This is a genomic window from Photobacterium kasasachensis (assembly GCF_050336885.1).
GTDB lineage: Bacteria > Pseudomonadota > Gammaproteobacteria > Enterobacterales > Vibrionaceae > Photobacterium > Photobacterium kasasachensis.
In genome coordinates, this window is record NZ_JAKJSH010000027.1 from 1 (window position 1) to 57,671 (window position 57,671).

Sequence of the window (57,671 nt, forward strand, 5' to 3'; positions counted from 1 at the left end):
TACGCGAGCTGGGTTTAGAACGTCGTGAGACAGTTCGGTCCCTATCTGCCGTGGGCGTTGGATGATTGAAGGGGGCTGCTCCTAGTACGAGAGGACCGGAGTGGACGAACCTCTGGTGTTCGGGTTGTGTCGCCAGACGCATTGCCCGGTAGCTAAGTTCGGAATCGATAACCGCTGAAAGCATCTAAGCGGGAAGCGAGCCCTGAGATGAGTCATCCCTGATACTTTAAGTATCCTGAAGGGTTGTTGGAGACTACGACGTAGATAGGCAGGGTGTGTAAGCGCTGTGAGGCGTTGAGCTAACCTGTACTAATTGCCCGTGAGGCTTAACCATACAACACCCAAGGGGTTTTATTACTGAAATCGTTCCAGACGATTATCAGTATTTCCTACATCCATGTAGGTCACGGACTCCACAKACGCTTGAATGTARGCGCGAGAACGACTAGTTAACTTTCCCAGATTGCTATTACTTGCTACGGCGGGTAATAAAACGAATTTGCTTGGCGACCATAGCATTATGGACCCACCTGATCCCATGCCGAACTCAGCAGTGAAACGTAATAGCGCCGATGGTAGTGTGGGGTCTCCCCATGTGAGAGTAGGACATCGCCAGGCTTGAATTTAAGCTTTCATCTTTTTAGAAAAAGATGAAAGCAAAAATAAACAAAGCAGTATTAGTAAGACTTTGTTTATACGCAGAATTGCGTGCTGGTATAGCTCAGTTGGTAGAGCGCACCCTTGGTAAGGGTGAGGTCCCCAGTTCAAATCTGGGTACTAGCACCACTAATTTGTTCAGCGACAATAGCACAATGGTCCCACCTGATCCCATGCCGAACTCAGAAGTGAAACATTGTAGCGCCGATGGTAGTGTGGGGTCTCCCCATGTGAGAGTAGGTCATTGCTGAACACCCTTTCAAAACCCAGCCTTTGGCTGGGTTTTCTCGTTTCTGGACGAGAATTCCCTTCATTACTTTTCCTCATCATCTCTTCATTATCTACAATTCTTTTAATACTCTTTCCCTTGCACCTTAGACCAAATTTATATAGTTTTATTTTAGAAATCTGGACGTCTAAACATCTTAATGCCAACGTTTGTTATGAGGGAGGTCGGCATGTAAGTTGTTTCGTTCGGTATAACGTTTAAGGAGTAAACCAATGCCGATAAAAATTCCTGACCAATTACCAGCTACTGATATCTTACGTAGTGAGAATATCTTTGTGATGTCGGAAGCGCGTGCCGCCAGCCAGGAAATACGTCCACTGAAGGTGTTATTGTTGAATTTGATGCCGAAGAAAATTGAGACGGAAACTCAGTTCTTACGGTTATTGTCAAATAGCCCGCTGCAAGTTGATGTGGAGTTGTTGCGAATAGATAACCGGCCAACCAAGAATACGCCAACTGAGCACCTAGATACGTTCTATCGTCAGTTTGAGATGGTAAAGGATCGGAACTACGATGGCCTGATTGTAACCGGAGCGCCCCTGGGACTCGTTCAATTTGAAGATGTGCTGTATTGGGAAGAAATACAGACAATCATGAATTGGGCCAAGGAGCATGTCACTTCGACTATGTTTGTTTGCTGGGCGGCACAGGCTGGCTTGAAGTTGTTGTATGACTTGCCGAAGAGAACGCGCAAAGAAAAGCTGTCAGGGGTCTATTTCCACCGGACACATGATTGCCATAACCCTATTCTTCGTGGTTTTGATGATTCCTTCCTGGCGCCGCATTCACGGTATGCTGATTTTTCACCGGAGTATTTAGCCGAGCATACCGATCTCGATATTCTAGCAACCTCTGATCAGGCTGGTGTGTATCTGGCTGCCACCAAAGATAAGCGTAATGTCTTCGTGACGGGTCATCCGGAATATGATGTATCAACGTTGCATAATGAGTATGTACGTGACCTGGCTGAGGGGATGGAGCCCGCGATACCTGTCAATTATTATCCCGATGATAACCCTGACAACCCTCCGGTTGCCAGTTGGCGCAGTCATGGCCATCTATTGTTTTCTAATTGGCTTAACTACTGTGTCTACCAGCAGACGCCTTATGATCTCGAGCATTTCTCGGAAGCCAACTTTACCAAGGATGATTAACCTAGAAATGAAAAGACCTGCAACAGCAGGTCTTTTGACTAAAGGCTTACGGCAACCGTTTATAGAAGATTACTGATTATTAGTTTCCCATTGCTTGGCTTTGTGGATCAGTGGAGTAATAGTTGAGCCTTGAATGAGAATCGAAAATACAACGACGGCATAAGTCATCACCAAAATGATTTCCCTGACATCAATGTTCTTCTCCGGGATAACAATAATCCCTGCCGGGATAGCCATTGCCATCGCCAGAGCAAGGCCGCCACGTAATCCGCCCCAGGTCAGTATTTTCACCGAGAGTGGATTGTATTGCCGGTAGCGCTCGAAACCCATATACGAAAATTTGATACTTAGATAACGGCTGAGCAGTACCAGTGGAACAGCGACAACCATCAATACCCAGTCTTCCTGATGGAAACTGAACTGCAGCATGCTCATACCGATCAGCAGGAACAGAACGCCATTGAGGAACTCATCGACCAGTTCCCAGAAGTGGTCGAGATGATCCTCACTCTCTTTGGAAAAACCAATATAGCGAGTCCAGTTGCCGATCATGATGCCGGAAACGACCATCGCCAGTGGCCCAGAGACATGAATAACATCGGCAAATACATAACCGGCAGTGGGAATACCTAAAGTCAGGAGGAGCTCCATCGAGTGATCATCGGTGGCGCTGATGAGGTAATGGAAGAGTAAGCCAAGTAAAAAGCCATAGACGATTCCTCCAATAGCCTCCTGTACAAATAGCTGACCTACACCAAGCACGGTTGGCGTTTCATTGCCGAAAGCAATGGTGAACAAGGTAACGAAAATAACGAGGCCAAAACCATCATTGAAAAGGGATTCACCTTCAATTTGTGTTGAGATGCGTCTCGGTGCATCGAGCTTTTTCACAATAGCTAACACTGCGATTGGATCGGTAGGCGATATGAGTGAGCCAAATATCAGGCAGTAGATAAGATCAAACTGAATGCCGAGAAACTGACAGAGCCCCCAGAGAGAAAAACCAATGAAGAAGGTTGAAAACAGGGTTGCCGCCAGTGCAAGTACTGTGATTTCCCATTTTTGATCTTCGAGGTTGGGCAGTTTAATCCCTAGTCCACCGGCAAAAAGCAAAAAGCCCAGGATCCCTTTTAGCAGAAAACTCTCGAAGTTAATTTCGCCAAGCTGCTCGGCGGCAATATCTTCTAGATGAAACCAGCCGTTCTGTCCTGCGATAACGATACCCAGTGACAATACCAATGCCCCGGCAGTAATGGCGATAGTGGTTTGCATTTTTCCTATTTTGCTGTTGATAAATGCAATGATCATTGCAGCAGCAGCAAGAAAGCAGAGGGTGCTATAGACCGACATGCGTCAACCTCAATATGGTTAAAAGTAAAGTATGAAATTGTGACAAAATATAAATCCATCACGCAGCGATAGCTATAGAAAACTTTCCTAGATTCTGGTTTTGTTTTGATAGAGAAAACAAGTTTAGACGTCTAGATTTCCATATGGACTGTGGTAGGATGTTATTCAGCTGTAAAAATAGATAAGGGAAGTAGTGTGGTGTTAAAGGGCAAGGAATTAATACAGAAGCGACTAGAGCAGCAGATCCTGATCATTGATGGTGGTATGGGTACCATGATTCAGGGCTACAAGCTGGAAGAAGCGGATTATCGTGGTGAGCGGTTTGCTGACTGGCACTCAGATCTCAAAGGCAATAACGACCTTTTGGTACTGACACAGCCCCAGTTGATCAAAGATATCCACTTGTCTTATTTAGAGGCCGGTGCAGATATTCTGGAAACCAACACCTTTAACGCAACTACCATTGCGATGGCTGACTATGACATGGAAAGCCTGAGCGCAGAGATCAACCTTGAGGCTGCACGCCTTGCCCGTCAGGCCGCAGATGAGTGGACAGCAAAAACACCGGATAAGCCGCGTTTTGTTGCCGGTGTCCTGGGTCCGACCAACCGCACATGTTCTATATCGCCGGATGTTAACGATCCCGGTTTTCGAAATGTCACTTTTGATCAATTGGTCGAGGCCTATTCAGAGTCTACCCGAGCGTTGATTGAAGGCGGCTCTGATTTAATTCTGATCGAAACGATCTTTGATACCCTGAATGCCAAAGCCTGTTCATTTGCTGTCGAGAGTGTTTTTGAAGAACTTGGCTTCGAATTGCCCGTAATGATCTCGGGCACGATCACCGATGCATCCGGACGGACACTCTCCGGTCAGACGACCGAGGCATTCTATAACTCGCTTCGTCATGTTAAGCCGATTTCCTTTGGTTTGAACTGTGCTCTGGGACCAGATGAGCTCCGTCAGTATGTTGAAGAATTATCCCGTATTTCTGAGTGTGCCGTCTCTGCACACCCGAATGCTGGTTTGCCCAATGCTTTTGGTGAATATGACCTGAGCCCGGAAGAGATGGCAGAGCACATTAAAGAGTGGGCTCAGAGTGGCTTTTTGAATCTCGTCGGCGGCTGCTGTGGTACCACTCCCGAGCATATCCGACAGATGGCTGAGGTGACGCGAGATGTAACCCCTCGCCAACTTCCGGATATTCCTGTGGCATGCCGTCTGTCGGGTCTAGAACCGTTGACGATAGAAGCCGATAGCTTGTTTATTAACGTCGGTGAGCGGACCAACGTAACCGGTTCAGCCCGTTTTAAGCGGCTCATTAAAGAAGAGCTCTATGATGAAGCGCTGGAAGTGGCCCGTCAGCAGGTAGAGGCTGGAGCACAGATCATCGATATCAACATGGATGAGGGGATGCTGGATGCGGAAGCGGCTATGGTCCGTTTCCTCAACCTGTGTGCTACTGAGCCCGAGATCTCGAAAGTACCGATCATGGTCGATTCTTCCAAGTGGGAAGTGATTGAGGCTGGCTTGAAGTGTGTTCAGGGTAAAGCCATCGTTAACTCCATTTCGCTTAAGGAAGGGAAAGACAAGTTTGTTAGCCAGGCCAAGCTGATCCGTCGTTATGGCGCAGCTGTTATCGTCATGGCCTTTGATGAGGTTGGTCAGGCTGATACGCGCGAGCGGAAAATTGAAATCTGTACTAATGCCTACCGGGTCTTGGTCGATGAGGTGGGCTTCCCGCCAGAAGATATTATTTTCGACCCGAACATTTTCGCCGTGGCGACGGGTATTGATGAGCATAACAACTACGCGGTGGATTTCATTGAAGCTGTGGGTGATATCAAGCGGACGTTACCACATGCAATGGTCTCTGGCGGGGTTTCCAACGTCTCTTTCTCGTTCCGGGGCAATAACCCGGTGAGGGAGGCCATTCATGCCGTTTTCTTGTATCACTGTTTCAAGAACGGTATGGATATGGGGATCGTCAACGCCGGTCAGTTGGCTATCTATGATGATCTGCCGGATGAGCTTCGAGAGGCTGTTGAAGATGTTGTGCTTAACCGTCGTGATGATAGTACCGAACGATTGCTGGATATTGCGGACAAATACCGTGATAGCGGAACGGTAGAGGATGACCGTAGTGCGCAGGAATGGCGTGGCTGGGATGTCGAGAAGCGACTGGAGCATGCGCTGGTCAAAGGTATTACCGAGTTTATTGTTGAGGATACGGAAGAAGCCAGAGCAAATGCAAGCAAGCCGCTGGAAGTGATTGAAGGCCCATTGATGGCTGGTATGAATGTCGTTGGCGACTTGTTCGGTGAAGGCAAGATGTTCCTGCCGCAGGTGGTGAAGTCGGCCCGAGTTATGAAGCAGGCAGTGGCCTACCTTGAACCGTACATTAATGCTGAAAAGCAGGCGGGAACGTCGAACGGAAAAATCCTACTGGCAACCGTGAAAGGGGATGTGCACGATATTGGCAAGAATATCGTTGGTGTGGTTTTGCAATGTAATAACTATGAAATTATCGACCTTGGCGTGATGGTCCCTTGCGATAAGATCCTGAAAGTCGCCAAGGAAGAAAATGTCGATATCATCGGTCTGAGCGGCCTTATTACCCCGTCGTTGGATGAGATGGTACATGTAGCTAAAGAGATGGAGCGCCAGGGGTTTGATCTCCCGTTGTTGATTGGCGGGGCAACAACCTCCAAGGCACATACTGCGGTGAAAATCGAAGAGAATTACCATGCGCCGGTTGTCTATGTCTCGAATGCGTCACGGGCGGTCGGCGTTTGCTCGGCACTGCTTTCTGATGAACAGCGCCCTGCGTTTGTCGAACGTTTGGATAAAGAGTATGTGGTGGTACGGGATCAACATGCGCGTAAAAAACCGCGTACCGCGCCTGTCACCCTGGAAGAAGCCCGTGCCAATAAGGTGAACATTGACTGGGCGGCCTATCAGCCTCCAGTTCCGGCAAAGGGCGGGATCCATACATTCACAGATTTCCCTGTGTCTACGTTGCGTGAATATATCGATTGGACCCCGTTCTTCATGACCTGGTCGCTCAGTGGTAAATACCCGACAATTTTGAGACATGAAGTTGTTGGCGAAGAAGCGCAGCGTTTGTTTGACGATGCCAATAAGCTACTGGACGAGATTGAGCAGACCGGCATGATCAAGGCCAACGGGGTCTGTGGGTTGTTCCCTGCCAATAATATTGGTGATGACATTGAAGTTTACACCGATGAGTCTCGTACCGAGGTGTTGACGACTTTGCATGGCCTACGCCAGCAGACGAAAAAGCCCAAAGGGCCAAACTACTGCCTGTCAGATTATATTGCCCCGAAAGAAAGCGGAAAGGCAGACTGGATTGGTGCGTTTGCGGTCACTGGCGGGATCGGTGAATATGAGATTGCGGATCAATTCAAGGCCAAGGGCGATGATTACAACGCTATTATGATCCAGGCGGTAGCCGATCGTCTGGCAGAGGCATTTGCCGAGTATATGCATAAAATAGTGCGCAAAGAAATCTGGGGCTACGCGGCTGATGAGAACCTGAATAATGAGGATTTGATCCGCGAGAAGTACCAGGGTATTCGTCCTGCGCCCGGCTATCCTGCCTGTCCGGAGCATACGGAAAAAGGGGAGATTTGGAAGCTGCTGGATGTTGAGTCAAACACCGGAATGAAGTTGACTGAAAGCTTTGCGATGTGGCCGGGAGCGGCCGTATCGGGCTGGTATTTCTCACATCCGGATACGCGTTATTTTGCTGTGGCACAGATACAAGGTGATCAGCGTGACAGTTATGCCGAGCGCAAAGGCTGGGATCTGGTTGAAGCTGAAAAATGGCTGGGGCCAAACCTATAATGCTGTATCGATAGTGAAATAAACAGGGCGCCGTTTGGCGCCCTGTTCGTAGTTAAGACTCAGTGAGGATCTACTCGAAAATCTTCTGATGCAGCGCTTTCACGACTGACTTGGCATCTTGTTCCTTAACGAGGAAGCAAAGATTGTGCGGGCTGGCACCATAGCAGATCATACGCAGGTTATAGTCTTCCAATGTCCCGAATATTTGCTTGGCCGAGCCCTTTGTGCTGCTCATTTGATTGCCGATAAGCGCCACGAGACATAAGCCTTGTTCAACCTCGACCCGGCACAGTTCGCTTAGCGCTTCAACGGCTTTCGGCGGCAGGGTCGGTGCGCCGCCGCCGGTATCGGTCTGATCCAGTGTTAGCGAGACACTCACCTCTGAAGTCGTGATGAGATCGACAGATACCTTGTGCTCGGCGAGTATACGGAACACTTCGGCCAGGAAGCCATAGGCGTGGAACATATTCAGGCTTGTCAGTGTCACCATTGTTTGGTTGCAACGCAGGGCCAATGCCCGAAATAGCGGCGCGTCATCAACGTTTTCACGGATCCATGTGCCACCTTGCTCCGGTGCTTTGGACGAGCCGATAAATACCGGGATTTGCTGGCGTACAGCCGGTACCAGGGTTGATGGATGGAGGATCTTGGCACCGAAGTTGGCCATTTCCGAGGCTTCGCTAAAGCTGATTTCCTTTATTGGCTTGGCGGCTGCGGCTATACGGGGATCGGTGGTGTACATTCCCGGAACATCGGTCCAAATTTCCAGTGTAGAGGCGTCAACAGCTTCGGCGACCAGAGCTGCACTGTAGTCACTGCCCCCACGGCCCAAAGTTGTCGTCTGTCCCTTGCTGTCCGAGCCAATGAAGCCCTGTGAGATCACAACCTGATTTTCCAGCAGCGGCTGTAGTTTGTCCGCAGCAAGCTGGCGAATCGCTTCAGGTTGCGGGATGGCTTTTCCGAACTGGCTGTCTGTTCGCATGATGTCACGAATATCGAAACGTACAGAGTCGACATCCATTTCATTGAGAATTTGGGTAAACAGATGGGTGGATAGTAATTCACCGTGAGAAACCAGTTGGTCAGTCAGCTGCACGCTTGGTTGCGAGGCTGCTTGTTCTGCTAGCGTAGACACTGAATCAACTAAGCTATCAATTTCTGAAACCACGCTCTCTGGCGATTGCAGTTCGCTGAGCACGTTGTGATGTATTTGGCCTAGTCGGGTCAATAGTTGCTGGCGACGGTCAGGTTCAGTCACTCCATTGGCCAGCTCGACAAGCAGGTTGGTTACACCAGAGCATGCACTGATTAACACGATACGGGCGGCTGGGTTATGTTTGATGATGGCGGCGCTACGGCTCATCGCCGTAAAATCGGCAACGCTGGTTCCACCAAACTTTGCGACAGTCAGGGCTGTGGCATGATTATCTACAGGGCTCAAAGCAAGTCTCCCAATAACAGTAAAATTATAACGAAAAATAGGGAATTTACTCGGGAGGATATTTCCCGACGTCCAATTGTCAGGAGAGCAGATAGGCGAGACGTATTGATAGCGCTACAACCAGAAGCTCCCCACCTTTCACTCGAGAAAGGTGACAGCCAGAAGGATTCAACCTTCGTGGCCGATACTGCAGGCCCCCTGTCCGGCAGTATCTCGGCGTTACTCCCCCTCTCTTATGCTGCCTTGGGGTGGGGCCCCGCAACATAGATACCTGGGTAACGCTCCTCTTCTGTTTTTACCTGATGGTATTCCTGCCATCAGGATGAACAAAAAACGATCTCCATTGAAGCGAATTTGTTGCTCGTTTGTCAATGCTTGTGTGGGAAATTATGCAAATAAATTGCAATAATCCTGTCGGGCAATTTTTATGCTTTCGCCGCATGACTTGCTTCGAAATGAAATTCCTTTAATACTGGTTATCTGCGCTAAGGCCAACTGATACGACATCAGTGAGCGAGTGACTGAGTCTTTCGCTGGCATAGCATTGCACCCTACACAGCTCTTCAGGGAATCACCGAACTCTTATATAAGGGAGATACAATAATGACAATCGGTAGTTTTTATCCGCCACAAAGAACATTAATGGGCCCCGGCCCATCTGATATTTACCCGCAGGTACTACAGGCGTTGAGTCGTCCTACGATCGGCCACCTGGACCCTCTGTTTATCGGCATGATGGATGAGCTGAAGCAGTTGTTGCAGTATGCCTTCCAGACTCAGAATACTTTTACAATTGCCGTTTCTGCTCCGGGTAGTGCCGGGATGGAAGCTTGTTTCGTTAACCTGGTTGAGCCTGGCGACAAAGTGATTGTCTGCCGTAACGGTGTGTTTGGTGAGCGGATGCGCGAGAATGTCGAGCGCTGTGGCGGCGTCGCGGTTATGGTGGACAATACTTGGGGCGAGCCGGTAGATCCGAGCTTGGTTGAGCAGGCACTGGCGGCTAATCCGGATGCCAAAATTGTTGCCTTCGTCCATGCCGAAACATCTACCGGAGCCCTGACTGATGCCGAGGCGATTGCCAAGCTTGCCAGGCAGCATGATTGCTTAACGATTGTCGATGCGGTGACTTCTCTGGGTGGGGTGCCTCTGCTGGTGGATGAGTGGCAGCTTGATGCGGTTTATTCTGGCAGCCAGAAGTGCCTGTCATGTGTGCCGGGTTTGTCGCCGCTGACCTTTTCGCAGAGTGCTGTCGATAAGATCCAAAGCCGTAAGACACCGGTACAAAGCTGGTTCCTGGATCAAAGCCTGGTACTAGGATACTGGAGTGGAGAGGGTAAGCGCAGCTATCACCATACCGCGCCGGTCAATAGCCTGTATGCGCTGCATGAGGCGCTTGTTCTGTTACAGAATGAAGGACTGAAAAATGCCTGGCAGCGCCATAAGGATGTTCATCTGGAGCTTCGCGAGGGACTGGAAAAGCTAGGTATCGAGTTTGTGGTTGATGAAGCCAGTCGTCTGCCGCAACTGAATGCGGTGCATATTCCGGATGGGGTGGATGATGCCCTAGTACGCAAGACCTTGCTTGAGCGTTATAACCTGGAAATTGGTGCAGGCCTTGGCGCGTTGGCCGGTAAAGCTTGGCGTATAGGCTTGATGGGGTATGCCGCCCGTAGTGAAAATGTGGCTTTGTGTCTGAAAGCCCTGGAAACGACACTGAAGTAATCCCTTTCGCGATTGCGCAATTTAGCAAAACGGCTACTACGGTAGCCGTTTTGATTTGAGGAGAAGCTGGGTTATTTCGTCGCTGCAGGCTAGTGTGTTTACTTATCTGTATCCGGAGCAGTATGGCTCAGAATTGGCGTTGCCTCACTCGAGGTAAAGTCCATATTAGGAAACAGATATTGCGCCTCTTGCCGAATTTGTTCTGCCTGACTGGTATTGCCAAGCAGATGATAGGCGGCGATGAGGTTTTGATACAGAGCCGGACGAGGCCAGTTGACCGCTTTCTGTGTTGCCCATTGGATGTATTCATTGATCAGAGTCGGGTTGTTCGAACTCGCCCCAAGCTGAAGCTGGGTAACATGCAAATCCCATTCAAATCGATGTTTCCACGCCCAGGGGTTATTAACCTTGAGCAGGTAGTCAACATTGACCGGGCGGGTCGTTTCGTATTTTGTCAGTAGGTAGCCCGAGTACAGCGTCGTAACCATATAGCTGGTCGTGGCGATAGGTAGCAGCAAGACCAGTACACGAATCGTCAGTACATAGCTTGCCTTGAAGCGATAATACTTGGCTGTCAGGTTATCTACCCAATAGATCAGAATAATGAAGATCACCCAGTGTGCCAGTGAATGGTAAAACGGGTATTCGAGCTGGGTATGTAGCGTTATCGGAAAAAAAAGACCAACCAGCGCAAGTTGAGTTCCTTCACGGGCTTTCTTGATTTTGGCAAAAACAGCCGCAGCCGCCAGAAGTAGCGCTAAGAGCGGGACGACTCCTCCCTCAGAAGCCCAGTAAAGCAATTCATTGTGCGGATGATCGAGTGCAGCCATACCAAAGTGCTGCTCGGGATCGGCATGATGCCACTGGGCCGTCTGGGTAATGAATGACGTTTCAAATGTACCGTAGCCATAGCCTGTCAGCGGCTGTTTCAAAAACATATTGAAGGCTTGCGGAATATGAATGGAGCGCGGGCTCTCCAGGCTTACCTTCTTCTCAACGGGTGTCCAGCCCGTGCTGCTCGCTAGGTTCCAGGTTGCACTCAGGCCTAGCGCTATCATCAACAGCCACATCCGGTACGGTGCCTTGGCAGCAAAGCGACGCAGGTAGGGGATCATCAATCCAGTACCAATAATCGCTCCCAGCCAGCCAGTGCGGGAGCTAAGTACAACCAGCATGGGAATGGTGATAACAGGCGTTAGCAGCAAAAATAGCTGTTGCCATGACCACTTGCCACGGTACATCGGGATACGAGCCAGTAAGTAAGCGGATAGTATCAAACCAGTCGCCAGGAAGCTGGCCATGACATTGGGTTGCTGGAAAATACCGTAAGGACGGTTGCCAATGGTGTCGTAGCCCATCCAGTTATCGGGCTCTAGCCATATAAACTGGTACCAGCCGAGAGAGGCCTGGATCCAGACCGCAATCAGAACCATCCATAGCATGCGTTGGCGTTGACTATGGGTGAACGAAAATTGCTGCAGGCAGATGAAAAATATCAGCCCGGCCCAAAGGGCCAATAAGCGGTTAATCACTTCGGAACCGACTGCGTTGGGGTAAAAGGCTGGTACTGTCAGCAGAGTACAGCAGGCAATCAGGATCAGGGTCAGGCGGGAATAGCGCCAGGTCTTCTGGCGGCATATTTCGAACAGACCAAAAGCAACAGCGAAGCTGAAGGGGATCCAGCTGGCGGCATTGAATGAGAGCTCTAGACCAGAGCCACCCGGGTTGTGCTGGAAGTAATGCATAGCCAGCAAAAAGAGGAAACCGATAGAGGCCAGAAAGGGACGCACCATAGGTTTGCTTATCTTTTGTTCTGCCAGTCTGGTGCCTTGTACATGTAACACTGTCATGGTGATTCTGAGCCTGTTGAGCTGATGTCTGATTCTAAACAGGCTGATTGATACCAGCCTGAGTGTTATTTGTCATGCCTTATTTTGCTTTATTGCGTTAGACTTGGCAGCAATGGCTTGAGGAAGCGTGCCGTATGGGAGCCATCAACCAGCGCGACTTGCTCCGGTGTGCCTGTTGCAACAATTTCACCGCCTCCGTTGCCGCCTTCCGGGCCGAGATCGATGATCCAGTCGGCTGTTTTGATCACGTCGAGGTTATGCTCGATAACAACAATTGTGTTGCCGTGATTTCGCAGGCGGTGCAGTACTGACAGAAGTTGCTGAATATCATGGAAATGTAAGCCGGTTGTCGGCTCATCCAGAATGTACAGGGTTTTCCCGGTATCGCGCTTGGACAGCTCGCGGGCTAATTTAACGCGCTGAGCCTCACCGCCGGACAGGGTTGTCGCGGCCTGTCCCAGCCGGATATACGATAAGCCGACATCGATTAATGTCTGCAACTTTCTTGCGATTGCTGGAACCGGATCAAAGTATTCTCTGGCATCTTCCACCGTGAGCTCCAGGACTTCATCAATACTCTTGCCTTTGTAGCGGATCTCCAGCGTTTCGCGGTTATAACGCTTACCTTTACAGGAATCGCAAGGTACGTAGACATCCGGTAGGAAGTGCATCTCTACCTTGATCACTCCGTCACCCTGGCACGCTTCGCAGCGTCCGCCTTTTACATTAAAGCTGAAGCGGCCCGGCTTATAGCCTCGGGCGCGGGCCTCCTGCGTACCGGCAAACAGTTCCCTGATAGGGGTGAAAATCCCGGTATAGGTGGCAGGATTGGAGCGTGGTGTTCGGCCAATCGGGCTTTGGTCGATATCGATAACTTTGTCGCAGTGCTCCAGATCATGGATCTCGCGGTACGGAGCAGCATCGCCGGATGTAGCGCCATTTAACTGGTGATGGGCAATGCGGAAGAAGGTATCGTTGATAAGGGTCGATTTGCCTGAGCCTGATACCCCGGTGATACAGGTGAACAGACCGACCGGAATTTCAACGTCGACATTTTTCAGGTTATTTCCGGTTGCGCCCAGTAGCTTGACGGTTTTCTCCGGATTGAACTCGATACGCTGCTCGGGTACCACAATCGACTTGGCACCGCTGAGGTATTGTCCGGTCAATGAGGTTTCGGCATCAAGAATATCGTTCAGGCCGCCTTCGGCAATCACCTGGCCACCGTGGACACCGGCTCCCGGGCCGATATCGATAACATGGTCGGCGGTGCGGATGGCGTCTTCATCGTGTTCGACTACGATAACGGTGTTGCCGAGATCGCGCAGGTGGGTCAGGGTTTTGAGCAGGCGCTCATTATCACGCTGGTGGAGACCGATTGATGGCTCGTCGAGGACATACATTACCCCCACCAGGCCGGCACCAATCTGGCTGGCAAGACGGATACGCTGTGCTTCTCCCCCCGACAGTGTTTCGGCACTACGAGAGAGATTGAGGTAGTTCAGGCCGACGTTGACCAGGAAGTTCAGTCGGTCACAGATCTCCTTGAGCACTTTTTCTGCGATCTGGGCCTTTTGGCCGACCAGCGATAGCTGCTCGAAAAACGCCAGTGCCTCAATGATGCTCAGCTCACTGATTTGCGGCAGGGTGGTATCGGCAATGAAGACATTACGGGCCTCAAGGCGCAGACGTGAGCCGTTACAGCCGCTACATGGCTTGGTCGAGACAAACTTGATCAGATCTTCGCGTACGGAGTTGGATTCTGTCTCGCGGTAGCGGCGCTCCATGTTGTTGAGGATCCCCTCGAACGGATGGCGTCGTACCGTGATGTCGCCACGGTCGTTGATGTATTTGAACTCAATTTCTTTCTTACCTGAACCGCTTAGAATGAGGTTCTGGATTTTCTTCGGCAGCTCGTTAAACGGTGTTTCGATATCAAACTCAAAATGCTCGGCCATGGATTTGAGCATCTGGAAGTAATAGAAATTACGTTTGTCCCAGCCGCGGATAGCGCCGCCTGAGAGGCTAAGCTCGCTGTTCTGTACCACGCGTTCAGGATCAAAGTACTGCTGAACACCCAGACCATCACACGTGCCGCAGGCGCCAGCCGGGTTGTTGAACGAAAATAAACGCGGCTCAAGTTCCTGCATGCTGTAGCCACAATGCGGACAGGCAAAGTTGGCTGAAAAAACAATCTCATCGATCTCGCCTGCCGTCATCGGGCTGATCACCACAGTACCGCCGGATAGCTCCAGTGCGGTTTCAAACGATTCGGCCAGGCGTTGCTGGAGATCATCGCGGACCTTGAAGCGATCGACAACAACCTCGATGGTGTGTTTTTTATGGAGCTCCAGGGTCGGTGGATCGGAAAGATCACAGACCTCACCATCGATCCGGGCCCGGATATACCCCTGGGCTGCCAGGTTTGCCAGTGTCTTGACATGCTCCCCTTTGCGCTCTTTGACGATAGGTGCGAGCAACATCATCTTACTGCCTTCTGGAAGCTCGAGCACCTTGTCAACCATCTGGCTGACGGTCTGGGCTGCCAGCTCTACGTTATGTGTCGGACAGCGCGGCTCACCGACTCGGGCATAAAGCAGACGAAGGTAATCGTATACCTCGGTGATAGTACCGACGGTTGAGCGCGGGTTGTGGGACGTTGACTTTTGCTCGATAGAAATAGCCGGCGACAGTCCTTCTATATGATCGACATCCGGCTTTTCCATTAAGGACAAGAACTGACGGGCATAGGCCGACAGAGACTCAACGTAACGACGTTGGCCCTCGGCATACAGGGTGTCAAAGGCCAGTGAGGACTTCCCTGAGCCTGACAGGCCGGTGATCACAATCAGTTTGTCTCTGGGAATAGAAAGACTGATGTTTTTAAGGTTGTGGGTCCGGGCACCCCTGACTTCGATCTTATCCATGGTATGCGAGCTTTTTGGCTGACTAATAATTGGACCGGCATTATCGCATAGCAAGGAAAAGCTTGAAAGCAAAAGCTGTATAAAGATACAGTATAATGTGTATTTATTGAGCGGTGTTCGACTTAGGGATTGGTGAAATAAATGCGAATGGGAGTTTCCCGTGGCGTATCAGGCACTCATGGGAAATGCGTAAAAATTGCGTCAGATAACACGGTTTCGGCCCTATGCCTGAGCCGTGTCTGCATGATAAACTGCGCGATTAAGTATAAACTTTGACTAGCGGCTATTGGAGTTAGAATAGCACGCGAACAGATTTGGAGTTAAGTATGGCCAGTCGTGGCGTAAATAAGGTTATCTTAGTCGGTAACTTAGGTAATGACCCAGAAATCCGTTATATGCCAAGTGGTGGTGCAGTAGCAAATATTACCATTGCTACCTCTGAATCATGGCGTGATAAAGCTACTGGTGAGCAGCGTGAAAAGACGGAATGGCACCGTGTAGCGCTATTTGGCAAGTTGGCAGAAGTAGCCGGTGAATATCTGCGCAAAGGCTCACAAGTATACATCGAAGGTCAACTGCAGACGCGTAAATGGCAGGATCAAAACGGCCAGGATCGTTACACAACAGAAGTTGTGGTTCAGGGCTTCAACGGTGTAATGCAAATGCTTGGCGGTCGTCAGGGCGGCGGTCAGGGTATGGGCGCACCTATGGGGGGCGGTCAGCAGCAACAAGGTGGTTGGGGACAGCCTCAGCAACCAGCTGCAGCACCTCAGCAGAATTTTGCGCCTCAGCAGCAACAGTCGGCACCGCAGCAGCAAGCTCCTCAGCAGCCACAGCAGCAGTACAATGAGCCGCCAATGGATTTCGATGATGACATTCCGTTTTAATTAAACTGAGATGTCAGAGAAAAGCAGCGCCTGTCGCTGCTTTTTTATTGCCAGAATTTAGGCTGGCTGCTTGTTGCCCCCGCTACACTGAGTTTGATTTTTCTTTAATAAAGTCAATGAACAGTTTGGTCTTCACATGGTTGTAGTCTAGCTTCGGGTAGTAGGCATAGGCCGAGCTGACGGGCTGCTTTAGCTCAGGCAGAACCGGTACCAGCAACCCCTTGCTGAGCTCTCTTCTTACCATTTTCTCGCCGGTCAGGATAATGCCCATTCCGGCAACGGCTGCGGCCACCAGGGCTTCCGGATTCTGAGTGGTGAAGTTACCGCGAAGTCGTAGACGAAGGTTGTTTTCAAACACATGTTCTTGTTCATGGCCGTGAGTCCCGAACAGCAGGCAGTTGTGCTGAGTCAGCTGTTCTGGCGTTTCTATCTGTGATTTGTCTTCCAGATAGCCGGGAGAGGCATAAAAACTGGGTTGGAAGTTAAATAAACGCGTCGCAATATAGCTGGAGGAGTTGAAATCGGTCAGCTCCCGGCTGATGAATACATCCAGGTTCAGATCAGGCAGCTGGCCCGGTGTTATTGTGTGCAGCTCGACCTGAATATTGGGGTAGGTCTCGATAAACTCGGCCAGGTAATGAACCAGCAAACGGCTGCCGGTTGCCAGCGGGGCACCGATCCGGAGGATGCCGCTGACCTCGCCGTAGGTTGAGGTCGTTTCGGCAAGCATCTGGTGCCAGTCTTCAAGTAGCCGGGCGCTACGCTGGTAGAAGAGCTTGCCGGCTTCTGTCATTGTCAGGCTACGGGTGGTTCGCTTAAGTAACTGAACGCCTAGCTGTTTTTCCAACCAAGACAGGCGCTTGGACAGAGCTGAACTTGAGGTGTTGAGCTTGGTCGCCGCCAGGGCCAGAGAGCCTTGGTCGACAACCGTGACAAAGCTGGTGGTACACGTTATCCAATCCATATATTGATAGTATCCGTAGACTGTTACCCAAACCGGTAAGGTGATGATAACAAACGGGGCGATGATCTGAACCATTAGCAGTCAATCCATTTTTGAAGATTGAACGGTTTGGCCTGGGTTAACAATTTTTTAAATTGTCGACCTGAACGCTAACACTGTGGCTGCGGGAGTGATATTTTGCTCATTAGACCTGTACGAGTTTGCATGGACTGACTTTGTGATAAGTCATTTGAACATCATTAATATAGCTAGAATTGGATTCTTATGAGAAAAGCCTCCGGCATGAAGCTAACCAACCGTCTGGTTGCCTTCGTTACGCTCATCGTTATTTGTGCCATCTTTGTGATTTTTATCGGCGGTGCCGTTAGTTTTCGAAAACTGGGGCAGGACTACCTGACTCATTACATCGATGGCATTGTTGAGGTGATCGATCAGGAGCTTGCTGATCCGCAGGGGGCACAGTCTCTGTCGCGCTGGCTGCCCAAGTTGTTGAAGGCCAGCAATGTCGTCGAGTTGGAGGTGGGGAGTTCGTCAGGGGTAATTTATGCCTTTAAAGGGCTTCAGACCGTCAATGATCCGACGATATTGCAGCAGAGCCATTACACGCTTAACCACAACCCCGGCTTTTATATTAACTTAAAGTCGATCCCTCCCTATACGGAGTTTACGTACTCCATCGGCGCCATGTCATCCATTAGCCTGGCCATCGCAATTATTATCATGGGGCTAGTGTGGGGAGTGAACTGGCTGCGTCAGCAGCTCTATGGCTCGGAGTTGCTGGAACATCGCGGCCGGATGATCCTGGCCGGAAAGGTTGATGACAATGCGGTCGGGGATGAGCAAGAGTGGCCGGCGACGGCCAGCCTCGCCCTGGATCAGATGATTGCCGAGCTTAAGGACGCCCGCCAGGAGCGGAGCCGGTTTGATACCTTTATTCGAACTCACACTTTCCTGGATCAGTTGACCGGGGCGGCAAACCGGGTGCTTTTCGATAGCCGCCTGCAATCTATGGTGCAGGATCAGGAGACGCACGGTGCGGTGATCCTGATCCGGCTCTCTGACTGGGATGAGCTATTGGCCGAGAAAGGAAAAGATGTTGCCGATGAGCTGGTCCAGGATGTCGGTATGATCCTGTCAAACCAGATCCAGCGTTATCCCGATACGGTGTTATCACGGTACTTTGACGCCGAGTTTGCGATCCTGCTCTCCCAGCAGTCGGCAAAAGAGGTCAAGCAGTTTACCAATCAGCTACTCAAAGCCCTGGAAAGATTGACCCCGGTTGCGCCCTTGCAACCGGATAACTGGTGTCATATCGGCGTGACATTCTGCTCGAGTGGCGAGCGTCGTGGCCGGGTGATGGATGAAGCCGATATGGCGTTGCGCAGCGCCCAGCTTCAGGGCACCAATAACTGGTATGCGTTCCAGAAAGATCAGCAGTATGAAGATGCCCGTGGCAGCGTGCGCTGGCGTACTTTGCTGGATGCCGTGTTTAACAGCGGCGGCCCAATATTGTACCAGCAGCCTGCTTTGGCGCTGGATGGAGAAACGATTGTCCACCGAGAGCTGCTGGCCCGGATCCAGGATGAAAATGGCGTCCTGATTAAAGCGTCACGTTTTTTGACAGCGGTCGAGCAAGTTGGGTTCAGCGCCCGGATGGACAAGCAGGTTATAGGCCAGGCTATCGAGTTATTGAAAAACAGCCCGGTCAATGACTCTTTATCAGTGAATGTGAGTGTCGAGGCCTTGCTGGAAAAAGAGTTTGTTCGCTGGCTTCGCGATGAGTTGCTGCAAACACCCCGCACGGTGCTCAACCGGCTGTCGATTGAAATTGCAGAAAGCGGCTTGGTCAAACACCTTGACGCCATGCGTCCTGTGGTCAGGATGATCGTGGGGCTGGGGTGTAAATTGGTTGTGGATCAGGCTGGCCGAACCATTGTCAGCACCCACTATATCAAGGACATCAAGGCAGATTATATCAAGCTGCACCGAGGGTTGGTCCGTGAGATCGACCAGCGGCAGGAAAACCAGCTATTTGTCAGAAGTATGCTGGGAGCCTGTGCAAACTCAAATGCCCAGGTAATTGCCGTCGGGGTGGAAAACGAGAAGGAATGGCGGGTGCTCAAGCAGTTAGGCGTACAAGGAGGTCAGGGACGTTTCTTTGCGGCAGAGCTTTCTGTTAGACAGACGCCAAAAGGAAACAGCCAGTCAGGTAAAACTATGTTTGGGCGGTAACAACTGGCACAAAAAAAACTATGTAATCAATAAAAGCTCGTTATAATGGTCAAATTATTGACAGCCGCTAGTTGTTAGTGCTTTTCAGTAGCAAAATCGGTGTATTTTGTGAGCAGTGTTGGAGTTTCATGAAATCTAAATCTTTGCTTAGTCGGTATTTAAAAAAGAAAAGCCGTAACAAACAGGCTTGTTTGGCCATCTTTGCTGATTCCATCACAGTAGTTTATGAATCTGAGTCGGAATGGATAACAGAAACCCAGGTTGTTTCTAATGCCGGAGACTGGGAGTCGATCATAATATCGTTGCTTGCCAAGCACCAGCTGGGGGGCAGTAGCTTACGTTTGGTACTAGGCCATGGCCTCTATCAGAGCATGCTCATTGAGAAGCCGGAGCTGCCGCGCGAGGAGTACTCGACGGCACTGCCTTTTCTGGTCAAAGATTTGGTCAATGAGTCCCCGCTGGAACTGGTGGCCGATGGCTTTCAGGCGCCGCTAAAAGATCGTTTGCAGGTTGTTGTCACGAATCGTAATCAGGTCGAGCAGCTGATCCGGATCTGTAACGAGGCTGGTTGTGACGTGTTTTCTATATCCGCAGAGGAAGTGGTATGGGGACAATTAACTGCCCCGTCCCTGAGTCAGCTGGTATTGCACCGTCGCCGCCATGCCAGCCTGCAGTTAACGGCTTTTAAACAGCAGGAAATGTGCTTTCAGCGTCAGCTGCGTGGTTTTCCGTCCCCTTTGCTGGATAGCGAGACGCCGGGAGAGATGAACCATGCTCTGCAGCTAGACAGCCTGGCGCTTGAGCTGCAGCGTTCCCTTGATTTTCTGAGTGCTCAGCTGCGCGATACGCCGATCACTCAGCTGTTAATCTCCTGTGATGATGACGATGACAGTGCGTTGGCTGCTGAACTGAGTCAGCGACTGAGTGTGTCTGTTGCCGCTGTCACGCCGCCACATCCGGTATTGATGACGAATGCTGCCCGTGTTGCCTTTGCTGCGCTGATAGAGCCCGAAGGGGCAAACAGCATTAATTTATATAGCGATGCTCTCAAGCCGCACACTCAGCTTATGACGCTGCAGAATGTAGTGCTTAGCTGGGCGCTGGCTGTGGTCGTGATGGTCTCAATGGCTGGCTGGTATAGCTGGCAGAACTACCAGCAGCAGCAACAGCTGGCTGCCGAAAGAAGCCGCCTGGACAGTAAGCAGTCAGAGCTTAACAGGGCCAAAGCAGCGCTTGCCGAGCATATTCCCAGCCCATTAAAAGTCGAGTTAGCCGGAGAGTTGGAGCAACATTTGGCGGCCAAGCAGGCCACTTTGAAGGCCATTGAAATGCACGACAAAAGTTTGCAGGTCGGTTATGCCGGATTGTTGCGTCAATTATCGGACGCGGCAAGCGGGAATATCTCTGTCAATCGTATTCGGGTAACCGGAAGGCATCTGGACCTGGAAGGGTTGGCCAGGACACCGGAGTCGGTCCCAACCTGGGTGAAGGCATTCAAAGGCTACCCTGATCTGTCCGACCGGCGTTTTCAACTGATGTCACTCGGACGCAATGAACAAAATGTGGTGACGTTTAAATTACTGGCTGAGCGTGGATCGGCAATAGCGAAAAAACCTGTATTACCCGCGAGCGAGGTTGCCCGATGAATGGTTGGCAGAAATTAAGCGATCGGTTTGAGTTACTGACTCGCCGCGAACAATGGCTGATTTTGCTATCAGGCTGGATTGCCTTGTTATTTGTCGGTTTCGTGATGTTTATCGAGCCGCAAGTCAAGGCGCTGACCTCGGCCCGGCAACAGGTTGTCTCAGTGGCCAATGAGATCACCAACAACGCCAACCAGCTCATTATGATTGAGCGCAAACTCAGGAGTGATCCGAACCAGGATGTCGAGCGCAATATCGACAGGCTGGAGCGAGAGAACTCGACCCTTGACGATCAGTTGCAGGGCCGCGTAGCCAGCTTGGTAACGCCAATCCAGATGTCGGGGTTGATGGAACAGGTTCTTCAGCGTTCGGAACGCTTAAAGTTGGTGTCGCTGGAGTCGCTGCCTTCTGTGCAGCTAATCAGTGGCGAAGACGAGGGGTATTATATTCACCCGGTTCGCCTTAATCTGCGTGGTCGCTATTTTGATGTTGTGAACTACCTGGCCCAGCTTGAAGCGCTGCCGGTTAAATATTACTGGCGGAGCTTGAACTATCAGGTGGATAAGTACCCTTGGGCCGATATCCAGCTGGACGTTTATACCTTGGGCGAGAGTAAGGATTTTATCGGTGGTTAAAGCTGAGATGGTTAGATTAGGGCTGGGCAAATTAAGCTTGGTTATTAAGCATGGAGCTATCGCTGTTGCTCTGTGTGGCTTGCTTGCTGGCTATGTACAGGCAAGCCAGGATCCGACGGCACCGTTAGGTTGGCAAACTCCGACGAAGAAGCCCACCGTAACCAAAGCCAGGCTCCCCCAACTGCAGGGGATTGTATGTGGTGAATTGAGTGCCTGTACGGTGATTTTGAATAATGTGCCCGTTGAACTTGGCGGAAGAGTCAGCGGCTACACCTTGACTGGCATTCAGGACGATTATGTCACGGTAACACGCGGCGGTAAAAAATGGCGTCTGGAGCTATTTGCCGACATTGTGAAAGCAAATTAAAACAATAAAGTGGTTAACATGCGTGGATTAGTAGTTGGGATCGTGATGGCGTCTCTGGTCGGTTGTTCGGCCAAGATGGGACATCGTGATCCCGTAGAAGTCAAAGGTGCGCTGAACGAAGCGGTAAATGAAGCCAACAGTCGTCCGCTGGTGGAGCTGCCTTCGGCTGTCAGTGCGGATCTGATGCCGACACTGGACGGCGGTGATTATGTCTCTAGTACGGCGTTGGAAAAGCGTTTTCGTGTTAATGCCCGAAATGTCGATGCCCGTGCTTTTTTTGGCAGCCTGGTTAAAGGCACGCCTTTCAATATGGTGCTTCACCCAGAGGTTAAAGGGCGAATATCCCTGACATTAAAGGATGTTACGCTGGATGAGGTGCTGGAGGTCGTCTCGGACATCTATGGCTATAACACCACCCGCAAGGGCAATATCATTCAGATTTTCCCGGCAACGCTTCGTACCGAGGTGATCCCGGTTGACTACCTGCAGCTTAAACGCCGTGGTGTGTCGCTGACCTCCCTGACAACCGGCTCGATCACTAACAGTGACTCGAATTCATCGTCTTCCAGCGGTACAACGGGTAATAGTAGCTCGAGTGGCAACAGTAGCAACGGAAACAGCAATAGTAATAACAATTCAAGTACTGCCACTGGTGGCACGACGATCGAAACCACTTCTGAAAGTGATTTTTGGCAGCAACTGGAGAAAGCCGTTCAGGCAATGATCGGCAGCGGGCAGGGAAGAAGTATCGTCGTCTCTCCGCAGGCAAGCCTGATTTCGGTGCGCGCATTTCCTAACGAATTGCGTGAAGTGAAGGAGTTTCTTGGGGTGTCCCAGCAGCGTCTGAAACGTCAGGTGGTGCTGGAAGCGAAAATTATGGAAGTTACCCTGAGTGATGGTTATCAGCAGGGCATTAACTGGAGCAATATCACCAAGACGATTGGCGGTACGGAAATTATCTTTGGTCGCCCGACGACTAATCCGATTCCGTCACTGCCCGGCGATGCAATTTCCAACCTGCTTGGCGGACAGACCAATGTCACTATCCAGGATGGTAACTTTGAAGCGGTATTGAGCTTCCTCGACACCCAGGGTGATCTGAACGTATTGTCCAGCCCTCGCGTAACGGCTGCCAATAACCAGAAGGCGGTGATCAAAGTGGGGGGGGATCAGTACTTTGTGACTGATATTTCAGGAGGCGAAGTCAACAGTGATGGTGGTACGGCGTCGCCGGATATTGAGCTGACTCCGTTTTTCTCCGGTATTTCGTTGGATGTGACACCACAAATCGACGATGACGGCGGCGTGCTGCTGCATGTTCACCCGACAGTCGTCGACGTGGAAACGGAAATTCAGAGTATAGAGCTGGGTCAAACGTTTGGTACCTATAAACTACCATTGGCCAAAAGCTCGGTGCGCGAATCCGACTCGGTGATCCACGCCCGTACCGGGGATGTGGTGGTTATCGGTGGCCTGATGAAATCGGCTACCAATGATCAGGTCTCCAAAGTGCCTTTGCTGGGTGATATCCCGATGCTTGGTCACCTATTCCGGAATGTGAGTAAGCTCCAGACCAAAACGGAGCTGGTGATTTTGCTTAAACCGACGGTTGTCGGTGAGCAGACCTGGCAGGAGGAAATCGAACGCTCCCGGGCGCTGATCACTGAATGGTTCCCTGAAGAGGGGTAAGCCATGTACCAGTCGCACTTTGGCCTTGAGGAATTACCCTTCTCGCTGACCCCGAATACCGCGTTGTTTTATGCATTGCCTCCCCACCTGGAGGCGATCCAGACGACGCTGGCCGCCTTGGAAATGGGGGAAGGCATTATTCAGATTTCCGGTGAGGTCGGTACGGGAAAAACCCTGGTTTGCCGAATGCTGATAAAACAGCTGCCGGAGCTGTTTGAATTGGCGTACCTGCCCACACCCGCGGCCAGCGGCCATGAGCTTCGTCTGGCATTGGCGCGAGAGTTGGCCATTTCGGTCGAGGGCGATAATACCGCCGTGACAGAGCAGCTTCAGCAAGCACTGATTGAACGTAAAGCTGCCGGAAAATCTGTGGTGGTGTTGCTCGATGAGGCGCAGGCACTGCCTGATGATGCGCTGGAAACACTTCGCCTGCTCGGAAACCTGGAAACAGAACAAGAGAAGTTGCTGCATATCGTTTTGCTGGGTCAGCCAGAGCTGGATCAGCGGCTCGACCAGCATCATATGCGCCAGCTCCGGCAGCGTATTACATTCAGAGCCTGCCTGCGCCCGTTGGATCTGGCCGAGACTATTGCCTATATCGAGTTTCGCCTGAGTAGTGCAGGCTGCCAGCGGGAGTTGTTCGAGCTGGCGCAATATCGTGAGCTTTGGAAAGCCAGTCAGGGGATCCCTCGGCTTATCAATCAGCTTTGTCATAAAGCATTAATCGCAGCAAGCAGCAGCAATGCGCAGTCAGTAGGTCGGAAAGAAGTCTTGATGGCAGTAAAAGATACATTAGGGGCACGTCAGCCTAAATGGACGTACCCGGTGCTGTGGGGATGGCACTGAATATGAGCGAGATAAATAAAAAGCTTAATGCGCTGAATCAGCAAAAGAAGCCATCCTCAGTCGCCGCGCAACCCTTGCAGGCCGCGGTCGTTAAACCAGTTCCGAAAAATCATGGGCCGAAATGGGCGGTGCTTAGTGTATGTGCGGCGTTGATAGCGGGAGGCGCTGGCTGGTGGCTCGGTGCGAACAGCCAGGCCGACAGCCAGTCATCAGCGAATGTCGATGCGGTGCCTGTTCCTTCGAACCTTGTCCCTTCGGAGCATGCCCCTTTGCTACCGGAGCCGCAACGTCAACATGTGACTTCCGACGCTGAGCAAGAAGCGAAGCAGGCAGTGGTGCCGCCCCCGGTTACTATCAGCAGTGTCAAAAAGAGTGGCGCCACGCCCGTGAGTCCGCTGGTTTCATCTGCGAAACCTGTGAAGAATGCTGAAAAGCAACCGGTGCCTGAGACCAAAACAGCGCCAAAGGGTGTGCGAGAGGAGAAGGCCAGAATTAAAAAAGTGGCCATACAAACACCTGAACCAGTGGATAAGCCAAGTACAGGACAAGTAACTAATCCAAGGCAAGCGCTTAAGCCGCAGCAAGACGCCATTCGAGTAATAGAGCGGGAAAGCTCAGCTACCCGGCCTGTTGAGGTTGATGATGAAACGTCAGCAGAAGGGTTAATGATTGAAACGGTTGAGCTCGATGCCGGACAGCTTGCCAACGTGGAGTATAAAAAAGCGCAGAAAGCCCTGAAGGCTGGTGATAGCCGCAAAGCCATTGGTTTTCTGAAGCAGACGTTGAAATATCAGCCGGAATGGATCAGGGCCCGGCAAAAACTCGCGGCCCTGTATTACGGGCGGGGAGATACTCGCAAGGCGATTGCCACGCTCCAAGACGGACTGGTGCTTGATGGCGATCAGCCAGATTTGCGCCTGACGATGGCAAAGCTGCTGGTTAACGAATCTCAGCAGCAGGCTGCTCTGAATGTATTGAGCCGAATGCCCAAAAAGAACCACAGTGGCTATCTCGCCATGCGCGGCGCCCTGGCCCAGCAGTTGAATAACAACGAGCTGGCGATGAGTAGCTATCAATTGCTGGTTACAGAAGAGCCTTATGATGGCCGCTGGTGGCTGGGTTTGGGGATTGCCCTGGAGCGCAGCAAAGAGGCTGAGAAAGCACTGGATGCCTATAAACAGGCCTTGTTGATGGGGCGAATTTCATCGCAGTCACAACAGTTTATCCAACAGCGCCTGGCGCTGCTTGAGGCTCGGGAGGGCTAAGCGCAATGCAAATTAGATTAAGAAAGCGCCTTGGCGACCTGTTGGTAGAAGAAGGTATTGTAACCCAGGATCAGCTAGAGCAGGCGCTGGGCAAACAGCAGACGACCGGCCGCAAGCTGGGGGATACTCTGATCAGCATGGGCTTTCTGAGTGAGCAGCAGATGCTTTCTTTCCTGTCTCGTCAGCTGGATATTCCCTTGGTCGATCTTACCCGGGTATCGGTTGATGCCGATTCGGTGTCATTGCTCTCCGAAGTGCACGCCCGTCGCCTGCGGGCATTGGTTATTGGCGTACGGGGCGATACCGTTCGGGTGGCGATGAGCGATCCGGCAGATCTGGCTGCGCAGGAGGCTGTTTACGATCAACTGGCACAATACCGGGTTGAGCTGGTTATTGCGCCCGAGCGTCAGTTGATTTCCGCTTTTGACCGCTATTACCGCCGGACCCAGGAAATCGTCTCGTTTGCCGAGCAGTTGCAGGCCGAGCATCAAAGCGAAACGGATTATAGTTTTGGTTTTGATGATTCTGACAATGACGAAGTGACCGTTGTTAAGCTGATTAACTCCTTGTTTGAGGATGCGATCCAGGTTGGTGCGTCAGATATCCATATCGAGCCCGATGCCGATGTGCTGCGTATTCGCCAGCGTATCGATGGGGTATTGCATGAAACCTTGCTTAATGAGGCCAGTGTGTCGGCGGCTTTGGTGCTGCGCCTGAAGCTGATGAGCGGACTGGATATCTCGGAAAAGCGTCTGCCGCAAGATGGCCGGTTTAACGTCAAGGTTCGCGGCCACTCGGTGGATGTGCGTGTGTCTACGATGCCGGTTCAGCACGGTGAGTCCGTGGTGATGCGTTTGCTTGATCAGTCAGCCGGTATCCTGAGCCTGGAAGAGATCGGTATGCCCGCTGACTTGCTGCCGCGTTTTCGTCGCCAGCTCAAGCGGCCGCATGGGATGATCCTGGTGACCGGCCCGACAGGGTCCGGTAAAACCACCACTCTCTACGGTGCCCTCAGTGAGCTGAACAAGCCGGGCAAGAAGCTGATCACGGCAGAAGATCCGGTGGAATATCGCCTGCCCCGGGTTAATCAGGTTCAGGTAAACAGTAAGATTGGCTTGACGTTTTCATCAATCCTGCGAACGTTTCTTCGTCAGGATCCCGATATTATTCTGGTCGGTGAGATGCGCGATCAGGAAACGGTCGAAATCGGCCTGCGATCGGCGCTGACGGGTCACCTGGTATTGTCGACCCTGCACACCAACGATGCAATTGACAGTGCGCTGCGAATGATGGACATGGAGGCGCCGGGTTATCTGGTAGCCAGTGCTGTTCGTGCCGTGTTGGCTCAGCGCCTGGTGCGTAGGGTGTGTAAAGACTGCACCGAACGCGAAGAGCTGGACGGGGCCAAGCAGCAATGGCTCAAGGCTCGTTTCCCGCTGCATCTTCACCGTGAGTTCCACCGGGGAAGAGGTTGCCAAAGCTGCAACTTTACCGGTTATAAAGGGCGTATCGGGGTCTTTGAACTGCTTGAGCTGGATCAGCCGATGATGGATGCACTGCGTGCCAATGATGCGGTGTTGTTTAGCCAGATAGCCCGTAACGCCTCAGGCTACAAACCACTGATTGAGTCAGCAATGGATTTGGCGCTTGAAGGGCGCACAAGCCTGGAAGAAGTGTTGATGCTGGGTGAAGGCGACTTGAATACCACTGATTTTATTGCCGCTGACCTCAATGACGGCCACGTGCTGTGATTGCGCGATAGGAGCTAGTATATGCCGGTATTTAACTATCGCGGACGGGATAACCAAGGTGGCTTGAAGCGTGGCCAAATTGAAGCGGCCAGCCAGGATGCAGCGGCTGATCTGCTGATGCGACAGGGCATCATCCCGTTGGAGATCCGTCAGGGGAAAGCCGAGGGACAAGGTTGGGATCTCCAGTCTATGTTTCAAAGCCGGGTGCCGCTGGAGATACTGGTGATATTTAGTCGCCAGCTCTATAGCCTCACCAAGGCTGGCGTGCCTTTGCTGCGGGCCATTAAAGGGTTGAGTCAGAGTTCGTCACATCCGCTAATGAAGGAAGCATTAGATGCGGTTACTGATGAACTGACCAATGGTCGCTCACTGTCGGTCTCGATGAAGCAGCATCCACGGGTGTTTTCGGAGCTGTATGTGTCGATGATCCATGTCGGCGAAAATACGGGGCGACTGGATGAGTCGCTGCTGCAACTGGCGAATTATTTCGAGCAGGAAATGGAGACCCGGCGCCGGATCAAATCGGCGATGCGTTATCCGACCTTTGTGATCTCGGCAATTATGCTGGCGATGGTCGTGCTGAACGTTAAGGTGATCCCGCAGTTTACCTCTATGTTCAGCCGGTTCGGGGTGGATCTCCCTCTGCCGACCCGAATATTGATCGCCAGTTCGAACTTTTTTGTCAACTATTGGCCACTGTTGCTAGGCGGACTGGTGGCGAGCTGGATCGGGATCAGAATGTGGCGCCAGACACCGGCTGGTAATGAAAAGTGGGACCGGTGGCGTCTGAAAGTGCCGATTGTCGGTGATATCGTCAACCGGGCACAGCTATCGCGTTTTTCGCGCACCTTCTCCCTGATGATCCGTGCCGGTGTGCCTTTGAATCAGGCGATTCAGATGGCCGCAGAAGCTCTGGGTAACCGTTTTCTCGAAAATCGCCTGATCGAAATGAAAAACGGTATTGAGGGCGGTAATACCATTGCCAGTACAGCCAGCCAGTCAGGGGTGTTTACGCCACTGGTATTGCAGATGATTGCCGTGGGCGAAGAAACCGGTCAGGTTGATGACTTGTTGCTCGAAGTCTCCGACTTTTATGATCGCGAGGTTGATTATGACCTGAAGACGCTGACCGCACGGATAGAGCCGCTTCTGTTGCTGATTGTGGCAATTATGGTTCTGTTGCTGGCGTTGGGGATTTTCTTACCGATGTGGAGTCTGCTTGATGTGGCTAGAGGCGTTTAACCGGCGACAGAAAAGACGTCTTCAGCATTTCATCTGGTTTTGCGGTAGTGGCCTTATTGTCGCAGCGATGCTGACAAAAGGTATTGAAATAAAACAAGAGGCAGAGCACGCCAGGCTGAGTGTACTCAAGCAGACCTTTTACAAAAGTGCTTCTGCCCTGCGCCAGCAGTGGGAGCTTGAAGGCAAGCCTGCTCGGTTAGAGATAGCGACAATCGATGTCGAGTTTACCCCTCGCGGCTGGCCGGTTGTTATCACTGATGGCCAAATGGATTGTCCGAAAATGTGGGATCTGCTGGCCTCCAGAGGGGGCTCTGTATCGTTTATTCAGTTTAGGTCAAAAAAAGAACTGAGATCAGGTCGATATAATTCGTGTTATTACCAAATAAGTGACGGTAATTGGCTGGAATTATATTTTAAAAATGAGAGAATACGCATTAACGGCTTTTTGACGGATTAAGCGTCGTTTTTATGACGAATAGAGAAGTATCAAAATGAACAAACAACGCGGATTTTCCCTTGTAGAGCTCGTTATTGTGATTATCGTTGTCGGCCTGCTGGCGGCAACGGCACTACCTCGATTTCTGCAGGTCACCGATGAGGCCAAGAAAGCCTCGATTGAAGGTGTTGCCGGAGGTTTCGCGACGGCTGTCCTGTCTGCCCGTGCTCAATGGGAAGCCTATGGACGTCCTGCCAACAGCAGTGGCCAGTATCTGGTTGACTATGACGGTACCGACTTTTTGTTGACCAAGGCAACAGCCGATAAGAGTGTGCGTGATGGTTATCCGTATGCATTGACGACCGGCAGTTCTAATGTTGGTGCCATCAATGCCACAGACTGTAAGGCATTACTGGATAATTTGTTACAAAACCCGCCGCTGGCAACAACTAACAGCAGTGATGCCGCGAGCGGAAACTATGTGTTTTACGTTAAAGCTGGTACTGATAATTCAGCAAAGCTTTGTCGTTATTACCAGCTGGCTTCGGCCGGAACGAATGGGTCGGGCTCAACCGATGTCGAGGCCGGGCATTCATTTACATATAAACCGGCTTTGGGCCGTGTCGAAGTCAATTTGAAATAAACAGGAGTAAGTTATGAAACGTCAGGGCGGTTTTACGCTAATTGAATTGGTGGTTGTGATTGTAATTTTGGGTATTCTAGCGGTAACCGCTGCGCCTAAGTTTATGAACTTCCAGGATGACGCACGTATTGCATCGCTACAAGGCCTGAAAGGCGGTATCGATGGCGGTGCAAGTATTGTATATGGTAAAGCAGCACTAACAGGAAAAGAGTCAGGGAAAAAAGACGATACTCCAGCTGCTGAGGTAGAAGGAATTAAAACCCATTATGGTTATCCGACTGCTGCTGAGACAGGAATTAAACTTGCTGTAACAGGCCTTGATTCTGAAGATTGGGTGATGGCTTTTGGCACAGACGGAACTGGCCCGTCGGCAACAAACCATGGTGCGTTTACACTTACAGGTAAGAAACCTGATAGTGTAACTTATGCCAACATTCTTTTGACCAAATGCTATGTCAAATACAGTGAAGCAACGGGTTCTTCTGCTGATAAAGCAGCCAAAACAACGATTGAAACAAGCGGTTGTAATTAATCTTATAGGGCTCTTATGAGCCCTATTTTCCGAGCCGTTTTTTATCAAAACGGCTCGGAAAATAGTCGCCGCGAATGTAGATGGAGGTTCAATGAATAATCGCCAGCAGGGTTTTACATTGGTTGAGCTGGTGGTTGTCATTATTCTTATTGGCATACTTGGGGCCACTGCAACCTCGAAAATGATCGGCCCCAGCAGCTTCGATGCACACCTGAACCGTGATCAGGCGGTTGCTATTGCCAGACAAGTCCAAATTTTGTCTATGAACCAGTCGATTTCATCGGCTACTGACCCTAATGCTTCCTGTTATACCTTGCAAATTACATCGGATTATTTTGGTAGCCCTCGTTGTGAGAGTGTCCTTCCGAGTATGCCGCCGGCACTGACGGCTGCTGACAACAACCTGAGCCTGTCCGCCGAAGGTCTAACTGTCACCAATCTGTATTTTGATATGCTGGGACAGCCTTTTTACTTTACCGGCTCTGGTGCCAATGAGGCGCGAGTCTATGCCTGCCGAAGCAACTCGGGCTGCAAGCTCACATTCCGCTCAGGGGCCAATGAGGCAACCACCATGTGTATCAATCAGGAAGGGTATATCTATGCCGGTTGCTAGTGGTCCGTGTTCAAGGCTAACAGTCAGGCAGGCAGGTTTTACCCTGATAGAAGGGATTATCAGCATCGTGATCCTGGGCATTGCCATGATCACGCTCACCAGCTTTCTGTTTCCTCAGGCTGAACGTTCGGCAACGCCGTATTATCAGGCCCGTGCTTCTGCCATCGGCAATGCCTTTCTTAATGAAGTACTGTCGCGCAAGTTTGACGAATATAGCGATCCATTCGGAGACAGTGCGGTGCGCTGCGGTGAAGCCGGGGCTCAGCCCTGTACAATACCGGAAAACTCAGGTAGCTGGCCGCGGGATGATGTCCAGCAGGACGGGACCAGCAAAGAGTATTTTGCCTACGTTGATCCGATCAGCGGTGATCGATTGGGCTGGGGACTGATGGTCTCAGCGGCGGACGATGTCGATGACTTTCACGGTTGCTGGGGGGATTTTTCTCTGTGTGGCAAGCGTTATAGCAGCAACCAATTTCCCTGGCGCGGATTTATTGAGAACCTGCTGGCAGACGATCAGGGGAAAAATGAGCGTTACCTGAACATGACGGTAAAAATTGCGGTCAGCTACGATACCTCCCTTAATACCAGCTATCCAAATAACGCTTTTCCCCATCAGCACAAGCGGATTGATGTCGAGGTCGATACCGGCCGTTATGGCACCTATGACTTTGTTGCCTATAGGAGTAATTACTGATGAGGTGGCAAAGAGGCTTTACCCTGGTTGAAATGGTGATGGCCTTGGTGATCCTTGGCATTATTTCACTGGCTATCGGTAGTTACCTGCAGTTGGGGACGCAGGGATATGTCGACACGGTAAACCGTGACCGGGCCCAGTCGATTGCGCGCTTTGCCTTGGAAAAAATCACCCGGGAGGTGCGTCATGCTGCGCCCAACAGTATCTCGACATCCAATTCAGGGGCCTGTTTATCGTTCTATCCGGTCAGGTACTCTGGCTTTTATCAGGGAAATCCCGATAGCGCAGCAATGAGCCTTGTCCCGGCAATAGGCTCGGCCACCGAATGGAAAGCGATTAATGCGCAGGCTGGCTTGGCCCTGGCGATTGGCTTGCCGTCGGCCACGGAATATGAGGCTAAACGAGATCAAAATAAGATTAATTCTGTCGCCGATGGGACCGAGCAAGGTGAGCTGACCGTTAACCTTGCTGCCTCGCCCGTATATTCTTCACCGGCAAAGCGAGCCTATGTCTATGGCGATAAAGTCGAATATTGCCTGGCGGGAAACTTGTTGACCCGGCAAGGGAATCGGATTGCCGAGGACGTGAAGTCTGTCGAATTCGTTGTTGAAGGGGCAGGATTGCAAAATAACGGTATGGTGCATATTTCATTGGTGATTGAGAAAGCCAATACTGGTGAAGCTTTTTCCTATAACCACACAGTGCAGGTGATTAATGTCCTATAGCAAACAACGTGGCAGCGCCCTGATTGTCTCGGTGTTTATTATCACTGTGATGGCGGGCTTTGCCGCCGCAATGATCCGGATCGACTGGTCTGGTCAGGAGACGACCTCGCGGGAAGTGTTTGCGACCCGGGCGTGGTTTGCGGCGCACTCGGGCAATGAGTATGTCCTGAGCAAGTTGTTTCCGCTGGGCCAGAAGGACTCTGAGCCTGGTGCCTGCTCTCAAGGGGGAAACACTGATACCAAAACCTATTCGATGAATGCCAGCCTGTTTCAATGCAAGAGCGTGACCGTGGTTTGTACCCGTTTTAAATACGGCCCGGACTCACAAGCCTCCTATAAATATCAGTTGGAAAGCAGTGCAACCTGCGGCAGTGGCAAGTTTGCGACCACTCGCATTCAGGAAACCTGGGCAAAGGATCTCCCATGAGAAAGTGCATGAGAACTAACAGACTCGTTTTTTTCTATTGGCTGTTTGCCTTGCTCGTTAGCCTAACAAGCCCGTCGACCCAGGCGGCGCAGTGCTTTAGTAACGGAGCCTCCGTCAACGCTAAAAACGACTTTTGTATTACTGCGAACCTGATATCTGATGGTAGCAACCGGATAAGAATTGAAGGGAACTATTACTACCATCCTATCTGGACGGATGATAGAAGATACTTTGGCTATGGGCAGGGAATCAATGAAACGGGCTACCTTAATGATGGCAAAGAGCATCAGTTCCAGATCAAGTTTGTTAATACATCTGCATATAACTCCAGAAATATAGAGGGTTGGCTAGAGTACAGTGTCGATGGCACCTATATCTCATCGACATACCTAGACATTCGAGATCGGGTTGATGCTGATAAGTTTGACCCTTATATCAATGTCAGGGTACTTGGCAACAATGTGTCTGGTACCTGTCTGAGCGAAGGGAACTGCGGTAGTTTGCCCTTGCCTGAGCCTGACAAGGAGTACAGCACGGATGCCCGGTATGAATTTGGGGTTCAGTCCTGTTCTTCAAGTAGCTGTACGATTTCTTTAGATAATAATTATACGATCACGCCGCTGGTCTTTTTAATGCCGACCATTGACCCGTCAGGTCCTGACGCTGACGAACCAGCCACTTTGGTGGTTACCGGGGTTGATAAGGATGCCAAGACGGTCACCTTTGCGCAGAAAAATCCTGAAAACGGCTGGGATTCAACCCAAATGACTCAGATCAGCTATCTGGTCATGGAACCCGGCATAGCCGACTTTAATGGCAAGAAAGTGATCGCAGGTTATACCGATACCCAGTCGTATCAGGCGCAGGGCGTATCGGGTAGCTGGCAGACGAATATTCGGTTTTCGGACTGGGGTGGGAGCTTTAATGCAACCCCGGTGGTGTTGACCCAATTGCAGGCCTTAAATCAAAACTCTCTTTTTGCTACCTCAGCGATAAGCGGGATCACCTCAGAGAAAGTCGACTTGGCTTTGGAGCTGGGCAGGGGAAGTTATGCGCCGAGTAATGACAGAAGAATCGCTTTTCTTGCCAGCTTGCCGGGAACCGGTGAAACGGTGGTCAATAACCAGCAGGCTAAGTTCGAGTTTGGATTCGAAGCCAGTTTGAATCAGGAAGGCTCGCTGGCCGATTCATGTCAGAATTTGGAGCTTTATTTTACCCGTGCATTTACCGCTCAGCCGGGGGTGATCACGAAAAAGCAAACTCGCGTCGGCGGCGATGGTGGGTGGTTGCGGCGTTGTAACTTATCCAAGCAGAAATTCAGCTTTGTATTTGATGAAGATACATTGGACAGCCGTCGACATGGCCAGTTCGAGAACATCGGATTCTTTGCCTTTGAGGTGCCCGAGCCAAAATCTATTGATATTTGTGAATATGTCCCTGATGTTGTTCAGTCAAATAAATATTATCAGGGGGATGTCTACGGGAATTTATCGATTGCCGGGGTGGCCTATGTTTCTACGATTGATCCGCGCCATGGGTACTCTTTCTTGCCTCAAGTACAAGATATTGCCGGATGTAAATATAACTCAAATGGTGGTTCGGGCAGTAAGGAGAAGTGTGCGTCTGTCGACAAAAAGGCCGATCTTTTCCCGGACTTGGCAAGTTTTAAAAATAGCGAAAATGAATTTAAGTGTGAGAACAGGAGCTCGTGTGCTATTTCGCCGGGCGTATATAAGGAAGTTATCGTAAAGGATAGAAAGACACTGACGTTTGCTCCGGGAGAGTATTGGATTAAAGAACTTAAAGTCGAAAGTCGTTCAAAAATTGCGGTCAGTAAAACTCATCAGACGGTAATTCACTTTAAAAAAGCCAAACTGGAAGAAAGAGCTTCCGTCAATGAACAGGGAAACAGTGAAAACCTATTGCTCATTGGTCACTATGACAGTGGCAATAGTGATGACGAGCTGGAAATGGAGAAGCGGGCAAAGTTATATGGCTATGTTTATCTGGACCCTCGAGCGGGTTCTTTAGATCTGGAAAAAGATAGGGCCTATATTTTTGGTGGCGTAACGGCTCCGGTTATTGAGCTTTCGGCGGGCGCCATTATTGGTACGCGCAGCAAGTGCGGAAGCACTACCAGCAAACGTTATTTGGTTATGGCGCCAACAAAAAAATATGCGCTGACCTGTGATAATAACAAGCCGTCTTATACCGCCACCATGATGCTCGATACTACGGGAGACGGGAGCCCCGATATGGTTGATACCGCCTTTAATGGCCCGGTGATTATTGAAAAGCCATCAGGACAGTCGGTATGCCTGCAGCGTAAAGGGAGCAATACTTGCCTGACGTTTGATAGTAACAACCAGGTTCAAGAAAATGCCACCAAAGGTGTACTGGAGCTGAACCTTAAGTCTACCGGGATCGGCAAACTGGTATTGAAGGCCTCCACCTCTGAATCCGTGGAAAATACGTTACCGATTGAGTCAGCCTTTACGTTTATGCCTTATCGGTTCGAAGTGCTTCCCAAATCCTCCTCCGGAAAAAGTGACGAGCTGATTGCCGGTAAACCGGAAGATATGTTAGTAGGGGTACTGGCCTGTACCACACCGGAAGGCGGTACGGCAGAGTACATTACGGACTACCAACCTTCATCGTCAAAGCCGATAGAGGTAACGACCAAGTATGAGGCACCGTTAACGGGTCAGTCTGCGGTTGTTATCGGTAAACCATTTAAGTTTACTGATGGTAAAGCCGAGCTGGATAAGGCCCTGTCCTACAATGATGCAGGCAAGGTTACCTTTACACTGAAAGATCCTGCCTTCGGCAAGGCAGAGTACTGCAAGGGTAACAGTGAATGCGAAGGCTTGTTCCCGTCGGGCAGCTCTGGTCTGGAAGGCAGCGCAACGATTTATGTGAGGCCTTATACCTTTGCGCTTTGTGACATTAAGAACCCGGATGACTCTACGCCACGGAACAGCGCCAAGGATATAACCGATCACTCTGGCACCAGTCAAAGCGGCCCGGGCTTTGCCAAAGCCGGAGAGCCGTTTGAGGCAAGGCTGAAACCTGTGATCTGGTTGGCGGGTGATTCTGTCTCTGGCGACTCCAGTGGTGATAGTAAGACTGACATTCAAGCTTATGGAAGCGGTTGGTGCACCAATAGAAAGGTAACCGAAAACTACTACAGTCCGACCGGCTCGAGTGTTGCCATCAAAGCGCCGGTCTCTTTGACCATTCCTTCTATACCAGCCTCACCGGCAACAACCGCAAGCGTGAAGCCGGAAGGCGGTGTGCTTGGGGGAACCGTGAACTATAGTTTTACCGGCAAAGTATCCGATAGCGGTTGGCTGACAACGAACTTGAACTGGAGCGAAGTCGGAAGTCTCTGGCTTCAGGCGGATGGCGGTTACCAGCTCGATGGACGGTCACTACCGTTAAATCAAAGTACTGTGCAGGTTGGCCGCTTCTACCCGGATCATTTTGCCGTTGTGGTTAAGCCGGGTGGCAGTGAAGGGATCCTTCCGGCAAATGGAATCTTCTCTTATATGGAGCAGCCATTTACCGGCAAGTTTACGGTCAAGGCCATGAACAGCTCGGTGCCGGTTGGCAACTACCATCTTTTTGCTTCGTCGCTACAGGCTGATTTTGGTTTGTGGCTGGGGAGCCTGGTTAACGGTCAGTATGAGGCCTTTGATTTGGCAAGGCTTCATATTTGCAATACTCAACAATGCAAAGCGGACTTGGCTTGGCAAGGCTGGGGCAATGTTGCCCAGGGCACAGAGTCACCGCAAAGCGGGCGAGTTTTTGATGCAACGGGTTCTGACAAGCCGAGAATGACGATCACCCGTCTCACTGATACCAGTTTTACCTGTCCGCTGGATGACCCAAATAGTTGTACCAAGGCAACTAAAGCAGATGGCCCTTATCAGGCCCTCGATTTCAGGGTGAAAGTGAGTAAGTTTGTCGATGGCGTTGATTTTGTCCTGACTACAGCTGAGAAAAATCAGCATGCTGTCGGGGCCAAGGTCGACGGGACGGATATCCGTTACGGGCGTATGGTATTGGAGGATGTCGGCGGACGGGCCGACAACAAGATAGCGATTCCGCTACGGGTCGAATACTGGGACGGCAAGGGTTTTGTTACCAATACGGATGACAGCTTATCGACATTTGACGGGGATAATTACTGTAAGCAGATCATTGCCCAATCCGATTCCACGGTGACAGACAGCACGTCTAAGACATCGGGAGAAGGAAGTGTTACTGCCGGAGAGATAAGTTCCGGTGAGTTTGTGGCACTGCCGCACACTAAAACGAATTACCGAGAGCAAGTTGAGTTCTGGCAGCGGCTGACATCAACCATTCCCGCTAAACTCAAGGCGGGTGATTGTTCCGGCAACCACTCTAATCAGCCCTGGTTGCAGTACAACTGGCGTCAATTTGGTGATGAAAGCCCATCCGCTGTTGTGACCTTCGGTGTTTACCGAGGCAACGATCGCATCATTTATCGTGGAGAAAAGGGGATGAATCAGCTGCTCAATTAAATAAAATGCGGATCTGTGGCAGGTTTGACAAAGCTTACCTTGTCTCGATCCGTGCCCCTTGATACATTTAGCGCAATTTAACGAATTTTGTAAGCTTGCAGGAATTAGCCGAAGACTATGTTTAAAAAACTTCGTGGCATGTTTTCTAATGACCTGTCTATTGACCTGGGTACTGCCAACACCCTTATTTATGTCAAAGGACAGGGCATCGTACTCGATGAACCATCAGTAGTAGCTATTCGTCAGGACCGAGCTGGCGCAACCAAAAGTGTTGCAGCCGTAGGTCACGACGCCAAACAAATGCTTGGTCGTACACCTGGCAATATCGCTGCTATCCGTCCAATGAAAGACGGCGTAATTGCCGATTTCTACGTGACCGAGAAAATGCTTCAGCATTTTATCAAGCAGGTCCACGACAACAGCATTCTACGCCCTAGCCCACGCGTACTGGTTGCTGTTCCTTGTGGTTCTACTCAGGTTGAGCGTCGAGCTATCCGTGAATCTGCACAAGGTGCGGGTGCCCGCGAAGTGTATCTGATTGACGAGCCGATGGCGGCAGCAATCGGTGCCGGTATGCCGGTATCGGAAGCGACCGGTTCGATGGTGATCGATATCGGTGGTGGTACTACCGAAGTTGCCGTTATCTCTCTAAACGGCGTGGTTTACTCCTCGTCTGTACGTATCGGCGGTGACCGCTTTGATGAGGCGGTTATCAACTACGTTCGCCGTAACTACGGCAGCCTGATTGGTGAAGCGACGGCCGAGCGTATCAAGCATGAAATCGGTTCGGCATACCCGGGCGATGAAGTACGCGAAATTGAAGTGCGTGGTCGTAACCTGGCTGAAGGTGTACCTCGCAGTTTTACCCTTAACTCCAACGAAATTCTAGAAGCCCTGCAGGAGCCTCTGACCGGTATCGTGTCGGCGGTGATGGTTGCGCTTGAACAGTGTCCGCCAGAGCTGGCATCAGATATCTCTGAGCGCGGCATGGTGCTAACCGGTGGCGGTGCGCTATTGCGCGATCTTGATCGCCTGCTGACCGAAGAAACCGGGATCCCAGTTGTTGTTGCCGAAGATCCGCTAACCTGTGTTGCACGTGGCGGTGGTAAGGCACTGGAAATGATCGACATGCACGGCGGCGATCTCTTCAGCGAAGAATAATGCCATCTTCGGCAATAGACAGAACAGGTTATAGCGTTAGATGAAACCTATATTTGGCAGAGGGCCTTCTCTGCAGTTACGCCTGTTTCTTGCCATATTACTGTCGGTTGGCCTGATGCTGGCCGACAGCCGCCTAGATGCCTTCGCCAATGTACGTTATTTGCTGAACTCAGCGATTTCACCACTCCAGTATGCAGCTAACTTACCTCGTGATTTGTTAGATGGTATGTCAGGTCAGTTGAGCTCCCATCAGCGTTTGTTGGCAGAGAATAAAGCACTTAAGCGTGATTTACTGGTTAAGCAGAGCGATGTGCTGCTGCTGGATCAGTTAAAGCAGGAAAACCAGCGTTTACGCGAGCTGTTGGGCTCACCTTTTGTTCGCGACGAGAAGAAACTGATCGCGGAGGTGATGGCGGTGGACTCCGATCCCTACAGTCACCAGGTGATGATTGACAAGGGGCGGGTTGACGGTGTCTATGAAGGCCAGCCGGTGATCAATGAAAAAGGGATCGTCGGTCAGGTGTCCTATGTCGGCGCCCACAACAGCCGGGTGCTGTTGTTGATCGATCCGACCCATGCGATCCCGATCCAGGTTGTGCGTAACGACATCCGGGTAATTGCCTCGGGCAGCGGTCAGATCGACCAAGTCCAGCTTGAGCACGTGCCGAGCAGTACCGATATCGAAGTCGGGGACTTGCTGGTGACATCCGGCCTGGGCGGTCGGTACCCGGAAGGTTATCCGGTTGGACATGTCACCGAGTTTTCGTTTGATAACAAGCGCCCGTTTGCCCAGATAAAGGCAAAACCGACGGTGCAGTTCGACCGCCTGCGTTATTTGTTGCTGGTATGGCCGACCCCGCGGGAAACGCTGATGGTAGGAGATCTCAATAGTGGCGAATAGTCGACCAAGTGGCCGCTTGCTGATTTGGCTATCTTTTATCGTGGCACTGATCCTACAGGCCGCGCCATGGCCCGGCGAGCTGGAGCTGTTCAGGCCTTCATGGGTGCTGCTGGTGGCCTTTTACTGGGTACTGGCACTGCCGCACCGGGTCAATGTCGGTACGGCATTGCTGTTGGGGCTGCTGTGGGACTTGATGCTGGGCTCGACGCTCGGGGTGCGGGGCCTGATGATGTCGGTACTGTGCTATGTCGTTGCCCTGAATTTCCAGGTACTGCGCAACCTCTCTTTGTGGCAGCAGGCCATTCTGGTTGCCTTGCTGACACTGGCCGGCAAACTGGTCGAGTTCTGGGCCGAATATCTGGTCTCGGTGATCACCTTCGAGCCGGAACGGCTCTGGGCCGTGCTGCTGAACTTCCTGCTATGGCCATGGCTGTTTTTGCTGCTGCGGCGAATGCGTCGTAAGTTCTCAATTCGTTAAATTACTTTCCCAACTAGGTCTGTTCGGTGTTAGGTTGTAAAGCATGACATCGAATGGATCTTTTTGATATTTATATAAATGGTATCGTCATGTCTGCACTGCAACTGTATCTGGCTTCGGGATCTCCCCGGCGAAAAGAACTACTGGCTCAGCTGGGTTATACCTTTGAACGGGTTGTCTTAGACGTTGAGGAATGTCACCAGCCGGGCGAGGTACCGGCTGATTATGTCCGGCGCCTATCACAGGAGAAGGCACAGGCCGGGGTGATAGAAACCGATGGCCAGACGCCGGTGCTGGGTTCAGATACTATTGTTGTAGTAGATGATGAAATTCTGGAAAAACCGGAAGACTTTGCCGATGCCAGGCGCATGCTGACTCTGCTGTCCGGCAGGCAGCACCAGGTGATGACGGCCGTTACCCTGGCCACGGCAACACGTAGCAAAACCTGCCTTGTGACCACGAACGTTTGGTTCAAGACTTTGTCAGAACAAGAAATAGAAGCATATTGGCAAAGCGGCGAGCCGCAAGACAAAGCAGGCAGCTATGGCATTCAGGGGATCGGCGGCAAGTTTATTGAGCGCATCGATGGCAGTTATTACGCTGTGGTGGGGTTACCGTTAATGGAAACCGACATCATGGTTCAGGACTTTTTAAGTTTATCAATTTAGAGGCAACCATGAGCACAGAGCTGCTGATTAACGTGACGCCAAGTGAGACGCGCGTTGCAATGATTGAAGGAGGGACCCTTCAGGAAGTACATATAGAACGAGAGTCAAAACGCGGAATTGTCGGCAACATTTACAAAGGCCGCGTAAGCCGGGTATTGCCGGGTATGCAGGCGGCATTTGTCGATATCGGACTGGAGAAGGCTGCTTTTTTGCATGCCTCCGACATTGTGCCTCACACTGAATGTGTGGCCGAGAACGAAAAGCAGCAGTTCCAGGTTCGGGATATCTCCGAGCTGGTCCGTCAGGGGCAGGATCTGGTGGTTCAGGTGGTCAAGGATCCTCTGGGAACCAAGGGGGCTCGCCTCACAACAGACGTGACGCTGCCGTCGCGTTATCTGGTCTTCATGCCGGGCGCTGGTCATGTCGGTGTCTCTCAGCGTATCGAAAGCGAAAGTGAGCGAGAGCGCCTGAAGAAGGTCGTCAACAAGCATTGTGACGAGCTGGGTGGCTTTATTATCCGTACCGCTGCCGAAGGGGCAACGGCGGAAGAGCTTGCCCAGGATGCCGCCTTCCTCAAGCATTTGTGGCGAAAAGTGCTGGAGCGCCGGGCCAAGCACAAGCCCAAGTCGATGCTGTATGGCGAACTTGGGTTGGCACAGCGGATCCTGCGTGACTTCGTCGGCACCGAACTGGATTGCATCAAGGTTGACTCACGCCTCGGTTATGAAAAGCTGAAAGAATTTACCGATGAATTCGTGCCGGAGCTGAGCGATAAGCTTGAATATTACGCTGGCGAGCAGCCTATATTTGATCTATATGATACGGAAAGTGAAATTCAGCGCTCGTTGGATCGGAAGGTTGAGCTGAAGTCGGGCGGCTACCTGATTATTGATCAGACGGAAGCGATGACGACGGTCGATATCAATACCGGGGCCTTTGTCGGTCGCCGTAACTTGGAAGAAACCATCTTCAATACCAATATTGAGGCCACCAAGGCGATCGCCCGTCAGCTTAGGTTACGCAATCTGGGCGGGATCATTATTATCGATTTCATTGATATGGCACTGGAAGATCACCAGCGTCGTGTCTTGCTGGCGCTGGAGCAGGCGCTTTCCTACGACCGGGTAAAAACCAATATCAACGGCTTTACCCAGCTGGGCCTGGTCGAGATGACCCGTAAGCGGACCCGTGAAAGTATCGAGCATGTGCTGTGCGGCACCTGCCCGACCTGTGAAGGTCGAGGTACGGTTAAAACCGTTGAAAGTGTCTGCTACGAGATCCTGCGTGAAATTACCCGGGTCAACCGAGCTTATGACGCAGACCGTTTTGTGGTTTATGTCTCGCCTGCGGTTGCCGAAGTCTTGGCAGGGGATGAATACCATGCTCTGGCTGAGCTGGAAGTGTTTATTGGCAAGCAGGTGAAAATCAAAGCTGAGCCATTATATATCCAGGAACAATTTGACGTTGTAATGATGTAATTACGAATGCGAGGCTATTGAGTGACAACAGTTCCAGTTCGTCTGGCACGTGGATTAATGTGGCTGGTACTGACAGTGTTGGTACTGGCCGCTATTGCGATTAGTGGTCTGCGTTTTTTTCTTCCCCAGCTAAACGAATATCGCGAACCTATCCGCCAGTGGGCATCTGAGCAGGCGGAAATGCGCCTGGAGGTGGCCCATGTAGAAGGGCGGTGGCAAAACCTGGGCCCTTCTCTGGTGCTGAAGGGGGTGAGTGTTGACGCAAGTGATGACCCGGGCTCCATTGTTCGGGTCGGTGATGTTGAAATGGAGTTTGATATGCTCCGTTCGGCGTTCGAGATGCGGCCTGTGTTTAAAAATGTGCGTATTGATCAGCTCAGCCTGGATCTGACACGTTTTTCCAGTTCTATGTTTGGCCGGGACACCTCGTCACAGCTCGCTGCCGACACGACCGATCAAGCCGCAACGATCAAACAGCTTGAAGAGCTGTTTTTTGTCCAGCTGGGCAAGTTTTCGCTGCGCAATGCCGATATCACTTTGCTCTCTCCTGCCGGGGATACTAAGCGTATTGATATCAGCGAGCTGAAGTGGGACGGTACCGGCGGCCAGCATTTGGCTGAAGGGGTGATCAGTATTGCCGATACCCACTTTAGCCAAATGCGAGTGATTGCTAACTTATCTGCCAGGCGTTCCCTGCCAGAGCTGTCGGGCAGTATTTATGTCCAGTCCCAGAACCTGTCCATCACGCCGTGGCTCAACAAGCGTATGTTGGGTGGCGCTGATATTACCGGCAGTAATATCAATGCCGAGTTGTGGCTGAATTTGCAAGACGGCAAGGTACTGAACAGTCTGGCAAGGCTGGATAACAGCTACCTGCGCTGGCGCGAGGGCGATGAAAACCATGAGTTTAGGATTTCCAAGGGCCGGGTAGGATTATCCCCGGTTGCTCTGGCCGAGGGAAAAACCGGCTGGCGGGTTGATAGCGATCAGATGCTTCTGCAAACCGACCAGCGACTGTGGCCAGCCTTTGATATCGCGGCGCAGTGGGAGCCTGAGCGCTGGCAAGTTGCATTGACCAGCCTGCCTCTTGACCAGTTGCTGCCGTTTGTCAGCTTCCTGCCGGAAGACAATACGGCTGCTGAGATACTCGCCAAGCTACAGCCGTCCGGTCAGTTGGATGATATCCGAGTCGCCGCTGACGGCGATCAGCCTCCGCGCTTTTCGGCCGATCTTAAAGCGTTTGGTATGAAGCAGTGGGAACTGCTGCCAGGCATGAACAAGCTTGATGCCCGGCTATCAGGCAGCCTGGCCGGCGGAAAAGCCGTGCTGGCGCTAAATGATGATGTACTTCCCTATGGAGAAGTGTTTCAGGCCCCGTTAAATATTACCACAAGTGAAGTGACCGCTTACTGGCAGGTCGGCGATGACGGCTGGCGCTTGTGGAGTGATGCCCTGTCCGTATCGACGCCGCATTTAACTGCCGATGGCCAGTTCCGCCTGGACTTTCCTGCTGAGGCACCGGCCTGGTTGTCATTTTACGGTGAAGCGACGGCCCATGATGCTGGTGAAACGTGGCGGTATTTGCCGACGCTGGCATTGGGGCAGGAACTGACAGATTACCTGTCGACGGCTATTCGTGGCGGTAAGGCAGAGCGTGCCCAGCTGCTATGGTACGGTGAGCTCAATGACTTCCCCTACAGCAAAGGCGAGGGGGTTTTTCAGGCCAAGGTAGCTTTGCGTAAAGGCCGCTTTAGTTTTGATACAGCATGGCCTGAGTTGACTGATCTGAAGCTGGATTTGCTGTTTGAAAATGATTTTATGTACCTCGATGCCAGCCATGCGAAAACCATGGGAGCGACGGCGTCCAAGGTCACCGGTGAAGCCGAGCTGAGCGAAGATGGCCATCTCAAGTTGGCTATTGGTGTGGATGCCGATGGCCAGCAGGTGCGTGATTATATGCTGGCGACACCGCTGGTTGACTCGGTTGGGGCGGCGCTGACGACGGTCCAGGTCAGTGGTCCGGTAAGCTCGCAGTTTAAACTGGATATACCTTTTGACGGCAGTGATGTACGGGCATGGGGCTCGGCGAGTCTGAAAGATAACCAGGTTGCCATGGACGCTCCGCCACTTCAGTTGGATAAGGTCAGTGGCAGCCTGAGTTTTGATAATGATGTCATCAAGGCCGATGATATCCAGGGCATGTTACTCGAGCAGCCTGTTGTTTTCGGTTTTGATGGCAAGAGCGTGGACACGGGTTATCAGGTGGGTGTTAAGCTGGATGGGGACTGGGATGTCTCTACGCTGCAACAGCAGGTTGATGATCCTTTGCTGGCCCGCGTGAGCGGCCATAGCCGTTGGAATGCCAAGGTCGGCGTTAATCTGCACGATACGGGTTTTGACTACAATGTTGACTTGCTGGCCGGACTGGTTGGCGTTAACAGCAAGCTGCCGTATCCGCTGCAGGTGTCGCCGGGGACCAAACAGCAGGCAAAACTAGCTGTACACGGTAATGCAGAATCGTTGACCGGTAATATCGTTGTGCCTGATGCTACTTACCAGGCGACAATCAATTTAGTGCCTGAGCGCTTGAAGATAGAGGCCAGCGAGCTGTTAGTCGGGAAAGGGAAATTACGTTCTCTCGCGCGGGGGAGCCACTCGCTTCGGATCCGTAGTGACTACCTGGACGGTGACCGTTGGGTCGAGCTTATTGGAGAGATTGATGATAAGACGGCACAAATGGCCCAGGCCGGGCAGCCAACCGTCATGCCGGAGATCCCTAACCCAACCCGGGTAAATGCGCGCGTTAAGAAGCTGAAACTGGCGACGTTAAACTGGAATGAGGTTGACCTTGCGATGCGCAGACAGCCTGCGCAGTGGCATATTATTCTGGGTAGCCGGGAAATGACCGGCGAGGCGTTCTGGCCTGATGGTGCGCCTTTAAGGGTGACGCTGGAGAAAATGCACCTGAACCTGCCGGGGCTGGATGATGTCGAGGAGATGCCGCGTAGCAAGTACAAGCCGCAGCAGGATATCCCGCCGGCGACCGATTTTGACCGCTCTATGATGGCGAATATGCCGGAGATCGATCTCACGCTGCAGGATGCCTGGCTACAGGGCTACCGGCTTGGCAAGGTCACCGGGAAGTTGCGCCGGGAAGGCACTATGCTGGAGTTACAGAACCTGCTGATTGATTCGGGCACGACCTCGCTGAGCCTGGATGGGCACTGGATGCTGGACCATGATCAGAACGAAACCCATATCGCTTTCGACATCGAAGGTGACAATAGCTCAGATCTGATGGGGCGTTTTGGGGTGTCCGGCGGGATCCAGGGGGCGAAATTCAGTAGCTATGCCTCTATTCAGTGGCAGGGCGCACCATGGGCGATGCACCGTGAAACCTTGACCGGAGAAATGAAATCAGAAACCGGTAAGGGAGTGATCAGTGATGTCGGCGGTGCCGGGCGCTTGCTTGGCCTGTTCAGCTTAGATTCGATCGTGAGAAAAATGCAGCTCGATTTCTCGGGGGTGTTTGACGACGGGTTGGCCTTTAACTATATCAGGGGCTCTGGCAGGATTGAAAATGGCCAGTTCGAAAGTGACGATATAAAAATGCAGGCACTGGCGGGTGACATGTATATTACCGGAAGTGCTAACCTTGTTAATGAAACGGTCGATGCGAAAGTGAAGTTCCTTCCTGACTTTACGTCTGGAATACCGGTGCTGACGGCGTTTGCGGTGGCGCCGCAAACCGCTATTTTTGTGTTTGCCATTTCAACCGCGTTATCGCCGGTGCTGGATGTCTTTACCCAGATTAACTATGCGGTTACAGGGCCGATTGATTCACCGACGGTCACCGAGAAGTCTCGTTTTACCGGGGAGTACACCGTGCCGGAAAAATTGAAGGAACAACAGAACCAGTCAAAATAATAATGGAATAGTAGTCTTTGTCGGAAAAGGAAGTAAATGATGGCAAAAGTGGGCGTTGTACAAATGAATTCAGGCGCGGATCCTGAAGCCAATTTGCGGCAGCTGAAGAAAAAGCTTAAAGGGTTGCAGCTACAAGGGGCAAAGTTGGTCGTCACCCCGGAGAACTGTCTGGTCTTTGGGTCTCGTGAGGACTATCAACGCCATGCCGAGCTTCTGGGCGAGGGGCCCTTACAGGAAGCCCTGTCGGCGCTGACCCGGCAGCTCGGGATCTGGTTGCTGATAGGCTCAATGCCGATCCGGCAAACTGACGGGGCCATCACCACCACCGCGTTGCTGTTTGATGACGAGGGGCAGTGTCAGGCATCTTACGATAAGTTGCACATGTTTGATGTCGAGGTTGCAGATCAACATCATAGCTACCGCGAGTCTGATACGTTCCAGCCGGGACGAGAAATCAAAGTCGTGCCGACGCCTTTTGGAAATATTGGATTATCAATCTGTTATGATATTCGCTTTCCGCAGCTATATACCGCTTTGAGAGAGCAGGGGGCCGATATCATTGTGGTCCCTGCCGCGTTTACCAAGGTGACCGGCAAGGCGCATTGGGATGTACTATTACGTGCTCGAGCTGTGGAGACGCAGTGCTGGATTGTCGCAGCAGCCCAGTGGGGCGAGCACAATGAAGGCCGGGAAACCTGGGGTCATTCGATGATTATTGATCCGTGGGGGCAGGTAGTCGCCTGTCAACAACAGGGAACCGGTGTATTGACAGCCGATCTGGATTTAAATTTAAGCCAGACCATCAGAACAAATATGCCAGTGCTGAAGCATGCTCGTCTGGGCGTGCATCAGCGGTAGGTATCTTAGAAGAGCAAAGTAAATGACTCTGGAAACAGTAGAAAATACCATGCTGACTCAGTCAGGCCTGGGACGTGATGAATTAAGCCAAACGCTGGGGCTGATTGCAGCCCGGGACGTGGACTATGCTGACATTTACTTTCAGTCCTGTTGGCATGAATCGCTTGTGCTGGAAGACAGCATTATCAAAGATGGCTCATTCAACATTGACCGTGGTGTAGGGGTTCGAGCCGTTGCTGGCGAGAAGACCGGCTTTGCCTATTCTGATCAGATCAACCAGCTGGCACTGAACCAGAGTGCCAAAGCTGCCCGGGGCATTGTCCGCGCGGGCGGGAATGGCAAAACTCAGGCCTTTAGCCCTGTTACCGCCTCCGGAATATATGCGCCGGTTAATCCGTTGGGTAGTTTTGACAAGCACCAGAAGATTGCCTTGCTTGAAGAGATTGACCGATATATTCGAACCAAAGAGCCTTTGGTCAAGGAAGTGTCCGTCAGTATCAATGGCGTCTACGAGCAGGTCTTGGTCGCTGCCTTGGACGGTACCTATGCGGCGGATATTCGTCCGCTGGTTCGTTTATCCATTAGCATCCTGATTGAGAAGGGTGACAAGCGTGAGCACGGCAGTGCCGGGGGCGGTGGCCGCTATGGTTATGAATACTTCCTCAGTGAAGAAAATGGTAAATCCATTGCACTGAATTATGCCGATGAGGCGATTCGCCAGGCGCTGGTCAACATCGATGCTGACGCCGCACCTGCAGGCACCATGCCGGTAGTACTTGGTGCAGGCTGGCCTGGCGTACTGCTGCATGAAGCGGTGGGCCATGGTCTGGAAGGTGACTTTAACCGTAAGGGCTCGTCCATGTTTGCCGGCCATATGGGCGAGCAGGTGACCTCGCCGCTGTGTACCATCGTCGATGACGGTACGCTGGTGGATCGCCGGGGTTCGATTAACATCGATGATGAAGGCACACCGGGCCAGTATAATGTACTGGTAGAAAACGGCAAGCTCAAAGGCTATATGCAGGACAAGCTCAATGCGCGCCTGATGGGCGTTGCACCGACGGGGAACGGTCGCCGCGAGTCCTATGCCCATCTGCCGATGCCTCGTATGACCAATACCTATATGCTGCCGGGTCAGCATACGCCGGAAGAGATCATTGCCAGCGTCAAGCAGGGGATCTATGCCCCTAACTTTGGCGGCGGCCAGGTAGATATTACCTCGGGCAAGTTTGTCTTCTCGGCCTCGGAAGCCTACCTGATAGAAAACGGTAAGGTGACACGCCCAATTAAGGGAGCGACCCTGATTGGCAGCGGTATTGAAGCCATGCAGCAGGTCTCTATGGTCGGTAATGATCTGGATATCGACCGCGGTGTCGGCGTTTGCGGCAAAGCGGGCCAGAGTGTGCCGGTCGGTGTCGGTCAGCCGACGCTGAAGGTAGACTCCATGACTGTCGGTGGTACGCAGTAGCGCTACAGCGGGAAAGGGAAATATAAAAATGCCAGCACGGAAGTGCTGGCATTTTTTATGGTACCGGTTTGAACAGTTTCTAGTCTTCCAGGTACAGCGCTTTGAGGTACTGGAAGATTTCACGGTATGCCTTGGCCGGCTTGTTTTGCGCTTTTTCTTTGTTCGCCTGACGAACAAGCTGGCGCAGATGCTGGCGATCGGCGTCAGGATGGTCAACCATGATGGCATTGATCATGCTGTCACCGTTCTCGATCAGCTTGTCGCGTTTTTGCTCCAGCTTTTTCAGGGCAACCGTTGCCTGCGAGTGCTTGTTGCGCAGCATGTCCAATGCAGCCTGGATAGGCTCGACATCGACCTGACGCATCAGCTTGCCAATTCGCTGTAACTGACGGCGGCGGGCTTCGTTCTTGAAGCGCTGCGCATCTTTGACAGCTTCCAGAAGATCTTCGTCCAGCGGAATTTTCGCCAGCGCATTGGGTTTAAGCTCGACAAGCTCCTCCCCGACTTTTTGCAGGGCTTCCATGTCGCGTTTCATCTCGGACTTGCTGACCCAGATGATTTCTTCTTCCTCTTCCCACGGGGCTTTTTGGTTTTTACGGCTCATAATAGGCTCACTAAAGAAGGTAATGGCTCTATTTTATCAGTTTAAACATGATTTGGGGCGCAAATTCCTTACAGGCGGTGTTATCCTATATGTAATACTAAATAGGGCACTTATCAGCGTTTGCTGTTGTGCTGCTGATTATTTTCATGATCTTCATTTCATTAAGCCACGTTAGCGTGCTTAAAGTAACGCCATGAAATGGTTGTCATTCTCTGAGTAAGTAAAGATATGGACGTAAGAGAACAGGTTGCGCAGCAGCGTGTAGAACTTGAAGCGGCGGTTGCCAAAGCGTTGGAGCTGGCAGGCAAGCAGGCTGATGCTGCCGAGGTTGCTATTAACAAAACGACGGGTATCAGTGTGTCGACACGCATGTGTGACGTCGAAAATGTGGAGTTTAATAGTGACGGGGCATTGGGGATCACTGTTTATCGCGGTCAGCGTAAGGGCAGTGCCTCAACCTCGGATCTCAGCGAGAGTGCGATAGCCCAAACTGTCGCAGCAGCGCTAGATATCGCTCGTTACACGTCTGAAGACCCCTTTGCGGGACCGGGCCCGAAAGAGCTGATGGCCAAGGATATTCCCGATCTTGACCTGTTCCATCCTGACGAGCCGGAGCCCGATCATGCTGCGGCGATAGCTATTCAGGCCGAGCAGGCGGCGCTTGATTATGATCCCCGTATCAAACAGAGTGACGGTGCAAGCTATGACAGCCATTACGGTGTTCGTGTCTATGGCAATAGCCACGGTATGCTGGCCAGCTATGCCTCAAGCCGTCACAGCACCAGCTGCTGTGTGATTGCCGAGGGCAAGAATGGCGAGATGGAGCGAGATTACAGTTATACCACGGCCCGTCGAGCCTCCGACTTGTGGCTGCCTGAGCGGGTTGGTCAACATGCCGCAGAACGTACGGTAGGACGGATCGATCCGCAGAAGTTGTCGACGCGCGAGGCGCCGGTGATGTTTGCGGCCGATATCGCTACCGGGCTATTTGGCCATCTGGTAATGGCGATCAGCGGTTCGAACCTGTATCGCAAGTCTTCTTTCCTGCTGGATAAGCTGGGTGAGCAGATCTTCCCTGAATGGATGAACATCAGCGAGCGGCCACATATCCTGAGAGGAATGGCAAGTACGCCTTTCGACAGCGAAGGTCTGGCGACACATGATCGCGAAATCATTCAGGACGGGATCTTACAGACCTACCTGATGACCAGTTACGCCGCGCGTAAACTGGGCCGACAACCAACCGGGCACGCCGGAGGTATCCATAACTGGCAGGTTAAGTCCACGGGTGAAGACTATAGCCAGATGCTGAAGAAAATGGATCGCGGCTTGCTGGTGACAGAACTGATGGGTCAGGGCGTTAATATAGTCACTGGTGACTATTCGCGCGGTGCGGCTGGTTTCTGGGTAGAAAACGGTGAGATTCAGTTCCCGGTCAGTGAAGTGACTATTGCCGGTAACCTGAAGGATATGATGCAGAATATCGTCGCCATTGGTACCGATACCGAAACCCGAAGCCAGATCCAGACCGGCTCGATGTTGCTGGATACGATGAAAATCGCAGGCGAATAGTCGCTTTTGTTGAAGGTTTGAGTTCCCTCCCCTTGTTAAGGGGAGGGTTGTAGGGGTTGGTAGTAATCAACCCCCTCCCAGCCTCCCCCTTAAATAAGGGGGGGAGGAGCGGTTTTATCTCGTCACTCGCGACTTAACACCTTTAGACAAGGAATACTGTCGCCAGCCCCAAAAAGACCGACAGGCCGATAATATCGGTGATAGTGGTCAGAGCCATCCCGCCAGCCAGTGCCGGGTCGATATTGAGTTTTTTCAGCAAAATAGGTACACACACTCCGGCAATGCCCGCAACCAGCAGGTTGGTCATCATCGCGCCTGCAATGATGAGCCCGAGTATCAGGTTGCCTTTCCACAACACCACCACACCGCCAATGATGGCAGCCCAGAGCACACCGTTAATCAGGCCGACACGGGCTTCCTTGCTGAGCAGCCAGCGGGTGTTGGTTTCACCGATATGGCCGACGGCCAGGCCCCGGATCACCAGGGCGACGGTCTGGTTACCGGCGACACCACCCATTGACGGGACGATTGTCATCAGGATCGCGATGGCTGCCATTTTATCCAGCGTGTCTTCGAACATATTGGACACGGAAGCCGCGGCCAGTGCTGCCAGTACGTTGACGCCCAGCCAGATACTACGGCGTCGGGCGGATTTCATAACGGGAGCAAAGGTGTCTTCGTCATCTTCCATACCCGCCATACTCATCATGGTATGTTCGGCATCTTCACGGATGATATCGACGACGTCATCAATGGTGATACGACCGACGAGGTGGTTGTCTGTATCGATGACCGGGGCCGACAGCCAGTTACGACGTTCAAAGAGATTGGCCACTTCGCTGTCATCCATCTCGACTGAGATGGCCTCGTCGGCATCATCCATGACTTCCTGAATTTCGATATCCGACTGGGTCGTGATCAGCGTTGATAGCGACAGGCTACCGATGAGTTGTTCATTTTGATCAACAACATACAGGGCATCGGTGGCTTCAGGGAGTTCTCCCTTCATACGCAGGTAACGCAAGACGACATCGGCGGTAACATCGCCGCGGATGGTGATAAAGTCGGTGCTCATCATACCGCCGGCCGTTTCTTCCGGGTAGGCCAGCGCCTTTTCTACCCGGTGACGGTCGGTGGCATCCATTTGCGCCAGTACTTCCTGATACTTGTCATCAGGCAGGCTACGCAGGACATAGGCAACGTCATCGGTTTCCATCCCCTCGGTGACGGCCGCCAGTTTTTCTGGTTCCATCTGTGCGACGATGCCGTCTTTTACATCTTCCGACAGTTCATCGAGGATTTCACCCTGCTCTTCGGGATCGGTCAGCTGCCATAAGACCTGGCGTTCTTTGGGCGGAGAGGCTTCCAGCAGGTGAGCGATATCCTCCGGCTCCATATCCTGGAGCATTCGGCGGACATGGACAAACATGCCGTTTTCAAGCGCTTGATTAACTTCTTGCAGCGTCTGATGCGTCTGATCTTGTTCTAATACATCCGCCATTGGTCGTGGTACCCCAAATTACTCTGATGCCGGCCGCCATACCCTGAACTGGTGATTGAGGTGAACAGAGAATGCCAAGAAGGCATTGCTGACTGTTTAGCTTGGTCTGCTTAGTTTGGTCTGACGGCGCAATAAGCTGAATTTTAACGTAATAGTGTAGTGGTTGTCTCACCAGATCTGAGAGGAAATAAAGATTTAATCTGCAAGAGGAATTGCAGGGATTGGCAGGAAAAGAATGATTATGGTTTAGTTCGGATTAAATGCACTCACAATCATTCTTGTTCACAGCCCAATTGGCGAAGTTAACTTCACCGGGGCAACTAGTTTTCTTCGTCAAAGCCAGCTTCTATCAGCTCGGACACCGCCGATAATGCGGCTTCGGCATCACTGCCGTCGGCGCTGACGCAGATCTGCTGGCCCTGGGCCGATTCGAGCATCAACAGTCCCATTACGCTATCGGCTGTCGCACTTTTTTCGTCATTGCTGATAGTGACAGTGGACTCGAAGCTTTGTGCCAGCTCAACCAGTTTGATAGCGGCCCGGGCATGCAGGCCCAGACGGTTTTTGATAAATAACTGCCGGCTCAGGATGGTCATGACTTTGCTTCCAGCGTGCGGTGGCGAACCTGGATCTGGTGGCCTTCATAGCGAAAATGCTCAGCCAACTGCTGGGCGATATAGACAGAACGGTGCTGACCGCCGGTACAACCAATGGCAACCGTCAGGTAGCTACGGTTGTTCTTTTCCAGCATCGGTAGCCAGGTCTCGATAAAGTTACGGATCTGGTAAGTCAGCTGAGTCACTTCCGGGTGCCCGGAGAGATACTCTTTTACGCCCTGATCCAGGCCGGTCAAAGGCTTGAGCTCGGGAACCCAGTGGGGATTGGGCAAAAAGCGCACATCAAAGACGTAGTCGGCATCCGTCGGTATACCGTGCTTGAAGCCGAACGACTCAAATACCATGATCAGCTCACGCGCATCGCGGCCCAGGACACGGGAGCGAACGGTTTCGCTGAGATCGTGAATGGACTGGTTGGTGGTATCTATGACCAGGTCGGCATGTGCCTTGAGCTCTGCCAGACGCTCACTCTCCGATTGAATGGCCTGCTCCAGGCTCATGTTGTCCCGGGACAACGGGTGCAGGCGGCGGGTTTCGCTGTAGCGCTTAACCAGCTCTTTATCATCGGCATCCAGGTAGATCACATTGACGTCCAGCTCGTCACCGAGAGAATCCAGTGTTTTACGGATCTCTTCAGGCTCGTCGGGCATATTGCGAACATCGATGCTCACTGCGATATCCTGCTGGTCGCTATTTACCGTGCTGACAAGCTGGGGCAGCAGGTTGACCGGTAGGTTATCAACGCAGTAATAGCCCAGATCTTCCAATACCCGCAGGGCTATTGATTTTCCTGAGCCGGAACGTCCGCTTACGACCATTAACTTCATGGCTGGCATACCTTAAATAACGGGAGTGAAGTGGTGATCATTATGAATCACAGGTGAGGATTTGATAAAGCTCTTCATCGCTTTTTGCGGTGCGTAGCTGTTTACAGACTTGTTTGTTACTTAGCTTTTCAGCCATGCTAGACAGGGTTTTCAGGTGCTCTTTGCATTGGGCATCCGGAACGAGAAGGGCAAAGAGCAAATCGACCGGCTGGTTGTCTATGGCATCGAACTGGATGGGATCCTGACACTGGATCAGGACGGCAATGGCCTGATCACTGTTGTTGATCCGTCCATGGGGAATCGCGATACCGTTGCCGATGCCCGTACTCCCCATCTTTTCGCGGTTGAGCATACACTCAAACAGCGGCTGGGGATTCTGGTCTAGATGCTCGGCGGCGATTTCGCTGATGATTTCCAGAGCGCGTTTTTTGCTGGAGCAGTGAACTGCACTCTTGGTGCAGTCCAGGCTCAATACAGTACTCAGTTGCATGATCAGTGGCTATTGAGTTTATCTTTGTGTTTATTTAATTGACGGACCAGTTTATCAGTTAATGCGTCAATAGCGGCATACATATTTTCTGAATCCGCTTTCGCGTGGATTTCCCCTGCGTTAATGTGCAAGGTCGCTTCTGCGACCTGCTGCAATTTTTCAACATTCAGAATCACATGGACATTATTAATCTTATCAAAAAAGCGTTCCAGCTTATCGAATTTGGTATTTACGTAATCACGTAAAGACGGGGTAATTTCGACATGGTGCCCTGTGAGATTAATTTGCATAGACATCTTCCTTCTGTTGGCGTCTGACTAGAGCAGACGTTTTCGCTGATTAGACGGCGGAATACCTAGCGATTCACGGTATTTGGCGATAGTTCGCCGTGCTACCATGATGCCTTGTTCCGCCAGCAATGTCGCAATTTTACTGTCACTTAGTGGCTTCGCCTGATTTTCAGCGGCAACCAGTTTCTTCACCAGTGCCCGAATAGCGGTCGAAGAGCACTCTCCGCCATTATCCGTACTAACGTGACTTGAGAAGAAATACTTCAATTCAAAGATCCCGCGTGGGGTGTGCATATATTTTTGCGTCGTCACACGGGAGATCGTCGATTCATGCATGTCCACTGCCAGTGCAATATCATTGAGCACCATCGGCTTCATGGCTTCCTCGCCATATTCAAAGAAGTCCTGCTGGTGTTCAACAATGCAGCGGGCGACTTTCAGCAGCGTTTCGTTGCGGCTTTCAAGACTTTTGATTAGCCATTTGGCATCCTGCAGATGCGTTCGGATGAACTGGCTGTCAGCACTGTTGCGGGTGTTTTTGCTTAAGGCCGCATATTGTTGGTTAACACGGATACGCGGGACGCTATCGGGGTTGATGGTCACGATCCATTTGCCGTGATCCTTGAAGACGGAAACGTCCGGCACCACATATTCGGTTTCGGAGGCAACAACCCGGTTGCCCGGACGAGGGTCCAGATCATGGATCAGCTGCATGACCGCTTTAAGCTCGGCTTCTTTGAGCTTGGTCTCGCGCATCAGCTGGCGATAGTCTCGGTTTGCCAGCAAATCGATATGCTGGTTGAGAAGGATTTTGGCTTCATTCAACCAGGGAGTGTCTTCCGGGAAGGTGGCGAGCTGCAGCAACAAGCACTCCTGCAGGTTGCGCGAGGCAACCCCGAGCGGGTCAAACTGCTGTACCCGTTTTAGGACGGCTTCGACCTCGTCAAGCTCAACCTCTTCATTGCCCAGACTTTCGAGGATCTCGTCGGCGGAGCAGGTGAGATAGCCCTTGTCATCAACCGCATCAATAATTGCCGTGGCGATAGTCAAGTCGGTCTCGGTGAAAGGTGTCAGCTGTACCTGCCACATAAGGTAGTCTTGCAGGCTCTCGGTCGTTTCACCCTGGTAGACGGGCATATCATCATCGATGGCGATGCCGGTACTGCCGGTGCCGGCACTGTAGACATCATCCCAGGTGGTATCGACAGGAAGATCTTCCGGCATTTCGCGCTGCTCAATAACTTCCGAGGTATCAAAAGGCTCCGGATCGCTGCCTGATTCCCCTTCCTGAGCTGAGATTTCACCGCTGTCCTGTCCGTCCGCCTTGTTTTCCTCGGTGGTCGGCGTGGCTTCATTGCTATTCTCATCCAGCTCCAACAGCGGGTTTGCGTCCAGCGCTTCCTGGATCTCCTGCTGGAGATCCAAGGTGGATAATTGCAACAGGCGAATGGCTTGTTGCAACTGTGGCGTCATTGCCAGTTGTTGACCTAGTTTGAGCTGGAGCGAGGTTTTCATATATGCGTATGTACCTTGTTGTTATCTTTTGTTGTGGTGCCAACGACGGCTTTAACATCAGCAGTCATCAAGCCTTTACCCATTGGCCCCTGGTACGTCCTTATAAATAACTATAGACGGAACTGGTCGCCCAGATAGACTCGTTTTACGTGCTCATCGTTAAGAACATCACTCGGCGAACCGTGGGCGATAAGCTGCCCCTGGCTCACGATGTAAGCATGTTCACAGACATCAAGTGTCTCTCTGACATTATGATCGGTGATCAGTACACCTAGCCCGCGATCACGTAAATGTTCGATGATCTTTTTGATATCGATCACAGATATCGGATCGACCCCGGCAAAAGGTTCATCAAGCAAAATGAACTTAGGGTTGGCGGCCAGAGCCCGGGCGATTTCAACCCGACGACGCTCACCTCCTGATAATGCCATGCCTAGGCTATTACGAATGTGCTGGATGTGGAATTCATCCAACAATTCTTCTAATTTATCTTGGCGCTCGCTCTTGCTGAGCTCCTTGCGCGTCTGCAGGACCGCCATCAGGTTATCGTGAACCGTCAGCTTACGGAAAATGGAGGCTTCCTGCGGCAGGTAGCCAATCCCCATTCTTGAGCGGTTGTGCATTGGTTGCAGGCTGATATCTTTCCCGTCAATGGTAATGGTGCCCTCGTCCCGTGCAACCAGACCGACAATCATATAAAAAGACGTAGTTTTACCTGCACCGTTGGGGCCCAGCAAGCCGACTATCTTGCCTGAATGCACTTCCAGGCTGACGTCTGAAACGACTTTACGGCCGTTATAGCTTTTAGCTAAATGTTCTGCTTTTAACGTTGCCATAATTGTCGCTTATTTCTTATTACTGTTCAGCTGGTTAGGCTGCAAAATGGTGGTAACGCGCTTCTTCTTGCCACTTTCTGCAACGAGCTTCTGCTCGTCAATCTTGTAGCTGATGACCTTGCCCTGAATTTCGCTGCCTTCCTGGATCAAGATAGCCTCGTCAGTCATCTTGAGGAATTCGGTCGCCGTTTCATAGCGCATTTTACGGGCGGCACCGTCAATCGGTTTGCCGTCATCCATCACCTGGTGGAAAGTCGCAGGGTTGCCATAGGCATCGATGGTCTCTTTGCCTTCGGTGCCTGCCGGACGTGTTACCACGACCTTGTCGGCTCGGATATCAATACTGCCCTGACGTAACACCACATTGCCGGTGAAGGTAACGATATTTTTCTGAATATCGAGCTGTTGGTTGTCAGAATTAATATAAATCGGCTGCTCTGTATCGTTACTTAATGCCCAGCTTGATGCACTGATACAAAGGCAGAGCAGGGTACTAATTTTGTAAAGCTTCATATCTACCTTTTACATTTTTTAATAAGGTCGCCACACTGCGCTCAATGTTTCCCTTCATCCCCGTGCCTTGGTTCTGGAATGCCGTACCGGTAATGAGTACTGGGTCGGGAGTGTCGAAATCTTTGCTGATCAGGTCAAGCCGCAGGCTTTCCGTCTGGATCGTTTTGACGGCAGATTCTGGCAACAGGTTAAAAATACGGACATTGCCCGTCATTTGCAGTACCTGGTTCTTGTCCAGCCTGGCGGTGTTTGAGCTGATACGCCATTCGGTTTCGGTACCATCGCGATACACCCACAGCACGGGTTCGACAAAGTCGGTATCGCCACTTTTGCTAAAATGTTCCAAATACTCAGAATCTATCTGATAGCTGCGCAGACCAGACTCGTTAAACGAGGTGTTGACGACGGTATTGCCGGTGAACAGCGGCTTTTCTGCGTCGGGCTCCACCTGAACATCATCCCGCCATTGCTTTTCCAGCAGGTAGTAGCCAGTCCATGCACATAAGAGCAATAGCAATGCATAGAATAGCCTTTTCAAGGTCATATACTTAAGCCTTTATGTTTATCTA

46 protein-coding genes, 1 tRNA gene, 3 rRNA genes and 1 riboswitch (1 of these 51 running past the window's edge) are annotated in these 57,671 nt (G+C 51.6%); of the genes, 34 read left to right on the forward strand and 16 right to left on the reverse strand.

All coding sequences use genetic code 11. The features are described 5' to 3' along the window. From L4D19_RS26490 to metA, 5 genes are all read left to right on the forward strand, one after another. Positions 1–334: ribosomal RNA gene (locus L4D19_RS26490) — 23S ribosomal RNA — on the forward strand; the annotation flags it as partial. Positions 335–502: 168 nt separating this feature from the next. Beyond that, a 5S ribosomal RNA gene (gene rrf, locus L4D19_RS26495) occupies positions 503–618 on the forward strand. Positions 619–710: 92 nt separating this feature from the next. Then, positions 711–786, forward strand: a tRNA-Thr gene (locus tag L4D19_RS26500). Positions 787–794: 8 nt separating this feature from the next. Further along, a 5S ribosomal RNA gene (gene rrf, locus L4D19_RS26505) occupies positions 795–910 on the forward strand. Positions 911–1,158: 248 nt separating this feature from the next. Then, positions 1,159–2,100 carry a homoserine O-acetyltransferase MetA gene (metA, locus tag L4D19_RS26510; RefSeq protein WP_075762433.1) on the forward strand — a complete coding sequence of 314 codons (942 nt, stop codon included), beginning with the start codon at positions 1,159–1,161 and terminating at the stop codon, positions 2,098–2,100. Between the two features lie 69 nt (positions 2,101–2,169). Here the strand turns inward: metA and L4D19_RS26515 are convergent, their stop codons facing one another. After that, positions 2,170–3,450, reverse strand: coding sequence for a cation:proton antiporter (locus L4D19_RS26515; RefSeq protein ID WP_428454903.1), 1,281 nt, complete (start codon positions 3,448–3,450; stop codon positions 2,170–2,172). A gap of 195 nt (positions 3,451–3,645) precedes the next feature. On the opposite strand from L4D19_RS26515, the gene metH reads away from it, so the two are divergent. Further along, complete coding sequence (gene metH, locus L4D19_RS26520; protein ID WP_428454904.1) at positions 3,646–7,317, forward strand: methionine synthase; 3,672 nt, start codon at positions 3,646–3,648, stop codon at positions 7,315–7,317. A gap of 70 nt (positions 7,318–7,387) precedes the next feature. Here metH and lysC read toward each other — a convergent pair whose 3' ends face one another. Next, positions 7,388–8,758, reverse strand: a complete 1,371-nt coding sequence (gene lysC / locus L4D19_RS26525; protein WP_428454905.1) for a lysine-sensitive aspartokinase 3 — start codon at positions 8,756–8,758, stop codon at positions 7,388–7,390. Between the two features lie 116 nt (positions 8,759–8,874). Continuing rightward, a riboswitch (Lysine riboswitch) is annotated at positions 8,875–9,055 on the reverse strand. A 306-nt stretch (positions 9,056–9,361) separates the two neighbouring features. Here lysC and L4D19_RS26530 point away from each other — a divergent pair. After that, positions 9,362–10,480, forward strand: a complete 1,119-nt coding sequence (locus L4D19_RS26530) for a pyridoxal-phosphate-dependent aminotransferase family protein (RefSeq protein WP_428454906.1) — start codon at positions 9,362–9,364, stop codon at positions 10,478–10,480. Between the two features lie 98 nt (positions 10,481–10,578). Here the strand turns inward: L4D19_RS26530 and L4D19_RS26535 are convergent, their stop codons facing one another. Continuing rightward, a complete protein-coding gene (locus tag L4D19_RS26535) occupies positions 10,579–12,330 on the reverse strand; it encodes a PglL family O-oligosaccharyltransferase (RefSeq protein WP_428454907.1) in 1,752 nt (583 codons plus the stop codon). A gap of 89 nt (positions 12,331–12,419) precedes the next feature. Next, the gene (uvrA, locus tag L4D19_RS26540; RefSeq protein WP_428454908.1) at positions 12,420–15,257 is read right to left on the reverse strand and encodes an excinuclease ABC subunit UvrA; all 2,838 of its coding nucleotides are present in this window, start codon (positions 15,255–15,257) and stop codon (positions 12,420–12,422) included. Between the two features lie 326 nt (positions 15,258–15,583). Between uvrA and L4D19_RS26545 the strand changes: the two genes are divergently transcribed. Beyond that, positions 15,584–16,144, forward strand: a complete 561-nt coding sequence (locus L4D19_RS26545; RefSeq protein ID WP_075762426.1) for a single-stranded DNA-binding protein — start codon at positions 15,584–15,586, stop codon at positions 16,142–16,144. Between the two features lie 82 nt (positions 16,145–16,226). Here the strand turns inward: L4D19_RS26545 and L4D19_RS26550 are convergent, their stop codons facing one another. Beyond that, positions 16,227–17,108 carry a LysR family transcriptional regulator gene (locus L4D19_RS26550; protein WP_239409711.1) on the reverse strand — a complete coding sequence of 294 codons (882 nt, stop codon included), beginning with the start codon at positions 17,106–17,108 and terminating at the stop codon, positions 16,227–16,229. Positions 17,109–17,372: 264 nt separating this feature from the next. Between L4D19_RS26550 and csrD the strand changes: the two genes are divergently transcribed. From csrD to tldD, 25 genes are all read left to right on the forward strand, one after another. Continuing rightward, positions 17,373–19,340 carry an RNase E specificity factor CsrD gene (gene csrD / locus L4D19_RS26555; protein ID WP_428454909.1) on the forward strand — a complete coding sequence of 656 codons (1,968 nt, stop codon included), beginning with the start codon at positions 17,373–17,375 and terminating at the stop codon, positions 19,338–19,340. A gap of 128 nt (positions 19,341–19,468) precedes the next feature. Next, positions 19,469–20,986, forward strand: a complete 1,518-nt coding sequence (locus tag L4D19_RS26560) for a PilN domain-containing protein (protein WP_428454910.1) — start codon at positions 19,469–19,471, stop codon at positions 20,984–20,986. Further along, entirely contained in the window at positions 20,983–21,618 is a 636-nt protein-coding gene (locus L4D19_RS26565) for an MSHA biogenesis protein MshJ (protein WP_428454911.1), read from the forward strand. The genes L4D19_RS26560 and L4D19_RS26565 overlap by 4 nt, the downstream gene beginning before the upstream one ends. Beyond that, positions 21,611–21,985 (forward strand): MSHA biogenesis protein MshK, encoded by a 375-nt coding sequence (locus L4D19_RS26570; RefSeq protein ID WP_428454912.1) that lies wholly within the window; start codon positions 21,611–21,613, stop codon positions 21,983–21,985. The genes L4D19_RS26565 and L4D19_RS26570 overlap by 8 nt, the downstream gene beginning before the upstream one ends. 18 nt (positions 21,986–22,003) lie before the next feature. Further along, positions 22,004–23,674, forward strand: coding sequence for a pilus (MSHA type) biogenesis protein MshL (gene mshL / locus L4D19_RS26575; RefSeq protein ID WP_428454913.1), 1,671 nt, complete (start codon positions 22,004–22,006; stop codon positions 23,672–23,674). A gap of 3 nt (positions 23,675–23,677) precedes the next feature. Next, positions 23,678–24,520, forward strand: coding sequence for an ExeA family protein (locus L4D19_RS26580; protein WP_428454914.1), 843 nt, complete (start codon positions 23,678–23,680; stop codon positions 24,518–24,520). After that, positions 24,487–25,785 (forward strand): tetratricopeptide repeat protein, encoded by a 1,299-nt coding sequence (locus tag L4D19_RS26585; RefSeq protein ID WP_428454915.1) that lies wholly within the window; start codon positions 24,487–24,489, stop codon positions 25,783–25,785. The genes L4D19_RS26580 and L4D19_RS26585 overlap by 34 nt, the downstream gene beginning before the upstream one ends. A 5-nt stretch (positions 25,786–25,790) precedes the next feature. Beyond that, positions 25,791–27,536: a GspE/PulE family protein gene (locus tag L4D19_RS26590; RefSeq protein ID WP_428454916.1), complete on the forward strand. Its 1,746-nt coding sequence runs from the start codon at positions 25,791–25,793 to the stop codon at positions 27,534–27,536. A gap of 21 nt (positions 27,537–27,557) precedes the next feature. Further along, complete coding sequence (locus L4D19_RS26595) at positions 27,558–28,778, forward strand: type II secretion system F family protein (RefSeq protein WP_075762418.1); 1,221 nt, start codon at positions 27,558–27,560, stop codon at positions 28,776–28,778. Beyond that, positions 28,759–29,235: a hypothetical protein gene (locus L4D19_RS26600; RefSeq protein ID WP_428454917.1), complete on the forward strand. Its 477-nt coding sequence runs from the start codon at positions 28,759–28,761 to the stop codon at positions 29,233–29,235. The genes L4D19_RS26595 and L4D19_RS26600 overlap by 20 nt, the downstream gene beginning before the upstream one ends. A gap of 34 nt (positions 29,236–29,269) precedes the next feature. Continuing rightward, a complete protein-coding gene (locus tag L4D19_RS26605) occupies positions 29,270–29,857 on the forward strand; it encodes a prepilin-type N-terminal cleavage/methylation domain-containing protein (protein ID WP_428454918.1) in 588 nt (195 codons plus the stop codon). Positions 29,858–29,870: 13 nt separating this feature from the next. Then, positions 29,871–30,389: a prepilin-type N-terminal cleavage/methylation domain-containing protein gene (locus L4D19_RS26610; protein ID WP_428454919.1), complete on the forward strand. Its 519-nt coding sequence runs from the start codon at positions 29,871–29,873 to the stop codon at positions 30,387–30,389. A gap of 91 nt (positions 30,390–30,480) precedes the next feature. Further along, the gene (locus L4D19_RS26615) at positions 30,481–31,002 is read left to right on the forward strand and encodes a type II secretion system protein (protein WP_428454920.1); all 522 of its coding nucleotides are present in this window, start codon (positions 30,481–30,483) and stop codon (positions 31,000–31,002) included. Next, complete coding sequence (locus L4D19_RS26620; protein WP_428454921.1) at positions 30,989–31,699, forward strand: type IV pilus modification PilV family protein; 711 nt, start codon at positions 30,989–30,991, stop codon at positions 31,697–31,699. The genes L4D19_RS26615 and L4D19_RS26620 overlap by 14 nt, the downstream gene beginning before the upstream one ends. Further along, on the forward strand, positions 31,699–32,424 hold the full coding sequence (locus L4D19_RS26625) for a PilW family protein (RefSeq protein WP_428454922.1): 726 nt from the start codon (positions 31,699–31,701) through the stop codon (positions 32,422–32,424). Before L4D19_RS26620 ends, L4D19_RS26625 begins: the two co-directional genes overlap by 1 nt. Further along, the gene (locus tag L4D19_RS26630; protein ID WP_428454923.1) at positions 32,414–32,851 is read left to right on the forward strand and encodes a hypothetical protein; all 438 of its coding nucleotides are present in this window, start codon (positions 32,414–32,416) and stop codon (positions 32,849–32,851) included. The genes L4D19_RS26625 and L4D19_RS26630 overlap by 11 nt, the downstream gene beginning before the upstream one ends. Positions 32,852–32,859: 8 nt before the next feature. Then, positions 32,860–37,398 carry a DUF6701 domain-containing protein gene (locus L4D19_RS26635; RefSeq protein WP_428454924.1) on the forward strand — a complete coding sequence of 1,513 codons (4,539 nt, stop codon included), beginning with the start codon at positions 32,860–32,862 and terminating at the stop codon, positions 37,396–37,398. Between the two features lie 117 nt (positions 37,399–37,515). After that, positions 37,516–38,559: a rod shape-determining protein MreB gene (gene mreB / locus L4D19_RS26640; protein ID WP_075762409.1), complete on the forward strand. Its 1,044-nt coding sequence runs from the start codon at positions 37,516–37,518 to the stop codon at positions 38,557–38,559. A 40-nt stretch (positions 38,560–38,599) separates the two neighbouring features. Beyond that, positions 38,600–39,460 carry a rod shape-determining protein MreC gene (gene mreC, locus L4D19_RS26645; RefSeq protein WP_428454925.1) on the forward strand — a complete coding sequence of 287 codons (861 nt, stop codon included), beginning with the start codon at positions 38,600–38,602 and terminating at the stop codon, positions 39,458–39,460. Continuing rightward, on the forward strand, positions 39,450–39,938 hold the full coding sequence (gene mreD / locus L4D19_RS26650) for a rod shape-determining protein MreD (protein WP_075762407.1): 489 nt from the start codon (positions 39,450–39,452) through the stop codon (positions 39,936–39,938). Before mreC ends, mreD begins: the two co-directional genes overlap by 11 nt. Before the next feature lie 89 nt (positions 39,939–40,027). Continuing rightward, a complete protein-coding gene (locus L4D19_RS26655) occupies positions 40,028–40,606 on the forward strand; it encodes a Maf family protein (RefSeq protein WP_428454926.1) in 579 nt (192 codons plus the stop codon). A gap of 8 nt (positions 40,607–40,614) precedes the next feature. Beyond that, on the forward strand, positions 40,615–42,084 hold the full coding sequence (gene rng, locus L4D19_RS26660) for a ribonuclease G (protein ID WP_160652305.1): 1,470 nt from the start codon (positions 40,615–40,617) through the stop codon (positions 42,082–42,084). Positions 42,085–42,105: 21 nt separating this feature from the next. Continuing rightward, on the forward strand, positions 42,106–46,011 hold the full coding sequence (locus L4D19_RS26665) for a YhdP family protein (protein ID WP_428454927.1): 3,906 nt from the start codon (positions 42,106–42,108) through the stop codon (positions 46,009–46,011). Between the two features lie 39 nt (positions 46,012–46,050). Next, complete coding sequence (locus tag L4D19_RS26670; RefSeq protein ID WP_428454944.1) at positions 46,051–46,869, forward strand: carbon-nitrogen hydrolase family protein; 819 nt, start codon at positions 46,051–46,053, stop codon at positions 46,867–46,869. A 22-nt stretch (positions 46,870–46,891) separates the two neighbouring features. Next, the gene (gene tldD, locus L4D19_RS26675; protein ID WP_428454928.1) at positions 46,892–48,337 is read left to right on the forward strand and encodes a metalloprotease TldD; all 1,446 of its coding nucleotides are present in this window, start codon (positions 46,892–46,894) and stop codon (positions 48,335–48,337) included. A 79-nt stretch (positions 48,338–48,416) separates the two neighbouring features. Here tldD and yjgA read toward each other — a convergent pair whose 3' ends face one another. Next, complete coding sequence (gene yjgA / locus L4D19_RS26680) at positions 48,417–48,941, reverse strand: ribosome biogenesis factor YjgA (protein WP_428454929.1); 525 nt, start codon at positions 48,939–48,941, stop codon at positions 48,417–48,419. A gap of 228 nt (positions 48,942–49,169) precedes the next feature. Between yjgA and pmbA the strand changes: the two genes are divergently transcribed. Continuing rightward, the gene (pmbA, locus tag L4D19_RS26685) at positions 49,170–50,513 is read left to right on the forward strand and encodes a metalloprotease PmbA (RefSeq protein ID WP_075762401.1); all 1,344 of its coding nucleotides are present in this window, start codon (positions 49,170–49,172) and stop codon (positions 50,511–50,513) included. Between the two features lie 142 nt (positions 50,514–50,655). Here the strand turns inward: pmbA and mgtE are convergent, their stop codons facing one another. The 10 genes from mgtE to kdsC all read right to left on the reverse strand — a co-directional run. After that, positions 50,656–52,014, reverse strand: a complete 1,359-nt coding sequence (gene mgtE / locus L4D19_RS26690) for a magnesium transporter (protein ID WP_075762400.1) — start codon at positions 52,012–52,014, stop codon at positions 50,656–50,658. A gap of 320 nt (positions 52,015–52,334) precedes the next feature. Continuing rightward, the gene (locus L4D19_RS26695) at positions 52,335–52,610 is read right to left on the reverse strand and encodes an HPr family phosphocarrier protein (RefSeq protein WP_428454930.1); all 276 of its coding nucleotides are present in this window, start codon (positions 52,608–52,610) and stop codon (positions 52,335–52,337) included. Further along, entirely contained in the window at positions 52,607–53,458 is an 852-nt protein-coding gene (gene rapZ, locus L4D19_RS26700) for an RNase adapter RapZ (RefSeq protein ID WP_160652291.1), read from the reverse strand. The genes L4D19_RS26695 and rapZ overlap by 4 nt, the downstream gene beginning before the upstream one ends. A gap of 40 nt (positions 53,459–53,498) precedes the next feature. After that, positions 53,499–53,948 (reverse strand): PTS IIA-like nitrogen regulatory protein PtsN, encoded by a 450-nt coding sequence (ptsN, locus tag L4D19_RS26705; protein ID WP_075762397.1) that lies wholly within the window; start codon positions 53,946–53,948, stop codon positions 53,499–53,501. A 2-nt stretch (positions 53,949–53,950) separates the two neighbouring features. Next, positions 53,951–54,238: a ribosome hibernation promoting factor gene (gene hpf / locus L4D19_RS26710; RefSeq protein ID WP_075762396.1), complete on the reverse strand. Its 288-nt coding sequence runs from the start codon at positions 54,236–54,238 to the stop codon at positions 53,951–53,953. Between the two features lie 27 nt (positions 54,239–54,265). Next, on the reverse strand, positions 54,266–55,753 hold the full coding sequence (locus L4D19_RS26715) for an RNA polymerase factor sigma-54 (protein WP_160652288.1): 1,488 nt from the start codon (positions 55,751–55,753) through the stop codon (positions 54,266–54,268). Positions 55,754–55,863: 110 nt separating this feature from the next. After that, positions 55,864–56,589, reverse strand: coding sequence for an LPS export ABC transporter ATP-binding protein (gene lptB / locus L4D19_RS26720; protein ID WP_160652285.1), 726 nt, complete (start codon positions 56,587–56,589; stop codon positions 55,864–55,866). Between the two features lie 9 nt (positions 56,590–56,598). After that, entirely contained in the window at positions 56,599–57,102 is a 504-nt protein-coding gene (gene lptA, locus L4D19_RS26725) for a lipopolysaccharide transport periplasmic protein LptA (protein ID WP_075762393.1), read from the reverse strand. Then, positions 57,083–57,646 (reverse strand): LPS export ABC transporter periplasmic protein LptC, encoded by a 564-nt coding sequence (gene lptC / locus L4D19_RS26730; RefSeq protein ID WP_428454931.1) that lies wholly within the window; start codon positions 57,644–57,646, stop codon positions 57,083–57,085. Before lptC ends, lptA begins: the two co-directional genes overlap by 20 nt. Continuing rightward, positions 57,643–57,671: the final stretch of a 3-deoxy-manno-octulosonate-8-phosphatase KdsC gene (gene kdsC, locus L4D19_RS26735; RefSeq protein ID WP_160652279.1), read on the reverse strand. The gene runs 523 nt beyond the window's last position; only the last 29 of its 552 coding nucleotides appear in the window; the start codon falls outside the window, past its right edge; it ends in the stop codon at positions 57,643–57,645. The genes lptC and kdsC overlap by 4 nt, the downstream gene beginning before the upstream one ends.

Coding starts and splice junctions, on each gene's coding strand:
- lptB (WP_160652285.1), bottom strand. CDS start 56,589: ATGGCAACGTTAAAAGCAGAACATTTAGCTAAAAGCTATAACGGCCGT.
- L4D19_RS26635 (WP_428454924.1), top strand. CDS start 32,860: ATGAGAACTAACAGACTCGTTTTTTTCTATTGGCTGTTTGCCTTGCTC.
- tldD (WP_428454928.1), top strand. CDS start 46,892: ATGACTCTGGAAACAGTAGAAAATACCATGCTGACTCAGTCAGGCCTG.
- mgtE (WP_075762400.1), bottom strand. CDS start 52,014: ATGGCGGATGTATTAGAACAAGATCAGACGCATCAGACGCTGCAAGAA.
- L4D19_RS26630 (WP_428454923.1), top strand. CDS start 32,414: ATGTCCTATAGCAAACAACGTGGCAGCGCCCTGATTGTCTCGGTGTTT.
- uvrA (WP_428454908.1), bottom strand. CDS start 15,257: ATGGATAAGATCGAAGTCAGGGGTGCCCGGACCCACAACCTTAAAAAC.
- L4D19_RS26565 (WP_428454911.1), top strand. CDS start 20,983: ATGAATGGTTGGCAGAAATTAAGCGATCGGTTTGAGTTACTGACTCGC.
- L4D19_RS26595 (WP_075762418.1), top strand. CDS start 27,558: ATGCCGGTATTTAACTATCGCGGACGGGATAACCAAGGTGGCTTGAAG.
- L4D19_RS26545 (WP_075762426.1), top strand. CDS start 15,584: ATGGCCAGTCGTGGCGTAAATAAGGTTATCTTAGTCGGTAACTTAGGT.
- L4D19_RS26530 (WP_428454906.1), top strand. CDS start 9,362: ATGACAATCGGTAGTTTTTATCCGCCACAAAGAACATTAATGGGCCCC.
- L4D19_RS26550 (WP_239409711.1), bottom strand. CDS start 17,108: ATGGATTGGATAACGTGTACCACCAGCTTTGTCACGGTTGTCGACCAA.
- L4D19_RS26695 (WP_428454930.1), bottom strand. CDS start 52,610: ATGACCATCCTGAGCCGGCAGTTATTTATCAAAAACCGTCTGGGCCTG.
- L4D19_RS26605 (WP_428454918.1), top strand. CDS start 29,270: ATGAACAAACAACGCGGATTTTCCCTTGTAGAGCTCGTTATTGTGATT.
- L4D19_RS26655 (WP_428454926.1), top strand. CDS start 40,028: ATGTCTGCACTGCAACTGTATCTGGCTTCGGGATCTCCCCGGCGAAAA.
- L4D19_RS26615 (WP_428454920.1), top strand. CDS start 30,481: ATGAATAATCGCCAGCAGGGTTTTACATTGGTTGAGCTGGTGGTTGTC.
- L4D19_RS26610 (WP_428454919.1), top strand. CDS start 29,871: ATGAAACGTCAGGGCGGTTTTACGCTAATTGAATTGGTGGTTGTGATT.
- lptA (WP_075762393.1), bottom strand. CDS start 57,102: ATGAAGCTTTACAAAATTAGTACCCTGCTCTGCCTTTGTATCAGTGCA.
- ptsN (WP_075762397.1), bottom strand. CDS start 53,948: ATGCAACTGAGTACTGTATTGAGCCTGGACTGCACCAAGAGTGCAGTT.
- L4D19_RS26585 (WP_428454915.1), top strand. CDS start 24,487: ATGGACGTACCCGGTGCTGTGGGGATGGCACTGAATATGAGCGAGATA.
- rng (WP_160652305.1), top strand. CDS start 40,615: ATGAGCACAGAGCTGCTGATTAACGTGACGCCAAGTGAGACGCGCGTT.
- L4D19_RS26560 (WP_428454910.1), top strand. CDS start 19,469: ATGAAATCTAAATCTTTGCTTAGTCGGTATTTAAAAAAGAAAAGCCGT.
- L4D19_RS26600 (WP_428454917.1), top strand. CDS start 28,759: ATGTGGCTAGAGGCGTTTAACCGGCGACAGAAAAGACGTCTTCAGCAT.
- mreB (WP_075762409.1), top strand. CDS start 37,516: ATGTTTAAAAAACTTCGTGGCATGTTTTCTAATGACCTGTCTATTGAC.
- pmbA (WP_075762401.1), top strand. CDS start 49,170: ATGGACGTAAGAGAACAGGTTGCGCAGCAGCGTGTAGAACTTGAAGCG.
- L4D19_RS26590 (WP_428454916.1), top strand. CDS start 25,791: ATGCAAATTAGATTAAGAAAGCGCCTTGGCGACCTGTTGGTAGAAGAA.
- csrD (WP_428454909.1), top strand. CDS start 17,373: ATGAGAAAAGCCTCCGGCATGAAGCTAACCAACCGTCTGGTTGCCTTC.
- L4D19_RS26515 (WP_428454903.1), bottom strand. CDS start 3,450: ATGTCGGTCTATAGCACCCTCTGCTTTCTTGCTGCTGCTGCAATGATC.
- L4D19_RS26625 (WP_428454922.1), top strand. CDS start 31,699: ATGAGGTGGCAAAGAGGCTTTACCCTGGTTGAAATGGTGATGGCCTTG.
- L4D19_RS26535 (WP_428454907.1), bottom strand. CDS start 12,330: ATGACAGTGTTACATGTACAAGGCACCAGACTGGCAGAACAAAAGATA.
- L4D19_RS26715 (WP_160652288.1), bottom strand. CDS start 55,753: ATGAAAACCTCGCTCCAGCTCAAACTAGGTCAACAACTGGCAATGACG.
- L4D19_RS26670 (WP_428454944.1), top strand. CDS start 46,051: ATGGCAAAAGTGGGCGTTGTACAAATGAATTCAGGCGCGGATCCTGAA.
- hpf (WP_075762396.1), bottom strand. CDS start 54,238: ATGCAAATTAATCTCACAGGGCACCATGTCGAAATTACCCCGTCTTTA.
- L4D19_RS26620 (WP_428454921.1), top strand. CDS start 30,989: ATGCCGGTTGCTAGTGGTCCGTGTTCAAGGCTAACAGTCAGGCAGGCA.
- metA (WP_075762433.1), top strand. CDS start 1,159: ATGCCGATAAAAATTCCTGACCAATTACCAGCTACTGATATCTTACGT.
- L4D19_RS26580 (WP_428454914.1), top strand. CDS start 23,678: ATGTACCAGTCGCACTTTGGCCTTGAGGAATTACCCTTCTCGCTGACC.
- lptC (WP_428454931.1), bottom strand. CDS start 57,646: ATGACCTTGAAAAGGCTATTCTATGCATTGCTATTGCTCTTATGTGCA.
- mreC (WP_428454925.1), top strand. CDS start 38,600: ATGAAACCTATATTTGGCAGAGGGCCTTCTCTGCAGTTACGCCTGTTT.
- rapZ (WP_160652291.1), bottom strand. CDS start 53,458: ATGAAGTTAATGGTCGTAAGCGGACGTTCCGGCTCAGGAAAATCAATA.
- yjgA (WP_428454929.1), bottom strand. CDS start 48,941: ATGAGCCGTAAAAACCAAAAAGCCCCGTGGGAAGAGGAAGAAGAAATC.
- mshL (WP_428454913.1), top strand. CDS start 22,004: ATGCGTGGATTAGTAGTTGGGATCGTGATGGCGTCTCTGGTCGGTTGT.